Origin of the sequence: Mucilaginibacter sp. 22184 (assembly GCF_052045695.1) — a bacterium.
GTDB lineage: Bacteria > Bacteroidota > Bacteroidia > Sphingobacteriales > Sphingobacteriaceae > Mucilaginibacter.
Map to the genome: position 1 here is coordinate 576,370 of NZ_JBQEPI010000001.1, position 57,671 is coordinate 634,040.

The 57,671-nt window shown below is 43.1% G+C and carries 55 protein-coding genes and 1 riboswitch (2 of these 56 only partly in view); of the genes, 12 read left to right on the forward strand and 43 right to left on the reverse strand.

The window, feature by feature from the left end; all coding sequences use genetic code 11:
- Positions 1–325 carry the 3' end of an L-histidine N(alpha)-methyltransferase gene (locus tag ACTJKG_RS02410; RefSeq protein ID WP_172335815.1) on the forward strand. 668 nt of this gene lie to the left of the window's left edge, so 325 of the gene's 993 nt are visible here — the last part of the coding sequence; the start codon falls outside the window, past its left edge; its stop codon occupies positions 323–325.
- Positions 326–504: 179 nt separating this feature from the next.
- Here ACTJKG_RS02410 and ACTJKG_RS02415 read toward each other — a convergent pair whose 3' ends face one another.
- Entirely contained in the window at positions 505–1,326 is an 822-nt protein-coding gene (locus ACTJKG_RS02415) for a phytanoyl-CoA dioxygenase family protein (RefSeq protein ID WP_172335814.1), read from the reverse strand.
- Positions 1,327–1,452: 126 nt separating this feature from the next.
- Between ACTJKG_RS02415 and ACTJKG_RS02420 the strand changes: the two genes are divergently transcribed.
- Positions 1,453–2,349: an AraC family transcriptional regulator gene (locus ACTJKG_RS02420; protein ID WP_172335813.1), complete on the forward strand. Its 897-nt coding sequence runs from the start codon at positions 1,453–1,455 to the stop codon at positions 2,347–2,349.
- A 10-nt stretch (positions 2,350–2,359) separates the two neighbouring features.
- On the opposite strand, the gene ACTJKG_RS02425 is transcribed toward ACTJKG_RS02420, so the two are convergent.
- From ACTJKG_RS02425 to ACTJKG_RS02495, 15 genes are all read right to left on the reverse strand, one after another.
- Positions 2,360–3,013: a response regulator transcription factor gene (locus ACTJKG_RS02425; protein WP_172335812.1), complete on the reverse strand. Its 654-nt coding sequence runs from the start codon at positions 3,011–3,013 to the stop codon at positions 2,360–2,362.
- 138 nt (positions 3,014–3,151) lie between these two features.
- Positions 3,152–3,934 carry a sensor histidine kinase gene (locus ACTJKG_RS02430; protein ID WP_440738259.1) on the reverse strand — a complete coding sequence of 261 codons (783 nt, stop codon included), beginning with the start codon at positions 3,932–3,934 and terminating at the stop codon, positions 3,152–3,154.
- Positions 3,910–4,545, reverse strand: coding sequence for a hypothetical protein (locus ACTJKG_RS02435; protein ID WP_172335810.1), 636 nt, complete (start codon positions 4,543–4,545; stop codon positions 3,910–3,912). Before ACTJKG_RS02435 ends, ACTJKG_RS02430 begins: the two co-directional genes overlap by 25 nt.
- 40 nt (positions 4,546–4,585) lie before the next feature.
- Complete coding sequence (locus ACTJKG_RS02440) at positions 4,586–5,101, reverse strand: hypothetical protein (protein ID WP_172335809.1); 516 nt, start codon at positions 5,099–5,101, stop codon at positions 4,586–4,588.
- A gap of 396 nt (positions 5,102–5,497) precedes the next feature.
- The gene (locus ACTJKG_RS02445) at positions 5,498–6,055 is read right to left on the reverse strand and encodes a hypothetical protein (RefSeq protein WP_172335808.1); all 558 of its coding nucleotides are present in this window, start codon (positions 6,053–6,055) and stop codon (positions 5,498–5,500) included.
- 86 nt (positions 6,056–6,141) lie between these two features.
- Entirely contained in the window at positions 6,142–7,098 is a 957-nt protein-coding gene (gene metF / locus ACTJKG_RS02450) for a methylenetetrahydrofolate reductase [NAD(P)H] (protein WP_172335807.1), read from the reverse strand.
- Positions 7,099–7,301: 203 nt separating this feature from the next.
- A complete protein-coding gene (gene metH / locus ACTJKG_RS02455; RefSeq protein WP_440738260.1) occupies positions 7,302–10,991 on the reverse strand; it encodes a methionine synthase in 3,690 nt (1,229 codons plus the stop codon).
- 162 nt (positions 10,992–11,153) lie between these two features.
- A riboswitch (SAM riboswitch) is annotated at positions 11,154–11,264 on the reverse strand.
- 418 nt (positions 11,265–11,682) lie between these two features.
- Positions 11,683–12,414 (reverse strand): Bax inhibitor-1/YccA family protein, encoded by a 732-nt coding sequence (locus ACTJKG_RS02460; RefSeq protein WP_172335805.1) that lies wholly within the window; start codon positions 12,412–12,414, stop codon positions 11,683–11,685.
- Between the two features lie 995 nt (positions 12,415–13,409).
- Positions 13,410–14,393, reverse strand: coding sequence for a YihY/virulence factor BrkB family protein (locus ACTJKG_RS02465; RefSeq protein ID WP_172335804.1), 984 nt, complete (start codon positions 14,391–14,393; stop codon positions 13,410–13,412).
- 210 nt (positions 14,394–14,603) lie between these two features.
- The gene (locus ACTJKG_RS02470; protein ID WP_440738261.1) at positions 14,604–15,284 is read right to left on the reverse strand and encodes a M15 family metallopeptidase; all 681 of its coding nucleotides are present in this window, start codon (positions 15,282–15,284) and stop codon (positions 14,604–14,606) included.
- Between the two features lie 10 nt (positions 15,285–15,294).
- Complete coding sequence (locus tag ACTJKG_RS02475; RefSeq protein WP_172335802.1) at positions 15,295–16,524, reverse strand: alanine dehydrogenase; 1,230 nt, start codon at positions 16,522–16,524, stop codon at positions 15,295–15,297.
- Between the two features lie 308 nt (positions 16,525–16,832).
- Entirely contained in the window at positions 16,833–17,249 is a 417-nt protein-coding gene (tsaE, locus tag ACTJKG_RS02480) for a tRNA (adenosine(37)-N6)-threonylcarbamoyltransferase complex ATPase subunit type 1 TsaE (protein ID WP_440738262.1), read from the reverse strand.
- Between the two features lie 161 nt (positions 17,250–17,410).
- Positions 17,411–18,391 (reverse strand): alpha/beta fold hydrolase, encoded by a 981-nt coding sequence (locus ACTJKG_RS02485; RefSeq protein WP_440738263.1) that lies wholly within the window; start codon positions 18,389–18,391, stop codon positions 17,411–17,413.
- A gap of 429 nt (positions 18,392–18,820) precedes the next feature.
- Positions 18,821–21,337: a TonB-dependent receptor gene (locus ACTJKG_RS02490; protein ID WP_172334430.1), complete on the reverse strand. Its 2,517-nt coding sequence runs from the start codon at positions 21,335–21,337 to the stop codon at positions 18,821–18,823.
- Between the two features lie 70 nt (positions 21,338–21,407).
- Positions 21,408–21,743: a DUF2946 family protein gene (locus ACTJKG_RS02495; protein WP_440738264.1), complete on the reverse strand. Its 336-nt coding sequence runs from the start codon at positions 21,741–21,743 to the stop codon at positions 21,408–21,410.
- Positions 21,744–22,045: 302 nt separating this feature from the next.
- Here ACTJKG_RS02495 and ACTJKG_RS02500 point away from each other — a divergent pair, with 302 nt between their 5' ends.
- The 3 genes from ACTJKG_RS02500 (at position 22,046) to ACTJKG_RS02510 (ending at position 24,042) form a co-directional block, all read left to right on the forward strand.
- The gene (locus ACTJKG_RS02500) at positions 22,046–22,393 is read left to right on the forward strand and encodes a hypothetical protein (RefSeq protein WP_166092174.1); all 348 of its coding nucleotides are present in this window, start codon (positions 22,046–22,048) and stop codon (positions 22,391–22,393) included.
- Positions 22,394–22,475: 82 nt separating this feature from the next.
- Positions 22,476–23,162, forward strand: coding sequence for a peptidylprolyl isomerase (locus ACTJKG_RS02505; RefSeq protein WP_172334428.1), 687 nt, complete (start codon positions 22,476–22,478; stop codon positions 23,160–23,162).
- A gap of 112 nt (positions 23,163–23,274) precedes the next feature.
- A complete protein-coding gene (locus ACTJKG_RS02510; RefSeq protein ID WP_172334427.1) occupies positions 23,275–24,042 on the forward strand; it encodes an exodeoxyribonuclease III in 768 nt (255 codons plus the stop codon).
- Positions 24,043–24,296: 254 nt separating this feature from the next.
- On the opposite strand, the gene efp is transcribed toward ACTJKG_RS02510, so the two are convergent.
- The 6 genes from efp to ACTJKG_RS02540 all read right to left on the reverse strand — a co-directional run bounded on the left by efp (position 24,297) and on the right by ACTJKG_RS02540 (position 30,505).
- Positions 24,297–24,860, reverse strand: a complete 564-nt coding sequence (gene efp, locus ACTJKG_RS02515; protein WP_172334426.1) for an elongation factor P — start codon at positions 24,858–24,860, stop codon at positions 24,297–24,299.
- A 172-nt stretch (positions 24,861–25,032) separates the two neighbouring features.
- Positions 25,033–25,653, reverse strand: coding sequence for an ABC transporter ATP-binding protein (locus tag ACTJKG_RS02520; RefSeq protein ID WP_440738265.1), 621 nt, complete (start codon positions 25,651–25,653; stop codon positions 25,033–25,035).
- A gap of 133 nt (positions 25,654–25,786) precedes the next feature.
- Positions 25,787–26,572: an acyl-ACP--UDP-N-acetylglucosamine O-acyltransferase gene (gene lpxA, locus ACTJKG_RS02525; protein WP_076371333.1), complete on the reverse strand. Its 786-nt coding sequence runs from the start codon at positions 26,570–26,572 to the stop codon at positions 25,787–25,789.
- A complete protein-coding gene (locus ACTJKG_RS02530; protein WP_172334424.1) occupies positions 26,569–27,978 on the reverse strand; it encodes a bifunctional UDP-3-O-[3-hydroxymyristoyl] N-acetylglucosamine deacetylase/3-hydroxyacyl-ACP dehydratase in 1,410 nt (469 codons plus the stop codon). The genes lpxA and ACTJKG_RS02530 overlap by 4 nt, the downstream gene beginning before the upstream one ends.
- Before the next feature lie 94 nt (positions 27,979–28,072).
- A complete protein-coding gene (gene lpxD / locus ACTJKG_RS02535) occupies positions 28,073–29,116 on the reverse strand; it encodes a UDP-3-O-(3-hydroxymyristoyl)glucosamine N-acyltransferase (RefSeq protein WP_440738266.1) in 1,044 nt (347 codons plus the stop codon).
- 162 nt (positions 29,117–29,278) lie between these two features.
- Positions 29,279–30,505 carry an HD domain-containing protein gene (locus ACTJKG_RS02540; RefSeq protein ID WP_440738267.1) on the reverse strand — a complete coding sequence of 409 codons (1,227 nt, stop codon included), beginning with the start codon at positions 30,503–30,505 and terminating at the stop codon, positions 29,279–29,281.
- Between the two features lie 265 nt (positions 30,506–30,770).
- Between ACTJKG_RS02540 and ACTJKG_RS02545 the strand changes: the two genes are divergently transcribed.
- A complete protein-coding gene (locus ACTJKG_RS02545) occupies positions 30,771–32,324 on the forward strand; it encodes a bifunctional response regulator/alkaline phosphatase family protein (RefSeq protein WP_172334421.1) in 1,554 nt (517 codons plus the stop codon).
- 295 nt (positions 32,325–32,619) lie between these two features.
- On the opposite strand, the gene hisS is transcribed toward ACTJKG_RS02545, so the two are convergent.
- Positions 32,620–33,990 carry a histidine--tRNA ligase gene (gene hisS / locus ACTJKG_RS02550; RefSeq protein ID WP_172334420.1) on the reverse strand — a complete coding sequence of 457 codons (1,371 nt, stop codon included), beginning with the start codon at positions 33,988–33,990 and terminating at the stop codon, positions 32,620–32,622.
- A gap of 176 nt (positions 33,991–34,166) precedes the next feature.
- On the opposite strand from hisS, the gene ACTJKG_RS02555 reads away from it, so the two are divergent.
- On the forward strand, positions 34,167–34,727 hold the full coding sequence (locus ACTJKG_RS02555) for a GNAT family N-acetyltransferase (protein ID WP_440738268.1): 561 nt from the start codon (positions 34,167–34,169) through the stop codon (positions 34,725–34,727).
- A gap of 121 nt (positions 34,728–34,848) precedes the next feature.
- On the opposite strand, the gene ACTJKG_RS02560 is transcribed toward ACTJKG_RS02555, so the two are convergent.
- From ACTJKG_RS02560 to ACTJKG_RS02580, 5 genes are all read right to left on the reverse strand, one after another.
- Positions 34,849–35,292, reverse strand: coding sequence for a low molecular weight protein-tyrosine-phosphatase (locus tag ACTJKG_RS02560; protein ID WP_172334418.1), 444 nt, complete (start codon positions 35,290–35,292; stop codon positions 34,849–34,851).
- A 95-nt stretch (positions 35,293–35,387) separates the two neighbouring features.
- Entirely contained in the window at positions 35,388–36,182 is a 795-nt protein-coding gene (locus ACTJKG_RS02565; RefSeq protein WP_172334417.1) for a S1/P1 nuclease, read from the reverse strand.
- Positions 36,183–36,184: 2 nt separating this feature from the next.
- Positions 36,185–36,625, reverse strand: a complete 441-nt coding sequence (locus ACTJKG_RS02570) for a fumarate hydratase (protein ID WP_172334416.1) — start codon at positions 36,623–36,625, stop codon at positions 36,185–36,187.
- Between the two features lie 178 nt (positions 36,626–36,803).
- Positions 36,804–38,201 carry a class II fumarate hydratase gene (gene fumC, locus ACTJKG_RS02575; protein WP_440738269.1) on the reverse strand — a complete coding sequence of 466 codons (1,398 nt, stop codon included), beginning with the start codon at positions 38,199–38,201 and terminating at the stop codon, positions 36,804–36,806.
- A gap of 161 nt (positions 38,202–38,362) precedes the next feature.
- Entirely contained in the window at positions 38,363–39,370 is a 1,008-nt protein-coding gene (locus ACTJKG_RS02580) for a tetratricopeptide repeat protein (RefSeq protein WP_172334414.1), read from the reverse strand.
- Positions 39,371–39,478: 108 nt separating this feature from the next.
- Between ACTJKG_RS02580 and ACTJKG_RS02585 the strand changes: the two genes are divergently transcribed.
- The 3 genes from ACTJKG_RS02585 to ACTJKG_RS02595 all read left to right on the forward strand — a co-directional run bounded on the left by ACTJKG_RS02585 (position 39,479) and on the right by ACTJKG_RS02595 (position 42,483).
- Entirely contained in the window at positions 39,479–40,693 is a 1,215-nt protein-coding gene (locus tag ACTJKG_RS02585) for a serine hydrolase domain-containing protein (RefSeq protein ID WP_172334413.1), read from the forward strand.
- A 119-nt stretch (positions 40,694–40,812) separates the two neighbouring features.
- Complete coding sequence (locus ACTJKG_RS02590) at positions 40,813–41,118, forward strand: YbaB/EbfC family nucleoid-associated protein (RefSeq protein ID WP_172334412.1); 306 nt, start codon at positions 40,813–40,815, stop codon at positions 41,116–41,118.
- A gap of 684 nt (positions 41,119–41,802) precedes the next feature.
- Positions 41,803–42,483, forward strand: coding sequence for a metal-dependent hydrolase (locus ACTJKG_RS02595; protein ID WP_172334411.1), 681 nt, complete (start codon positions 41,803–41,805; stop codon positions 42,481–42,483).
- 172 nt (positions 42,484–42,655) lie between these two features.
- Here ACTJKG_RS02595 and ACTJKG_RS02600 read toward each other — a convergent pair whose 3' ends face one another.
- From ACTJKG_RS02600 to ACTJKG_RS02625, 6 genes are all read right to left on the reverse strand, one after another.
- Positions 42,656–42,835, reverse strand: coding sequence for a hypothetical protein (locus ACTJKG_RS02600; RefSeq protein WP_172334410.1), 180 nt, complete (start codon positions 42,833–42,835; stop codon positions 42,656–42,658).
- A gap of 69 nt (positions 42,836–42,904) precedes the next feature.
- Positions 42,905–44,167, reverse strand: a complete 1,263-nt coding sequence (locus tag ACTJKG_RS02605; RefSeq protein ID WP_172334409.1) for a glucose-1-phosphate adenylyltransferase — start codon at positions 44,165–44,167, stop codon at positions 42,905–42,907.
- Positions 44,157–45,590 (reverse strand): glycogen synthase, encoded by a 1,434-nt coding sequence (locus tag ACTJKG_RS02610; RefSeq protein ID WP_172334408.1) that lies wholly within the window; start codon positions 45,588–45,590, stop codon positions 44,157–44,159. The genes ACTJKG_RS02605 and ACTJKG_RS02610 overlap by 11 nt, the downstream gene beginning before the upstream one ends.
- Positions 45,591–46,172: 582 nt before the next feature.
- Positions 46,173–48,980 carry a DNA polymerase I gene (polA, locus tag ACTJKG_RS02615; protein WP_440738270.1) on the reverse strand — a complete coding sequence of 936 codons (2,808 nt, stop codon included), beginning with the start codon at positions 48,978–48,980 and terminating at the stop codon, positions 46,173–46,175.
- A gap of 212 nt (positions 48,981–49,192) precedes the next feature.
- Positions 49,193–49,753: a DNA-3-methyladenine glycosylase I gene (locus tag ACTJKG_RS02620; protein ID WP_172334406.1), complete on the reverse strand. Its 561-nt coding sequence runs from the start codon at positions 49,751–49,753 to the stop codon at positions 49,193–49,195.
- A gap of 180 nt (positions 49,754–49,933) precedes the next feature.
- Positions 49,934–50,278: a carboxymuconolactone decarboxylase family protein gene (locus tag ACTJKG_RS02625; RefSeq protein ID WP_090472938.1), complete on the reverse strand. Its 345-nt coding sequence runs from the start codon at positions 50,276–50,278 to the stop codon at positions 49,934–49,936.
- Positions 50,279–50,700: 422 nt separating this feature from the next.
- Here ACTJKG_RS02625 and ACTJKG_RS02630 point away from each other — a divergent pair, with 422 nt between their 5' ends.
- The gene (locus tag ACTJKG_RS02630) at positions 50,701–51,975 is read left to right on the forward strand and encodes a hypothetical protein (RefSeq protein ID WP_440738271.1); all 1,275 of its coding nucleotides are present in this window, start codon (positions 50,701–50,703) and stop codon (positions 51,973–51,975) included.
- Between the two features lie 96 nt (positions 51,976–52,071).
- Positions 52,072–52,431, forward strand: a complete 360-nt coding sequence (locus ACTJKG_RS02635; RefSeq protein ID WP_172334404.1) for a VOC family protein — start codon at positions 52,072–52,074, stop codon at positions 52,429–52,431.
- Between the two features lie 13 nt (positions 52,432–52,444).
- Here the strand turns inward: ACTJKG_RS02635 and ACTJKG_RS02640 are convergent, their stop codons facing one another.
- The 9 genes from ACTJKG_RS02640 to ACTJKG_RS02680 all read right to left on the reverse strand — a co-directional run.
- The gene (locus ACTJKG_RS02640; protein ID WP_172334403.1) at positions 52,445–52,972 is read right to left on the reverse strand and encodes an isoprenylcysteine carboxyl methyltransferase family protein; all 528 of its coding nucleotides are present in this window, start codon (positions 52,970–52,972) and stop codon (positions 52,445–52,447) included.
- 23 nt (positions 52,973–52,995) lie between these two features.
- Entirely contained in the window at positions 52,996–53,328 is a 333-nt protein-coding gene (locus ACTJKG_RS02645; RefSeq protein ID WP_440738272.1) for an MGMT family protein, read from the reverse strand.
- Between the two features lie 269 nt (positions 53,329–53,597).
- Positions 53,598–54,248: a tRNA (guanosine(46)-N7)-methyltransferase TrmB gene (gene trmB / locus ACTJKG_RS02650; RefSeq protein ID WP_440738273.1), complete on the reverse strand. Its 651-nt coding sequence runs from the start codon at positions 54,246–54,248 to the stop codon at positions 53,598–53,600.
- Positions 54,249–54,457: 209 nt separating this feature from the next.
- Positions 54,458–54,898: a hypothetical protein gene (locus tag ACTJKG_RS02655; RefSeq protein WP_440738274.1), complete on the reverse strand. Its 441-nt coding sequence runs from the start codon at positions 54,896–54,898 to the stop codon at positions 54,458–54,460.
- A 3-nt stretch (positions 54,899–54,901) separates the two neighbouring features.
- Positions 54,902–55,252 carry a phage holin family protein gene (locus ACTJKG_RS02660; protein WP_172334399.1) on the reverse strand — a complete coding sequence of 117 codons (351 nt, stop codon included), beginning with the start codon at positions 55,250–55,252 and terminating at the stop codon, positions 54,902–54,904.
- 143 nt (positions 55,253–55,395) lie between these two features.
- Positions 55,396–55,662: a YtxH domain-containing protein gene (locus ACTJKG_RS02665; protein ID WP_172334398.1), complete on the reverse strand. Its 267-nt coding sequence runs from the start codon at positions 55,660–55,662 to the stop codon at positions 55,396–55,398.
- 158 nt (positions 55,663–55,820) lie between these two features.
- Positions 55,821–56,864, reverse strand: a complete 1,044-nt coding sequence (locus tag ACTJKG_RS02670) for an AI-2E family transporter (RefSeq protein ID WP_172334397.1) — start codon at positions 56,862–56,864, stop codon at positions 55,821–55,823.
- 166 nt (positions 56,865–57,030) lie between these two features.
- Entirely contained in the window at positions 57,031–57,234 is a 204-nt protein-coding gene (locus ACTJKG_RS02675; protein ID WP_172334396.1) for a hypothetical protein, read from the reverse strand.
- A 1-nt stretch (position 57,235) separates the two neighbouring features.
- Positions 57,236–57,671, reverse strand: partial view of a sigma-54-dependent transcriptional regulator gene (locus ACTJKG_RS02680; protein ID WP_172334395.1) — the final stretch only. The gene runs 986 nt beyond the window's last position; 436 of the gene's 1,422 nt are visible here — the last part of the coding sequence; its start codon lies off the right edge, out of view; its stop codon occupies positions 57,236–57,238.

Here is a 57,671-nt window from a genome sequence, read left to right on the forward strand (position 1 = left end):
ACGGTTTAACCTTAATCTGTTGGCGCGTATTAACCGCGAACTAAACTCCAATTTCGATATCTCTAAATTTGAGCATTACCCAACTTATGATCCGGAAACAGGTGCTTGCAAAAGCTATCTCATCAGCACCGTTGACCAGCAGGTAACTATCAATGACAAAGAAACTATCGCGTTTTTAAAAGACGAGTATATTTACATGGAAATATCTCAAAAGTTCACCATTATGCAGGCCGATCAAATAGCTATCAATACAGGCTTTGTACCGGTAGGGCAATTTTTCGATACCAAAAAATGGTTTATTGACGCTATCTGGATGGCCGCATAATTTTTTGAACAGACAGTCTGTTTTGTTACAAAAGCGGGTTTACATGGTTTACACTTTTTAGGGTTAACATTATATTCAAATAATTGATAATCAATAATTTATATACAATTTCCATCAAATAATGGATTAAAAGTGTAAACCATCATGTTAACCCAAAAATCATGGTTCAGACAAAAATATTATAATAGTTTCGGGTTCAACTCCGAGTCGATCAATCCACCTATAGGTTTACCCATGAGCCATTTTTGATGGTCGTTTTTTTGCCATTCATTTTTGTAGGGGATTATCCGGGCACCATCAGCCACATAAATAATGGTCATTATCTCGCGCATCCGATCTGAATTATTACCCGGCGCGTTATGAATAGTAAACCCTCGGTGCCAGGTGGCATCGCCCGCCTTCATAGTTTTGGCTCTGCTGATCTCAAACCCTTTTTGTTTTACATAATCATCAAAGAGCGATTCTGATTCGTCAGAAATTTCATGGTTAAAAACCGCGCCGTCAACATATGATCCCGACGCGAAAGTTAACATACCCATATCTACATCAATATCAACCAGGGGCATCCACATGGTTATGGTATTGTGGGTATCAATAGGCCAATAATACTGATCCTGGTGCCATGGAGTAGGCCCTCCGCCGGGCTCTTTGAACAAAGCCTGATCATGATATAGCCGCACACTGTCAACCCCCATTAAATCGGCAGCTATTTTTGCCATTCGCCGGGCGGTAACAAATTTTTTACTATCAGCATCAGCCTGCCATAAGTTCATGATCTGTAAAAAAGCCTTCCCGTAAGTGTCTCTTTCCTCCAGCTTGCGCTTTTCTGTATTATACCTTTCTGCGGCCCCTACTATTACAGGCCTATAGGCGTTTATCTCTTCTTCTGAAAGAATGTTTTTAATTAATGTGTGTCCCTTTTCGCGAAACTCTTGAATACTTTCGGCAGGTAATTTCTTAAAATTATCAAGCTCAGGCAGATAGGTAGATGCACTAATCATAATTTTATTAGCTTTTTTTTCAAAGGAAGCTTATCTTTATATAAAAAAAAATGAAATGAATGGCAGGAAAGTGGCGTATATTATCCACCGCTCAATAAAATTCATTACTTTACGTTAAAATATGCAATGATCAAAGCCTCTTACGAAGTCCTTCAGCCCGCAAACAGTCAATCATTCCTTGTCCGGAAATTTGATAAACTGGCATTTGATGCCCCTTACCATTTTCATGAAGAATATGAATTGACATGTGTTATTAAAGGCACAGGCAAACGCTATGTGGGCAGCCACATGGAAGATTTTGTTTCTGGCGACCTGGTATTACTTGGCCCCAATCTTCCGCACTGCTGGAAATTGGAATCCAGTGAAATACCTATTGAGGAAGCCAGCGCCATAGTAATACAATTTAACGACGCTTTTTTGGGCGATGAGTTTTTTAATAAATTTGAGCTGCAGCACATTAAAAAACTTTTTCAAAAAAGTGGCTGCGGTATTTTATTCCACTCCGACACGCAAAAAGAAGTAAAAGAGCTTTTGCTAAAATTGGCTGATGAAAAAAGCAATTTCCGGATATTGATATCCTTGCTGGAAATATTACAACGGATGGCATCATCCGAAGATTATATACTGCTCGATCAGCACCGGGTGATAGCCGAGCGCTCCCTGGCAGAACGTGAGCGGATAAATCCGGTATTAGCTTATCTGGTTGAAAATTTCAGAAAACAGGTTTCATTAGATGCGGCGGCAAGTATAGCTAACATGACCACTAACGCCTTTTGCAAGTACTTTAAAAAGGTAACCCGTAAAACATTTATGGAAACCATAATTGAGTACAGACTTAATTATGCTATACAACAACTGGTACAAACAGACAAGCCCATATCAGAAATATCTTTTGAAAGTGGTTTTGGCGATGTATCGCACTTTTACAAAATGTTTAAGGCTAAAATGCACCTGAGCCCACTTAATTACCGCAAAAGGTTTATGCGTAACCTGCTTAATGACGATAAAAAGTTATCTGCTTAATACCCGGGGGTTATACACTGATTATACCGCGTTTAATAGCATATATAACCAGGCCTACCAGGTTTTTTGAACAGGTTTTTTCAAATAAGCGCGCCCGGTATCCTTCAACGGTTCGTACGCTCAGGAATATTTTATCAGCTATTTCCTGGTTGGAGTATTCCTGGCAAACCAGTTTCAGCACCTCAATTTCACGTTCGTTAAGATCGGCCTTGTTGTTTGGAATACTATCGCCGTGCTCATTGGTAACCAATTGCTTGATCAGCGTTATGGATAAGTGTTCGTTAAAGTAAAAACCCTTGTGATATACTGTTGATATGGCTTCAATGATCTCCTCCGGTTCGGCATTTTTAAGCAGATAACCCGATGCCCCGGCCTTCATCATATCTACGATATATTTGTCTTCGTTAAACATCGATAGCGCCAGTATCTTGATATGCTTATAGTGTTGGTGCACATAATCAGCGGTTTGGATACCATCCATCTCGGGCATCTTGATATCCATCAATAATACATCCGGAGATCTATCGGTTAACAGCCCAATCAGTTCTTTGCCATTTGATGCTTCTAATATCAGGTCAAAATCTTCACAATCTTCTAACGTTGCTTTTAATCCGTTCCTGAAAATTTTATGATCATCAATAATGCCTAATTTTATCGTACTCATTGTATAACAAATAGTTGGCTATAAAGATAGTAAATAGTATCAAGTAGCCAGTGTCAAGTATCGTGATTATTCGCGGTTAAATATAGCACATCTTATGATCAAAGTCGTGATACCTGATACTAACTACTTGATAATGAATTATGCTATTTTTAATCTAATAGTAGTAAATGTACCCGCCGATGGCTTGCTTATAATATTAATTTCGCCGTTGATGAGTTGTACCCGGCTTTCCAGGTTCTTAATACCGAACCCTTGTTTTACTTCATTCAATTTAAATCCCACTCCGTTATCTTTAAATTCCATCACCATAAAATCACCCTCCTGTTTTACCGAGAGATGAATAATAGTAGCATCAGCGTGCTTGATAGCATTGCCAAAAAGCTCCTGCGCTATGCGGTATAGCGCCAGCTCAATTTCATGGGGAAAACGCTGGTCGCTTATTTTTTTTTCAAACCTTACTTTAATACGTGTAGCCTGCTCTACTTTATTACCCAGAGCTTCCAAAGCTATCAGGAAACCGTAATCGGTAAGCACCGGGGGTAAAACGTTGTGGATAATGTTGCGTATTTCCTGGATACTCTCGTCAATTAGTCTTCGGGTATCAGCCAGCAGGGGCTGGGAGCTTTGGCTGATGCAGTTTTTATCCAGCCGGTGCATATTGAGCTTAATGGCCGACAGAACTTGCCCCACACTATCATGCAAATCTTCGGCAAGGCGCTTGCGTTCGCTCTCTTGTGTTTCAAAAACAGCGTTCATCAAATCGCCTTGCCGCTGATCATGCAGCGTACGTAATTCTTTCTGATTCTTCAGCATTTTACGCTGGTAAATGATCACAAAGAAAAACAGGCAAGTAATTAATATAACAACCACCAAAGTCCCGATAATTAATACCGGGATCAGGTTGTTTCCTGTGGCTTGCAAAATAATCCTACTGAAAATAATATATTGGAAATAATGTTAGTTATGCTGTTAATGATATAATAATTGGGCCGATCTTCAAGCGGTATTTGTGTAAATATCATGAAAAGAAAGATATTAACAGCATAATATATCAGAACCCCCGCATTTATCCAGAAAAGCCCTTGCTTTTCAATATCAACAAATTTTTCAGGATTAAGTAGCTGATAAAAATAAGTCAATGATAAAAAGATAAGTAAAATACCCATAGCTGTTTTTGAAACAGAAGGATATTCCTGCAAATTCAAACTATGATATAATGCTATAATTAAGGTAACTGCAGAAAGCGTTATAGTGATCTTTTTTAAAACCGGCTTTGTGAAAAGCTTATAATAGATAACTGTAAAAAACGAAACCGTGACTATAATATTAATATGAATAGACGGCATGTTGTTCTTGACATGGAACCAATGAGGCAAGATCCACATAATTGGATCAAAAAGCGATTCAACAAGAAAAAAGGCTGCGGCTATTTTTAATACTTTATCAAGATGTCTATAATTATAAATAGCCGTAACTACAGGGAAAAAACCTGATATTGTAGAAATAATGACCAATGTAACATCGATAGCCATACCTTAGGGTTATAGAATATTTATCAAAGTTTTTAAATAATCAACCGCCTGTTAGCTTGTTTTTAGGACAACCCGTTGAGCCTGGGCAAGGATATGAATCATCACCTAAGGAGTTATCGTCCATAGAGTCTAATAATTTAAATGTCTTCACATTGGTTGAATATGTCGTAGACATAACGGTCTCACCTTTCATATCGCCAGGCAGCATATCTTCACCATCTTCGGTAACACCTGATATTACAAAACGCATATCGCCATCGGCATTGGCAATGGTTTTGATAAAAAAGTTACCAATGGCTACAAAAAACTTTTGAAAACCACTTAGCTGTTGCCTGTTGGCGTAATAAATACGGATAGCCAAGCAACCTGGCTGAGCAAGGATCTTGTTGACAATCACCTGTCCAAAAAGCTGGGAAATAGCTGCGCCTTTGGGGCTGCGGTGCCTGTGATTGGCAGTAAACCTCGCGGCACTATCAAGGCTTATAACGGCGCCTTCGTTACCAGTGATAACACCTCTTGCCTGTTGTGTTTCTGTTGTTGTAGTTGTTGTTTCCATGATTTTAATTAATAGGGTTTGGGATTAGTGGTTAAAACTAACATTAATTAGTAATTAATTCAACAAATCCGAACCGGGACGTAAAACTTATCCCAGCATTAACAATCACGTAATAAACTCATAAACAGCAAATAACAAGCTTCAATTGATTCCAGGGAAGTATAAGATCACGTAATTTTACGTATCAAAAACTGTAATATTACGCGGCGCATAAAATGCTATTATTATGCCATATAAAGCCTTTATGCTAAAGGTCTGTATAATTGACGCAAATAGTTATTAACAATAATTAACAAGCAGATATTGCCGGCATTAAATTTATTATTTAGGTTTATAACAACTATAAACTGATCTTATAAATAAGGGCGAAGCCTTAATGCGCTGCCCTTTTACATTTTAAAACAATCGTAATATATAGGAAAACTCGTACACAATAAAAACAATCACCAATACGGCATGAAATGCCCGATTGTTTACTTTTATAGCCACCATGCACAGCACAAAGTGAGTAACGTTACGGATGGGGTATTCAATGCCGTAATGATGCAGGTAGGTGTTGCCTTTGATCAGGGTATCAATAATATCAAGTAAATAGCTAAAACCCAATATGCCGAAGATCCATTTTCGGCGGGAGTAAAAATAATCTTCATAATCTTTATAATCATTCAGGTCATCGGGATATAGTAAAGCGCAAACACTATAGTATACTACGATGTAAATAATTACAAAAAGGTATTCGGCAAAAAGCCAGTGTTTAATATCGTGCAGATTATACTCCCACCACCAAAAATGGAGCAGTAAGATAAACAGGTAAAACGACCATAGGGAATGTACCCAATAGGGTTTACTGCGCCCAGGATGCTGAATTTGCTTGGCAGCTCCCCGGAGCAGGTGCGTAATACTCAAACCCAGTATAATACCAATGGCAGACTTGATATGGCTGAAAATATCCATAGGCAACTGTTATGGAGAATAATAAAACTAAAAATATAAATTTTTAGTCAGCATTTTAGCTCCAAAACATTTAGAATAGCTAATTACTAAAATATAGCCTCGGCTATGCGTTTGGTTGGCCCGGCGTTGCTCATGGTATAAAAATGCAATACGGGCACACCAAATTTCACCAGCTCTTTACATTGGTTTATCATCCACTCAATCCCCATATCTTTTACATCTTTTTCTGATTTACATCCGTGAATAGCATCACACAAATCCTCTGGCATATCAATATGAAAAGTTTTGGCTAAACCTGTTAATTGTTTTGAAGTGGTGATAGGTTTCAACCCTGGTATAATAGGTACCGTGATGCCGTTGGCCCGGCAATTGTTCACAAAATCAAAATATTTCTGATTATCAAAAAACATCTGGGTAACAATAAAGCTGGCACCCATATCTACCTTTTGTTTCAGGTATTTAAAGTCTGTTTTTAGGTTTGGGGCTTCAAAATGTTTTTCGGGATAACCGGCCACCCCAATACAGAAATTGGTTTTGGCGATATTATCATAATCTTCATGCAAATAAACACCATTGTTCATGTTCACTACCTGCTGTAGCAGATCGGTAGCATAAGCATGCCCGTTGGGTGTAGGCACAAACGATGAATCGCTGCTGCGGGCATCGCCACGCAATACCAGTACATTCTCGATACCCAAAAACTCCAACTCGATCAGGGCGTTCTCCGTTTCATCACGGGTAAAACCACCACAAAGCAAATGCGGAACGGTATCTACCTTATACCGGTTCATGATAGCCGCGCAGATGGCAATAGTGCCGGGGCGTTTGCGATAGCTTAATTTCTCCAACAAACCATTGGGGTGCTGCTTATAAATATAGTCCTCGCGCAGCGAGGTCACATCAATAAATGGCGGCTTAAACTCCATTAACGGATCAATAGCGTTATATATGCCCTGTATGCTTTGTCCCTTTAGTGGTGGAATTAGCTCAAAAGAGAAAAGTGTTTTGCCTGCTGCATTAGCTATATGTTCGGTTATTTTCATGGTTCGGGTTGCGGGGCTCGGGTTGCGTTTTTATCATTCCGTCATTGCGAGATTTTTATTCTTCCGTCATTGCGAGCGTAGCGTGGCAATCCCTAACTATACAAAGCGACTCTGCTTATTGGGGATTGCCACGCTACGCTCGCAATGACGTCTATTTGTGTTTATTTCTTCGCAATGACACGTGTGTTTTGTTTTTATTTAATTCAATAGTTAATATTCGGACTAAGCCAGCGTTCAACCGTTTCGAGATCCATGTTCTTACGGGTAGCATAATCCTCCACCTGATCTTTACTGATCTTACCCAGGCCAAAATACCTGGCCTGCGGATGCGCGAAGTAGAAGCCGCTTACCGATGCAGCCGGCATCATGGCCAAACTTTCGGTGAGATGCATGTGGGCGTTATCCTCAGCCTTGAGCAGATCAAACAAGGTGGTTTTCTCGGTATGATCCGGACAGGCCGGATAGCCCGGCGCCGGGCGGATACCTTGATATTCTTCCTTGATCAGGTCTTCGTTACTTAACTGTTCGCCTTTTGAATAGCCCCAGTGCTCTTTACGCACCAGCTCATGCATTTTTTCGGCAAAGGCTTCGGCCAAACGATCGGCCAATGCTTTGGCCATAATGCTGTTATAATCGTCATGGTCACGCTCAAATTCTGCTACCAGTTCATCGCAGCCCAAACCCGTTGTTACAGCAAAGCCCCCCATGTAATCGGGCACTCCACTTTCTTTCGGCGCAATAAAATCCGACAGGGCATAATATGGGTCACCTTTCATTTTTTCGGTTTGCTGCCGCAGGGTATGTATGCGGGTTAACAGTTGCGTTCGGCTTTCATCAGTGTATAATTCTATATCATCACCCACACTATTGGCTGGCCAAAATCCTATCACGCCACAGGCTTTTAACAGTTTCTGATCCACAATTCTTTTCAGTAATTCCTGTGCATCATCATAAAGCTTTTTAGCTTCATCGCCTATAAATTTATCGGCAAATATTTTGGGGTAACTGCCGCGGAGTTCCCAGGTATGGAAAAACGGTGTCCAGTCGATATAGGGCACCAACTCTTCCAGTGGGTACGATTCAAATACTTTGGTGCCGGTAAACGTTGGTTTTATAGCCACATCGCCATCCAGACTGATCTGGAATTTTGACTTACGGGCATCATCTATAGTCACAAAACGCTTGTCTGATTTTTTGTTCAGATGCGCTTCACGGGCCTTAGCATACTCGTCTTTTATACTTTGGATGTAAGCATCGCGGTTATCCTTACTCATTAAATTACTGCACATCGTCACGCTTCGCGATGCGTCGATTCCATGAATTACCGGACCGGAATAGTTCGGGTCGATCTTCACGGCAGCATGGATGCGCGATGTGGTTGCGCCGCCAACAATTAACGGAATAGTAAAGCCGTTTCGCTCCATTTCCTTGGCAAAATGCACCATTTCGTCAAGCGAAGGAGTGATCAGTCCGCTCAAGCCAATAATGTCCACATTCTGAGCTTTGGCTTCTTCAATAATTTTTTGCGCAGGCACCATCACGCCCAGGTCAATGATCTCGAAGTTATTACAGGCCAAAACTACACCTACTATATTTTTACCAATATCATGCACATCACCTTTCACGGTAGCCATTAATATTTTACCGGCATTGGCCCGGCTACCGCTTGAATCTTCACCGGCGGCAATAACCCTTTGTTTTTCGAGCTCGATAAAAGGCAGCAGATAGGCCACCGCCTTTTTCATTACCCGGGCCGATTTTACTACCTGTGGCAAAAACATTTTACCGGCTCCAAACAGGTCGCCCACGATGTTCATCCCGTCCATAAGCGGGCCTTCTATTACTTCCAGCGGTTTGCTGTATGCCAAACGGGCCTCTTCCACATCATCATCCAGGTATTCGATGATGCCTTTTACCAAGGCATGTGAAAGACGTTCCTGAACAGTACCTTTGCGCCATTCTTCGTCACGCACTACCTCTTTGCCTTTACTTTTGATGGTATCGGCATATTCTACCAGGCGTTCAGTGGCATCCTCACGGCGGTTCAGCAGCACATCTTCAACCAGCTCTAATAAGGTCTTATCAATTTCCTGGTACACTTCCAGCATACCGGCATTTACAATACCCATATCCATACCTGCACGGATGGCATGGTATAAAAATGCAGAGTGCATCGCCTCGCGCACTACATTATTGCCCCTGAACGAGAAGGAGATATTACTTACCCCACCACTTACTTTGGCATACGGCAGATTTTGTTTTATCCAGCGGGTAGCTTCAATAAAGTCGACGGCGTAGTTATTGTGCTCTTCCAGACCGGTGGCTACGGTTAATATATTGGGATCGAATATGATGTCCTGAGGAGGAAAACCAACTTCATTCACCAGGATATCATAGGAACGTTTACATATCTCGATACGGCGCTGCAGCGAATCGGCCTGACCGGTTTCGTCAAAAGCCATTACTACCGTAGCAGCTCCATAGCTTAATATTTTACGGGCATGTTCTTTGAACTTTTCTTCACCTTCTTTCAGCGAGATGGAATTTACGATGCCCTTGCCCTGGATGCATTTTAATCCCGCTTCAATGACTGTCCATTTTGAGGAGTCGATCATGATGGGCAGTTTGGCAATATCCGGTTCAGAAGCTACCAGGTTCAGGAACTTCACCATCACTGCTTCCGAATCGATCATACCTTCATCCATATTGATATCGATCACCTGGGCGCCGCCTTCTACCTGCTGCAGAGCCACAGCGAGGGCTGCTTCATAATCTTCGGCCAGGATCAGTTTCGAGAATTTGGGCGATCCGGTAATGTTGGTACGCTCACCCACGTTCACAAAAATGCTTTCGGGGGTGATGGTAACAGCTTCCAATCCGCTCAAGCGCAGGTTCGGATCGACCGTAGGAACTATCCTTGGCAAATATTTAGCGGCTTTTTCGGCAATACATTTAATGTGCTCAGGTGTAGTACCGCAACATCCACCCACAATGTTTACCAGGCCCGCTTTTATAAAATCATCCAGCTGATGAGCGGTTTCGTGCGCGGTTTCATCATATTGGCCAAACTCGTTAGGCAAACCCGCGTTAGGATAAGCTGATATAAATACATCGGCTTTTTCGGAAAGCTCGGCCAGGTGAGGCCGCATTTCTTTAGCACCCAAAGCACAGTTTAAACCTACCGAAAGCAGGTTAGCATGCCGTACCGAGTTCCAGAAAGCCTCCACAGTTTGACCCGACAGGGTACGCCCCGAAGCATCGGTAATAGTACCTGAGATCATAATAGGCAGATGTTTACCCGATTCATTTGCATACCTGTTGATAGCAAATAAAGCAGCCTTGGCGTTCAGGGTATCAAATATGGTTTCAACGAGCAACAGATCGCTGCCGCCATCAACCAGGCCACGTACCTGGTCATAATAAGCTTCGGCCAGGTCATCAAATGTTACGGCGCGATATCCCGGATCATTTACATCTGGGGACAGCGATGCGGTACGGTTGGTTGGCCCAACAGCACCTGCCACAAAACGAGGTTTAGCCGGATTTTTGGCGGTATATTCTTCGGCAACTTCTCGGGCCAGGCGTGCACCTTCATAGCTCAGCTCATATGCCAGTTCCTCCAGCTTATAATCGGCCAGGGAAATTATTTGTGTGCTGAAGGTATTCGTTTCAATAATATCGGCGCCGGCATCCAGGTATTCGGCATGTATAGCCTTGATAATATCAGGGCGAGTAATGTTCAGCAGGTCGTTATTGCCCTGCAAATCGGTCGTGTGATCTTTAAAACGCTCCCCACGAAAATCCTGCTCGGATAATTGGTACCGTTGTATCATGGTACCCATTGCCCCGTCAATTACCAGTATGCGTTTCTCTAGTTCTTTTTTAATATCCATGTTGGTATCAAATAGCTAGTATCAAGTATCAAGGACCGAAAACCCGGCGCCTGATGGTAGTATAGCAGGAATAAAGGCAGAAACTGTCTTGCTACCTGATACTAGCTACTTGATACTAAAAAATACAGCTTATCTCGAAAAGTCGGGTATATGACTGACTTTCGCTTATCTTTCCCAACATGTTGTGTATTGTTGAGTAGAATGTAGCACCTTGTATGGTACAGGTTGCTAAGACATCGCAGGGTCTAATCCCTCCGCCTTTCTCTATAAGCAATGCAAAGGTGCACAATAAAGCTTTAATATGCAATAGTTTTACCTCCTCCAATGGTGTACTTTATACGTGTTTACAATTGCATGAATATTTAGCATGAGGTATAGAGGAGTTATGCTACTAAAATCCCGCCATTACGTGTCCGGGAAAACTTTTTAAACCTTAAATTTTAACATTTTTTAATCAAAAACGAAGTAAAAACGCTTGTTTTTTGATCACTTTAACAAAGTTTTAACGCTGTTTTAACACTTTTTAACAAAATTTTTGCCCGTTTTGGAAAGTTTAAAAAGTATTAAATGATTGACCATAAAAGAGCGAAATACCGAACGGTCGGTTTTGTGCTTATCTGGACTTTAACTAAACAGCCCGGTTCTTTTTGCAAAGAACCGGGCTGTTGTATAAAAATATGTTTTCTGGCTATTATCTTCTTCTGCCGAATAAGCGCAGGATCATCAGGAAAAGATTGATGAAATCCAGATATAAAGTTAAGCCACCCATCAATGCCATTTTTGAAGCCGATGCATCACCGTATTCCAAACCTGCGCCAATACGTTTTAGTTTCTGTACGTCATAAGCGGTTAAACCTACAAATACAGCTACACCTACGTAGCTAATGATATAATCTAAGCCACTGCTGTGCATAAACATATTCAATAAAGATGCTACGATAATACCAATCAGTCCCATCATCAGGATTGGGCCATATTTGGTCAAATCGGTATTTGTTGTATAACCGGCGATGGCCATTACACCAAATACTACCGATGTAGTGATAAACACACCTAAAACCGAGCCTGCCGTAAAAACCAACAGTATATAGCTTAAGCTAATACCCATTATTGCCGAAAAAGCAATAAACAAGAACGCTAAAACCCCGTAGGATAACCGGTTAAAGCCAAAAGAGATGATTAACACGAATGCAAGCGGTGCAAACATCGTAATAGTACCTAAACCTGTATTACGACCAGTGACAGGATCGATAAGCATATTAAGCAGGGCCTGATTCTGAGAAAATAAGAATGCACAGACTGCCGAAAGGCCCAATGCCACAAACATCCATAAAAACACATTGGCTATGAATTTACGTGATGCATCCGTTTCGTTTAATTGTATTACGTTTTTATAAACGTATTCAGGATCTTTAGTTTCCATTTTTTTATTAAAATAAATTAATATACGAATTTACGAATAAAATGTGAATATCGTGTGAAGGGGTTTGGGTAGGGTGATAGCATATGATTGACTGGCGTATACCCGCTCTTGGCCGCGGGAGGGCCTTTACTTTGTAGCCACAAAGTAACCAAAGGGCTTTCAGCAGATAGGCTTCTTTGCGCTCAGGGCTTTTGCCCGGCAAACAAGGCAGAACCACGGGCTGCAATTATTTTGCCCTATTTCATTCGCTCGTTTCCCTGCGCTTCAGCAAAAACTAGCTATGCCCCAGCAACCGCACAGTCCACCATTGTTCTGCCCGCTTTCGCCCGAAGCTTATCTGCTGACGGGGAAGGAAAAGGTTGTTTTAATCAATAATTCAATAACTCAGTAATTCAATAATTAAAAAGGCCTATCTGCTGACGGGGAAGAAGACACGGCTGGGTTATGCATTTCTTATAAATATTCCCTCGTTTTCAAATAATCCTGATTTTTTTTAAAAAAAATCTAAAAAGCTGTATATCAGAAATAAAAACTTCAACATACTACCAATTAACAGGCCATTTAAGTCATAAAACGATCGTTTTTAGCCCTTTTGGACTCATCATTTTAAGACGAAAACATAATAATTTATCTTATAGATGTAACCCACAATGTTTTTATGCTGCGAGCAAAGCTTTCAACCAGCTATCATCCGGCTATAAACGACATTGGAATTATTTGACTTTTGATAAAACCCGCCAAAACATAATATATCGGTATGAAGACAATTATAGATTTATCTACAGCAATAATAGGACTGACAACTGCGCTGATCGGCTTGTTTATCGCCTTCAGGAATATTAACCAATCACGTCAAAACCATAAAACAATGACAGAAAAAACAACTTTGATCATTGCTATAGTAGCAGTGTTCGCCATGGTCATATTTGCCATATGTTACATAAGTAAAAGGCCATGAAAAATATCATTGAGTCAACAGGCCATTGCCATCCTTTTTACCCCTTGTTTTCCAGCTCTTTACTTTTCTTCAGCAGCTCCGGGTTTTGGGCGGGTAGTTCTTTTACGTGCCGCTCTACCTCGGTTTGCTGTACATGTACGGCGTACTCCGCTGGCTCAATATGGCTGCCGCTGGCTTCGGCATAAACCTGGGTAAACTCCGCGCCGATGTATAGTATGGCCGATGTATAATAGATCCACACCAGGATAACGATGAGCGAGCCCGCAGCGCCATATACCGATCCCTGCGCCGTATATTGAATATACAAACCGATGAGATACTGCCCCAGCATAAACAGCAAGGCTGTAAAAAACGCGCCGCTACGCACATCCTTCCATTTGATCTTCACATCGGGCAAAAACTTAAATATGATGCCAAACAAAATGGAGATCACCATTAACGTTACGCCCAGGTTAATACCTTGTACCAATAATTTAGTAAACTTTAAGGCAGGCAAAAGCTCCTCTATTTTGGATCCTACAGCGTCTATAATAAAATTAACCAGCAACGATGCCAGCAGCAAAAAACCTAAACTAATGATCAATGAAAATGACACAAAACGGTTCCGGAGCAGTTTGATCCAGCCGCTTTTGGGCTTTGCCTTTACTCTCCAGATGATGTTTAGCGAGTCTTGTATCTCTACAAATATGCTGCTTGCACCTACCAATAAGGTAACAATACCTATAGCAAAACCAAAGCCACTCTTCCCGTTTAATTTAAGGCTGGCTACCGTACTGTGAATCTGGTTGGCTGCATCGGCACCAACATAGGTACCTATTTGCTGATATAGTGTATCTGTTTTGGCAATAGGAATTAAACCAACTACTGCGATAAGCAAAAAGAGCAGGGGCGCGATGGAAAAAATGGTGTAATAAGCCAATGACGCGCTTAGTTTTAAGCCATTATCGTTGATGAAGCCACTAAAAGTAGCTACCAGTATTTTCCACAATCGTTTTAAACGTTCTTTACCAAAAAGTTTCATTTGCGCCTATTTAATTGATGCATCGAACCAAAGCGTAGCAATTTTAATGCCTTCTTTGGGACTTTGAGATTTGGAGACTTTTAGATTTGGGAACTTTGGAACAAGGATTTGGAGAGCAAGGAATAAGGACAGGGAAAATCTTTTCCTATTCCGGCTCTTTGTTCCAAAAATCCAAAAGTTCTTGCTTCATAAATCCTTACCCCCAAAATCCTATAGTCCCGAAAACGGAACATCCAACAATTCATAACCGGCCCAGCCGTTAAAATCATAATGCCACCACTCCGTTTTCAATACGGTAAAGCCATGGGCCTGCATTATTGTTTTTAATAATTCGCGATTCTCCAGCTGTTTTTTGCTGAGGGTGGGATAATTGGCCGCGGCCTTTTTGCTAAAGCTGTCAAACGGGGTAGGCATATCCAGCTCCTTTCCTGTTTTCAGGTCAATCAAACTCAAATCCACAGCACAACCCCTGTTATGTTTGGATCCCCTGCGCGGGTTGGCCACAAAATTGGTGTCCGGGGTCATCTCATAAAATTTAACCGTAACCGAATAGGGGCGATAAGCATCATAAATTTTAAGACCGAGGCCACGGGTTTGCAGATCGGTTTCTACCAGTTGTAATGCTTTTACCACAGGCAGGCGAGCATAGGCTTTTGCCTGCTGATACATACGCCTGTGCATAAAATTATTGGTGGTAGCGTAACGGATGTCCAGCGCTATCTGCGGGATGTACCGCCTAATCTCGACCAGCTGTTTATCGGGATTGGTTTTTACTTGTTTTTTGTACCACGCAGGGCCGCTTATTTTGGTGCTATCAATGTACTTATAATGCTGCGCACTGGCACTTATACCGGTTAAAACAAAAATCAGTACTATGATAAAACGATGCATAGGATAGGGTTTACCGGTGCGATACGATAAGCAGATCCAGATCTTTACAAGGGATAGTAAAACGCTCGCCAATATGTTTATTGGTGAGGTGCCCATGATAAATATATACTGCGTTACGCACGCCCGATTTTTGCCATATCACGTTTTTAATACCGCCCTGGTCACCGATATCCAGCAGTATGGGCGCGAATATATTGGTAAGGGCGTAAGTGGCGGTACGGGCCACTCGCGAGGCTATATTGGGTACACAATAATGGATAACATCGTGCTTACGGAACACTGGATGGGTGTGGTTGGTAACCTCGGAGGTTTCGAAACAACCGCCCTGATCGATACTCACATCAATGATCACCGAGTCGCGCTTCATGCGGCTTACCGTAGCTTCAGAAATAATACACGGACTGCGCCCGTCTTCCGCCCGCATGGCGCCAATGGCTACATCACAGGTGGTAATGGCTTTTTCGAGCACGATAGGCTGCACTACCGAAGTAAAAACCCGGCTGCCAATGTTATTTTGCAGGCGGCGCAGTTTATATATCGATGGATCAAAAACTTTCACCTCGGCACCCAGAGATATAGCTGTACGGGCAGCATATTCGCCAACGGTGCCAGCACCCAGTATCACAATTTCGGTAGGGGGTACGCCGGTAATACCGCCCAGCATCAGGCCTTTGCCGTCAAATACATTACTCAAATACTCGGCCGCTATCAATATAGATGTGGCGCCTACAATTTCGCTCATGGCGCGTACCACGCTCAGGGTATTGCCCTCATCGCGCAGATGTTCAAAGCTCAGCGCCGTGATTTTTTTGGCCATCATGGCATGCAGGCACTCAGCCTTCAGGGTAGCCAGCTGCAAGGCCGATATCAGTATTTGTCCGGGCTTCATGAGCTCAATTTCGGCCATTACCGGCGGAGCTATTTTAATGATGATATCGGCATCATGATAAACAGATTTGGTATCATAAACAATACGCGCACCCTGTTCGCTGTAATCTTTATCAGAAAAATTGGCTGCCTGCCCGGCATTGCTTTCTAAAATAACATCGTGCCCGTTATTAACCAATAAAGCAACCGAAAGCGGGGTTAAGGGAATACGGTTTTCCTGGAAAGATACCTCTTTTGGAATGCCGATGTATAACTTGTTCTTTTTGCTCTTAACCTCCAGCATCGACTCCTGAGGCTGCATCATTGCCTGTTTGGCAACGTCAGAAAACCCACTGTATATCCCTGAACTCATGATGTTTTAATTGTGGCTGATGAAGATAAAAATAATTATTGAATTACTGATTTGGATTAATTATTGAATTACTGATTTATTGAATTAGTGATTTTTCATATCGCAGAAGTTTTCTAAAAAACGAAAAAAAACGTCATTGCGAGGAGGAACGACGTGGACAACCGACTGAAAGGAGCTCATTAATCCCGATAAAAACAATAACACATTAATAATCCCCGATTTACAGAGTCGCTCTGTATAGTTTGGGATTGCCACGCTATCGCTCGCAATGACGATCGTTTTAGTTATTTGCACATCTACACATTCGCTCATACATTTTCCATATTAACCTCTCGCAAACCATTATTTACGGCTTTTATACTGATGCGGGTATAATGATCTGGCAGCAGATCGGGTATCTTTTCGGGCCATTCAATAAAGCAGTAAGCACCGGCATAAAAGTATTCTTCATAACCCATATCCAGCGCTTCTGTTTGATCTTTAAGCCGGTAAAAATCAAAATGGTAAATTTTATCTTCCGGTCTTTGATATTCGTTCACAATAGCAAACGTTGGGCTGGTGACCGTATCTTCAGTGCCTAAAAAACTGCACAGGCTTTTGATCAATGTGGTTTTGCCGGCTCCCATATCACCATAAAAAAGAAATATCCGGTTATTGCCCGCATGGGCTATGATGGCTTCGGCGGCGGCAGGCAGTTCTGCCAGTGATTGTACAGTTATTAACACGCTAATTGACTATTTTAAAATGTTTGTCATCCTGAGGAACGAAGGATCTATTCTTCTCATTGCCTATTGTATAATAGATGCTTCACTACGTTCAGCATGACAAAAGGGGGTTTTCTTCTCCAAAAATACCTAAATACTTTGACCTTATAAATCACCACTTACTAAATATTATCATCCAGCGCCTTTAAAAACTTTTCGGGCACTTCAATGTGTGGTATATGGCCGCAGTTATCAAATTCAATGAGCTTACAGCCGGGAATCTTTTTAGCTGTTTCGGGGCCCAGTATTTTATATTGCCCGTGTTTTGCTTTTTCGGCATCGGTTAACAGGCCTTTGCCTACAATGGTTTTGTCTTCTTTACCGGTAAACAATACGGTGGGTACTTTGATCAACCCAAACTCATAGCAAACCGGCTGCTCGTAAATCATTTCAAAAGTAAGCGCGGCAACTTTAGCATATCGCGGAAAGTCGGCGCTTTTGCTTACGCCCGAGCCTATTTTCACCAGGTAATCATACTCCGGTTTCCAGCTGGTAAAGTACGATGTCTGGTAATATTTTTTTACCGATTCAAATGTGGTTTTCAACTCCGTTTTGTAATCATCTTCGGCGCTTTGGTAGGGTACAAAGGTTCGGTAATCTTCCAGACCTATTGGGTCTTCCAGCAATAATTTTTCCACCCGGTCGGGATACATGAGTGTAAAGCGGGTGGCCAGCATACCACCCATGGAGTGGCCCAGGATGGCCACTTTCTGCACACCCAAAGTATCGAGCAGGTTTTTATTAAAACAGGCCAGCTGGTGAAAACTGTAATGAATAATAGCTTTTGACGATTTGCCGAAGCCGATTTGATCGGGCACTATGACGCGATAGCCTTTGGCGGTAAGGGCCTGGATCACGTTTGTCCAGTAATAACCACCGAAGTTTTTACCGTGAAACAATACCACGGTTTTGCCATTAGCATTGGCCGGTTTCACATCCATGTAGGCCATCCGGATATCCTGCCCTTCTACCTTGATAGGCATAAAACTTACCGGGTAGGGATATTTTACATTTTCGAGCGTGATGGAAAGGGTATCCGACTGTGCATATACAGCGGCGGACAGGGTAAGTATAGTGAATAGCAGTATGATTTTTAAACGCATGATGTTAATACGGGCGAGGGTTATAAATGTTTAAAGGACTGGGTCAGGAAAAAGTCATTATGAGTGTGGGAAGCGTTGTTGCGGAGCGCTCAATTGCCGCTAAGGGCTATTCCTTGGGTAGAAAGAAAAAAGCAAATAAAACTTAGTTAACAAGCAGCCCCAAGATCCCTTTCAGGAGACCCTTAGGGGACGAAAAATTATGATGTAAAAGGCAAGGCGCATATCGACTCACCGGTCTACGCTTCGCTGGACCGCCCTCTCTTCGCCTGCGGCGGAAAGAGGGTAGAGAAAATAAAAGTATAAAATCCCCTCCCTCCGCTTCGCGGAGAGAGGGGTGACGAGCACAGCGATGTCGGGGTGAGTCGACTCTCAACAAAAAAGGCCCCGCTTTACCAGCAGGACCTTTTCATTAATTAGGGATAAATTAACTTATGATGATTTTTTACCGGTGTTGAAACCAAACGGAACAACCACCTTAAAGCTGATATTACGGCCCATATTAAAAATACCATGATTGATACCATCGGGAGCGGTAGGATTGCCAAAATATTTAAGCCTGCTCATGTTTGACTGGTAATTTACATTAGCCAGGTTGGTACCTTCAATAAACAATTTAAGCACCGGCTGACCGGCCTTGTTAACAATGTTGCCACCAAACCCTGCGCTTAACAGATTGTAACCTGCTGTTGCTGTTTCGGTACCGTAAGCGGCAAAGAAACGGTTTTGGGCGCTGTAATGGTCAAAGCCAACAAAAACGTACAGGTTTTTAAAGTCGCCGAAGCCACCGTTAAAATTGCCGCGCAATTCTGAGTGGGTATGCAATGGTGGTATGAATGGCAGATATTTTAAGCTATCGGCTACCGGACCGCCATTTCCTTTGTTTTCGCCGTAAGTTAAGCTCAGCGAGTTTTCAAAGTGCAACCAAGGCAGTGGGTGTAAGTCAACATTAACTTCGCCACCGTATATACGGGCTTTGCTTTGTACATAGGTAAAAGTGTTATAGCCTTGGGTGATCACCGGGCTGCCATCGGGATTTAGCTCCTGTTGCTGGAATATGTAGTTGGAAATTTCATTGTTAAACAACTCCACACTGGCCGAGATATTTGGCAATGTTAAAAACGCGCCGATATCCTGTTGAAAACTGAACTCCGGTTTAAAATTCTTGTCGCCTACGTGATAGATCTGCGAGCCAGGGTCGGGGCCATTGGCGGATAGTTCGGCAATACTTGGCGCCCTGAAACCGCGGGCAAGATTAGCCTTAACCAAAAACTGATCAGATACATTGTAGGTTGCTCCAAAGCTTCCTGAAAAGCCTGTAAAGGTTTTGCTAAGCGCATCAAACTGTGATGCCACATTTGGCGCGGTGGCAGGGTTTGGCCCGGTATATAATTGCGGAAAGCCATGCGGGCCACCAATAGTATCCACATAAGCAGCATTACCCGTGAAGGAGCGTGAGTCAAAACGGGCGCCGGCAGACAGATCCAGTTTGCCAAAGCTTTTCTTGATCACAAAGAAAGGTCCGATATCAAATTGATGGTACGCTGGGATAGGGAAATCGGTGGCGCCATCAATAGTATTTTTACCATACTGACCATTTACACCAAATGTGGTTTCATAATCATTACCAATGTTAAAGTTGTATTTAATATCATAGGTGTAAGTATGCAGGTGCAGGTTTAAGCCTGGGATATCACCATACTCAGGGTGGGTATACTCACGCCTGTGGCTAAGCTGGTAGCCCAGGTTAACCAGCAGGTTGCCATTGCCTAAAATAAAGTTACTGTTGTTATAGATGCGGTAAAGCTGAACGCGTTGATGTAGGGTCGGGATGCGGTAGGTGTTTAGTTCAGATTCCGGAACGATAGCAGTAGCGCCATCTTCACTTATTTGCTTGGTGAATTGACGGGTAAGCGAATCGCGGCTGCCATCCGGGATATCCTGTTTATCATCAAAAACAGAAGCATGAAAATAAGAGTAACCCCATGATTTATTGAGGCCCACCATTACACGGGCGTCTTTTTCCTGATAACCGGTGGCGTATACCCGGCCATCTTGCTGGTTCTGGTAATTTTTGGCTTCTTTAGCCGATATTACCGTTCCCCAAACCAGGCCGTTCTGATTACCCTGTAACCTGAACGATCCGTTGAGTAAACCCTGGTTGGTGCCATAAATACCTTGCACCGAACCTAATATTTTACCTTCGGGAACCGGGGCGGGCGTAATCAGGTTAACCACACCGCCAATAGCGTCAGACCCATAAGTTAAGCTGGCCGGGCCTTTGATGATCTCCACACGGTCAATCGAGTTTTGATCAACTTCAATACCATGCTCATCGCCCCATTGCTGGCCTTCCTGGCGAATGCCATCCTGTAAAGTAATTACCCGGTTATAGCCCAAACCATGTATAAACGGCTTGGATATGTTTGGACCGGTTGTAACCGCGCTTACACCCGGCAAATTAGCAATCTGATCGATAATATTACCAGAAGCAGCACGCTGTTCCAGGTAGGTTTTGCCAACGGCTACCATAGGCACAGGGCTGCGTTTTATTTCGGTAGCCTTACTTACGCCTGTTACTACAACTTCACCGGCTTCTAATGACGAGGCTTGCAGCTTCACATCAAACACCGATGTTTTGGAAAGATCAACCTTTTGATTAAAAGTAGCATAACCCAGGTAACTTACCTGTACCAGGTAAACACCGCGGGGCACATGGTTTAACACATATTTACCATTTACATCGGTAATGGCGCCGGTGTGTAAGTCGGGGATGCTTACGGTAGCACCAATAACGGGTTTGCCATCGGTTTTATCGGTAACTGTACCGGTTAAAGTGCCTACAGCCTCTTCAACAGCTGCTTTTTTTGTAGTAACTGTATGGGCATTAGCAAAAGCAGAAAAACCTATAAAAAGCAATAATAAGCTACTAATTAGCTTTAATTTCATAATAAAAAAATTTGGGGATCAATAAATACCACACCAATGGTGGCGCTATTTTGCAAGAAAAAAACTAATATTATGAAAGTGCAGGGGGGGCACGTCCGGCAGCCAGCACAAGGCCTATGCTTACAAAACCATAGTCGCTGGCTTTAAAAAAATGCAATGTAGCTACCTGGGGTATTAAATAAAATGCCTGATCAATAACTGCGGCCTGATGATGCATGGCATCGCACAGGTAACATTTTTCCTTAAGAGTTTGTTGTTGCGGTTGCTGATGGTGATGATGAGTGGCGTATTCTGTCCCGGTTGTTTTGGCAAGCAGGTGTTGGTGAGTATAAACAACATATTGACCCGCTATAAAGCAAATGAGTAATAGCCAGGAGTATAGGATATGTAATTTATTTTTTTTCACCCTTAAAATACCTTTTTACAAAGATGATGCAAAAGTAGTTAATAAAATGTTAAAAATAATGCAACATTGTAACATTAATGATAATCGCACACTATATCATTTATTGTTCATGCTTGATGGTTCATGGATGTGGGAAAAAGTTCATAGTTCATGGATAATAGTTCATAGTAAGAGGTTATGGCTCTTTTATCTTCTAAACTTATGCGTACTATTTGACATTACTCTTTTACTATTATCCATGAACCATCAACTATAAACTACTCTTTCAACTATGAACAATTTTATCGCTTATCTTTGCCGGCATGACACCTGCCGAAATTAATGTGAAATGGGATGCGCTGCAGCAACGTATTGCCCAGGATTTTGATAACGAAAAACCCGATCTGAAAGTGATGCTGTTTTTAATTGGCGTGCAGGAACTTGGCCAGGGGCCACGCAAATTCAGCAAACGCCAAAAGGAAGAGTTGATGCATATTGCCAATTGCCGCCTTTTTAGCATGCTGGGTTTTTATGAGCTGGAAGGTTTGGATCAGGATGGCTGGCCGCATTGGAAAAGAGTTAAAGTAATACCCAACTATACCCTGTTGGAACAGGAAATGATCCTCAAATCGTTGATGATTAATTATTTTGAGGAACTGGAAGGGAATTAACCGCCTTTTGCGGCTTCACTGCAAAGAGCGTAAAAACGTAAAAAGATAACGTCATTGCGAGCGCTAACCAACTTAACGATATATGAAAAAACTCCTTACCCTAAGTTTGCTTTTATTAAGTGTCGCTGCATTTGCCGGGCCACCCAAAAACCAATACGTGCGCATCAAAACCAGCTATGGCGATTGTATCATCCGCCTGTATAACGAAACGCCCCTGCACCGCGATAATTTTATAAAACTGGCTAAAAAAGGTTTTTACAACGGCACTTTATTTCATAGGGTGATACAAAATTTTATGATCCAGGGTGGCGACCCCGACTCTAAAAAGGCGATACCAGGGTTGGAGCTGGGTGATGGCGACGTGGGTTATACCGTACCTGCCGAATTCAGGGACAGTCTTTTCCACAAGCGTGGTGTACTGGCAGCGGCACGTGACGAAAATCCAAAAAAAGCGTCGAGCGGGTGCCAGTTTTATATCACCGAGGGTAAACGGTTTACCGATGGCCGGCTGGATACATTAGAAAAAACCCGCCTGAAGGGACGCAAAATACCGGCATGGCAAAGGGAATGGTATAAATCTGTGGGCGGCGTACCACACCTCGACCAAAATTATACCGTTTATGGCGAAGTAGTTTCGGGCCTTGATATGGTAGACCGTATCGCCGCCGTAAAAAAAGATGAATGTGACCGGCCGCTAACTGATGTACCCATGACTGTGGAAGTACTCAGCAAAAAGGAATGCAACCAATTGGATAAAATCCTGCGCTGATATCGGAATTCGGATGTTCGATTTCGGATTTTTAATTACTGGTGAATCAAGTAAAAACTAAAATATCGTATTTTGGCATCCTAATTCCGAAATCGAACATCCCAAATCCGAAATGAAAATAATTACCTATAACGTTAATGGTATCCGCTCGGCTATCAACAAAAACTGGCTGGCATGGTTACAGGCTACTGATGCCGATGTGGTTTGCCTGCAAGAAATTAAGGCTACACCTGATGTACTGACCGATCTTGGCCTGGTTGATCAGCTGGGCTACAAACATTACTGGTTCCCGGCCGAGAAAAAGGGCTATAGCGGTACCGCCATCTTTAGTAAACAAACACCTAAACATATTGAATACGGTTGCGGCATCCCCGATTTTGACCGCGAGGGCCGTTGCATCCGTGTTGATTTTGATGAAGTATCTGTCATGAGCGTTTACTTCCCTTCGGGTTCCAGCGGCGATGAGCGCCAGGTGTTTAAATACCGCTTTTTAGATGAGTTTGGCAGATACCTTACCCTGCTTAAAAGCCAGTACCCCAAGCTGGTGATATGCGGCGATTATAATATCTGTCACCGTCCTATTGATATTCACAACCCTAAATCAAATGCCAACTCTTCCGGCTTTTTGCCCGAAGAACGTGAATGGATGGAGAAATTTATTGAAGGGGGATTTATCGACACCTTCCGTCATCTCAACAAAGAACCACATAACTATACCTGGTGGAGTTTCAGAGCAGGGGCAAGAGGTAAAAACTTAGGCTGGCGTATTGATTATGCCATGGTCAGTACCGAACTGGAAGCCAACATTAAACGCGCCGCCATTTTACCCGAGGCTAAGCACTCAGATCATTGCCCGGTGCTGCTGGAGCTGGAGTTTTAGGCCCCGGGCTCCTGAAGGGGAGTGATCAATCTATACGTCATTGCGAGCGCAGCGTGGCAATCCCTAACTATACAGGGAAAGCTTATGGGCTGCTCTGTAAATCGGGGATTGCCACGCTGCGCTCGCAATGACGCGCGGAGATGGAAAAGTATAAAAAGGAAAGAGGCGCCAAATGGCGCCTCTTTCCTTTTTATACTGAAATGTAATATGCAATTCAAAAGTTCCCCCTTCAGGGGGCGCTAAGGGGCTCTGCTTTACGCTTTCACACGCTCAACATAGGCGCCTGTAGCGGTATCTACCTTTACTTTGTCGCCAATGTTGATAAACAGGGGAACACGGATCTCGGCACCAGTTTCAACGGTAGCGTTTTTAAGGGCGCCGCTTGAAGTATCGCCTTTAACCGCCGGTTCGGTGTAGGTAATTTCCAGTTCGGCCGAGCCCGGGATAGAACCCATGATCGGTTCTTCGCTTTCAAAAGCTACAATCACGTTCATGCCTTCCTTTAAAAACTTAACCGCAGGGCCAAATAATGCTTTTGGTACGCTGTGCTGATCATAAGTAGTGTTATCCATTACTACCAATGAATCGCCCTCGTCATATAAATATTGATAATCGTTTGTTTCAACCCGGGCAATATCTACCTCTTCATCGGTACGGAAACGGTATTCAACCAATTTACCCGATTTTACGTTACGCATACGGGCCTGATAAAATGCACGTAAGTTACCTGGTGTACGGTGTAAAAACTCTTCAACCTGCACTAATTCGCCGTTAAAGCGAAGCACATTTCCATTTTTAACATCTGATGCTTTAGCCATAAAAAAATATTGAGGCCGCAAACTTAGCTACTTATCGGCAAAGATACAAGTGGTTGATTAAGTGAGTGGTTGATTTGGTTAAGTAGTTGATTTGGTTGATTAAGTTAGATTAGGACAATGGAGTTAGATTGAGTTACCATGTTTTACTGAATTTAACTCAATCAACTACTCACTAACCCTTATAATCCGAAATACTCAGGCGCTCTTTACAAAAACTGTACTCGTGTTCCTGGTTAGAGCAGATAATGGTGAGCCGGTTGTGTGCAAACTGCTCTACCAGACCCAGGTACCAGTCGACGCCCTGGGTATCCAGGTTGGAGGTGGGTTCATCCAGCATCAGGATAGGCGTATCGGCACAAAAGGCCAGTATCAGCTTCAAACGCTGTTTCATCCCCGACGAAAAATACCTGATCAGCTTGTTTTCGCTTTTAGCCAAACTCAGTAGTCCTATCAGTTCTTTTTTATCGATACCCGGTTTGTACTGTTTAAACTTAAAATGAAAATCAACCATTTCTGTGAGCGTAAACTCTTCGATCAGCTCCAGGTAGGGCGCGGCAAGACTTAGATGGGTAAACACCTCTGTTGGGTGAACTGGTTTATTCTGAAAAGTATAGTCGATAGTTCCGGTCGATGGGCTCAGACTGGCATTTAAAACCTGCAGCAGTGTAGATTTGCCCGAGCCATTTGGGCCTAATATAGCGTAAGCCCCGCCGCTGTTAAAAGTATAATCAACCCCTCTGAAAATCCAGTCGCGGTTAAATCTACGGCCGATGTTTTGAAGGGTGATGTTCATTTTAGCTTATAGATAATGGTTCATAGATCATGGAAGGCCTATGGTTGATAGTTCATAGTTTATGGAAATCTCCTGATTCATAACTCAATGCAATTCTTTTTACTATGAACCATCAACTATACCCCATGAACTATCAGGTATTCCCGAAGCCCTTCATGATACCTCTTTGCGAGTTTTGCAAAAAGTTAATGATCTCGTCGCGTTCGATGCTTGGGGTAAACTCAGCCTCGATAATATCAAGGGCCTTGCTCACATTATATTTTTTCAGGAATATGATCCTGTAGATCTCCTGGATCTCATTAATGGTTGCTGCCGAAAAACCCCGGCGGCGCAGACCAACAGAATTGATACCCACGTACGATAAAGGCTCACGCCCCGCCTTGGTAAAGGGAGGAACATCTTTACGTACCAATGATCCGCCTGATATCATGCTATGCGCACCGATCTCAACAAACTGATGTACAGCAGATGAACCGCCCACAAAAGCGTAATCATAAATATTGATGTGCCCGGCTAATTGTACCGAGTTGGCAATGATCACATTATCGCCGATAACGCAATCGTGTGCTACGTGCACATAAGCCATCAGCAGGCAATTGCTGCCAATGGTGGTGGTATTTTTATCCAGCGCGGTACCGCGATTAAGGGTAACACACTCGCGTATGGTGGTGTTATCGCCTATGGATACGGTGCTTTGTTCACCCTTATATTTCAGATCCTGCGGTGGGGCAGATACTACCGCGCCAGGAAATATACGGCAGTTTTTACCGATGCGGGCACCATCCATAATTACGGAGTTGGAGCCGATCCAGGTACCTTCGCCAATTTCAACATCCTTGTGGATGGTTACAAAAGGCTCTATCACCACGTTGTCGGCTATTTTGGCCTGCGGGTGTATGTATGCTAAGGGTTGGATCATGCTTCGTTAGATTTATTAACTTTTACAATTTGGGCCATCAGTTCGGCTTCTACCACAATACGTGAGCCAACCATTCCAATACCTTTCATTTGGGCAATCCCGCGTCTGATAGGAGCTACCAGGCTGCAATGGAAGATAATGGTATCGCCGGGTACAACTTTGTCTTTAAAGCGGGCGTTCTCTATTTTCAGGAAAAGGGTAATATAATTTTCAGGATCAGGCACGGTATTCAATACCAGTATGCCCCCGGTTTGCGCCATAGCCTCTATTTGCAATACGCCTGGGAAAAGCGGCGAACCAGGGAAGTGCCCCATAAACAGATCCTCGTTCATGGTTACATTCTTTAATCCTACCACATGGCTTTTTGATAGCTCCAATATTTTATCAACCATGAGCATTGGCTGCCTGTGGGGCAATATTTTCATGATCTGAACGGTATCATATACCGGCGTCATATTAGGATCATACACTTTTACGTGTTTACGGCTCTTCTCTTTTTTGATCAGCGCTTTTATCTTTTTGGCAAAAGCAACGTTGGCCGCGTGCCCAGGCCTGGCAGCCATGATATGCCCTTTTAGTGGAACACCTACCAGGGCCAGATCGCCTATCATATCCAGCAGTTTGTGCCTTGCGGGCTCATTCTGATGGCGAAGTTCGATATTATTTAAAATGCCCTGTGGCGCTACTTTAATGTCTTTACGGTTAAAAAGTTTGGCCAGGTGGCTCAGCTCCTCTTCATCAACCTCTTTATCCACCACTACGATGGCGTTGTTCAGATCCCCGCCTTTAATCAGATCGTGCTTTAACAGCATTTCCAGCTCATGCAGAAAGCAAAACGTACGGCAAGAGGCAATTTCTTTTTTAAATTCGGCAATGGTTGATATGCTGGCATGCTGGCTACCCAGTACCTGCGAGTTATAGTCAACCATACAGGTAAAGCGATAATCATCAAGCGGCATAGCCACCATCTCCACTTTACGGTCGGCTTCGGAGTAATGAATATTGTAGGGTATATGATAGTATTCGCGATCGGCCTCCTGTTCAACCAGACCGGTTTCCATGATCACGTCAACAAACTGGATAGAGCTGCCATCCATAATGGGTGTTTCGGGGCCATCCATATCTATCAGCACATTGTCTATCTCCATACCCACTAAAGCTGCCAGCACGTGTTCAACCGTGTTTACGGTGGCCCCGTTTTGTGAAATGGTGGTACCACGCGAAGTATCGGTCACATTATCAACATCGGCATCAATGATCGGCGCACCTGGCATATCAATTCTTCTGAATTTATAGCCATGGTTTTCTGCCGCCGGGTTAAAGGTCATGGTTACACGCTGACCAGTGTGTAAGCCTGTACCCGAAACCGATACCGGCGCTTTAATAGTTCTTTGTTTTACATTCATTTTGTAATGTTCATTGGTTCATTAGTTCAATTGTTCATTGGTAAATAGTTCATTAACTCACCGGCAAAACCCAATGAACTAATGAACCAGTGAACTAATGACCTTTCTTTCTCAGTTCTTCAATTAATTTTTCAAGTTCGTATACCTTGCGATCCAGCTCGGGCAGTTTCCTTAGTTTGGAATGCGCGCGAAGATAATCTTTATAAGACATATAAGGCGTACCTCCCCAAACCTTACCTTCTTCGGTAATGGAACTGTTTATACCACTTTGTGCAGATAACTGCGTGCCATTGGCTATATTTATATGCCCTGAAATGCCTACCTGGCCGCCTATAACAGCGTTTTTGCCTATCTTGGTACTTCCTGATATACCCGCCTGACCTGCAATAACCGTATGCTCGCTAACCTCAACATTGTGTGCTATCTGCACCAGGTTATCTATCTTTACACCTTTGCCTATAACTGTTGAACCCATAGTGGCCCTGTCAATAGCCGTGTTGGCGCCAACCTCCACATCATCACCGATAACCACATTACCAATCTGCGCAATTTTTGTGTAAGTACCGTCGGGATTGGGTGCAAAACCAAATCCATCGCTGCCAATTACGGCTCCTGAATGAATGATGACGTTATTGCCTATCACACAATCAAAATAAATGGTAGCTCCCGAAAACAAGGTAACATTATTGCCTATAGTAACATTATCGCCAATGTTAACATTAGGATATATTTTGCAATGATCACCAATCTTCACATTGGTACCAATATAAGCGAAAGCACCAATGTAAGGATCGGCACCAACTTGCGCGGTTGGGTGTATAAAGCAAGGCTCTTCGATGCCTTTTTTGTTTAGTTTTAGGGTATTGTATTGTTCGAGCAAAACGGTGAACGCGCTGTAAGCATTTTCAACGCGTATCAGGGTGCCTTTTACTGGTGCTGTAAGCTGCAGATCCTGATTGATGATAACCACTGAAGCGTTGGTGGTATATAGAAACTGTTCGTACTTGGGGTTGGCCAAAAATGTAAGGCTCCCAGCCTCACCTTCTTCTATTTTAGCCAGCTTATCCACTTTCACAAAAGCATCACCCTCAACAGTCCCGTTGAGCAATAAACTTATTTCCTGAGCAGTAAATTGCATCGACAAATTTAAATGTTAAAATTAAAGCAGCAAATTATTAATTAGTTGTTACCTGCGAGTTGCCCATTTTGAAGGCTCCTCTTAATAAAATCTTCATTTTCAGGCAAATTATTTACAAAACCCATCACTCAAAATGTATGACACCTTGCCCGTCATTTACCCCTACAATAAATCTTTACTATAACAGGTAATATGTTTTTTGACCGTTTTGATCAGCGCTTCCAGGTTGGAGTTATCGCTGGCCTTGGTTATATCATATACCTCTCCGCTTTTCATCAGTATCCCTATATTGCCATCGCCGGCCGTATAAGCATTGTTACGTATGGATGTGGTAAAAACAAAATAGGAAGCTTCCTGCTCGCTGATACCATATTTTTCCATCGCCTTTTTGGTCAGCTGCTCAACAAACGCGGCATCCGGCTCTTCATTGGTGATATCCACATGATAAAGATTTCGCTGCACCAGGTTTTTGGCCAGGGTCGACAACAAAAAATCCGGATGGTTTGCCCAAACCTTTACTGCCGACATGATATCGGCATCGTCCAAACTCGCGAAAATATCCAGGTGATGATCCTCTTGCTTAAAAGCCTCGCGGCTAATATTACCCTGGATAAAATGCTTCAGCGCCGGGGTGGCAAACAGGTCTTCACCCTGTAATATCAACTCACGCCCGCGCTTGAATACTTTAACCAGCAACTCTTCACCGGCAATTACCGTTTTATGCAGATAAACCTGCCAATACATTAACCGGCGGGCTATCAAAAATTTTTCGATAGAGTAAATGCCTTTGGCTTCCACCACTACATGATCATCCTTCACGTTCAGCATTTTGATGATACGATCTGAGCTGATCACCCCTTCGGATACACCGGTAAAAAAGCTATCACGATTCAGGTAATCCAGCCTGTCCATATCCAGCTGACTCGATACCAGTTGGTGCAAAAACCGGCGTGGATAAGTATCGTTAAATATATCAATAGCCATAGTTAAACCGCCGCCAAACTGCTCGTTTAGTTTGTTCATCAGCATGGCCGATATATCTTCATGCGCTACGCCCGCTATAATGGTACGCTCCAACGCGTGCGAGAAAGGACCATGACCAATATCGTGCAGCAATATGGCTATGGTTAAGGCTTCTTCTTCATCATGACTAATCTGGTGCCCTTTGTTACGCAGGGTTTCAATGGCCATAGCCATTAGATGCATGGCGCCCAGGGCATGATGGAAACGGGTATGCAGCGCGCCCGGGTATACCAGGTGGGTCATACCTAACTGTTTGATATATCTTAACCGCTGAAAATAGGGGTGTTCGATGAGGTCAAATACCAGCTCGGTAGGGATGCTGATAAAGCCATAAACAGGATCGTTTATAATTTTCTTTTTATTCAACTTGGTTCTTTACGATGCAAAAATGTAAAACAAAGGTAAAATAAGCGCATGATGTTTGTTAATTTTTGTTAATACCTTTACTTATCAACAACAAATTACTCCCTTTGAGGTTTATTGTCTGAATCAGAATTTTCAGAATTAATGAATTAACAGAATAAAAGTATCATTAACTTAACTGCTTAATTCAGCAAATCCTGTAAACGGCGTAGCCCTCAACAGAGTTAATTCTGATTCAGACAGCTTTTTTTAATCTACAGATACTACTATGCAAGACACCACCATTTTATGGGCCGATGACGAAATTGACCTTTTAAAACCACATATACTTTTCCTTAACGAAAAGGGATACAAAGTAACTACCGTAACCAACGGCAACGACGCCGTTGACGCTTTTAAGCAGCATTATTTCGACCTGGTTTTTCTGGATGAGAATATGCCGGGCTTAACCGGTCTGGAAACCCTGCAGCAAATCAAAAATCTGAACAATGACGTACCTATTGTACTGATCACCAAGAACGAGGAAGAATACCTGATGGAAGATGCCATTGGTTCCAAGATTGATGATTACCTCATTAAACCGGTGCATCCCAAGCAAATTTTGCTCACGATAAAAAAGCTGACCGAAAACAAACGCCTGGTTACCGAAAAAACAACCATGGCTTACCAGATGGATTTCCGCACGCTGGGCATGACGCTTAACGACAACCTGAGCCACCAGGAATGGGTCGACGTTTATAAGAAACTGATATACTGGGAGCTGGAACTGGAAAAACTGGAAGATGCCGGAATGCACGAGATACTTACCCTGCAAAAAGCCGAAGCCAACGTACAATTCTGCAAGTTTGTGGAGCGCAATTATTTAAACTGGATCAAAAATCCGGAGTTTGCTCCAACCAGTTCACCGCAGCTGTTTAAAAAGAAAGTCTTCCCTAAACTGGATGGCAATGGCCCGCTGTTCTTTATCCTGATAGATAACCTTAGGTATGATCAGTTTAAGGTGATCAACCCTATTATATCTGAATACTTCAGGATGGAAGAGGAGGATACTTATTACAGTATTCTGCCTACCGCTACGCAATACGCCCGTAACTCCATATTTTCGGGCCTGATGCCTTTGGAAATGGAAAAACGCTACCCTACCATGTGGCAAAACGACGAAGACGAAGGCGGTAAGAATTTATATGAGTCGGAATTTATTGCCGACCATTTGAAACGTGTACTACGCAAAGAGTGCAAATACTCTTACCATAAAATATTAAATATTGATGAAGGTCGTGCGCTGAACGAATCGGTGAGTAACCTGATGAACAACGAGCTGAACGTGGTGGTATACAACTTTGTGGATATGCTTTCACATGCCCGTACCGACATGCAGATGATCCGTGAGCTGGCGAGTGATGATGCTGCATACCGCTCCTTGACATTATCCTGGTTTGAACACTCGCCGCTGTTTGACCTACTGAAATTTTTGGCTCAGAAACAGGTACGCGTGATCATCACTACCGATCATGGTACCATCCGTGTTAAAAATCCAAGCAAAATTGTAGGTGATCGTAATACGAATACCAACCTGCGCTATAAACAAGGCAAAAACCTTAATTACAACGCCAAAGAGGTATTCCACATCCGCAACCCGCATGACGCCATGCTGCCTAAACTGCACCTGAGCTCAAGCTTTGTGTTTGCCAAGGAAGACAGCTATTTTGTATATCCGAATAACTACAACCACTTTGTGAACTTTTATAATGAAACTTTCCAGCACGGAGGGATTTCGTTGGAAGAAATGATTATCCCGGTAGTTACTTATGGGCCGAAATAATAGCTCAAGCCCCCTAACCCCCTAAGGGGGAACTTTTGAAAAATATAAAAAGGCCATCACTTTTAAAAATTGATGGCCTTTTTTGTATAATATCCATTGTCATTCTGAGGTACGAAGAATCTATTGTCGAACATGCCCTTCGGTGAGCAGATGCTTCACTGCGTTCAGCATGACAAGATTATTATAATTCAGTGCTGACATATCAAATACTTACGAAGTTTTAAAAACTTCGTAAGTCTGGCAAATGGGATATTTTTCCTTATTCTGAAAATTCTTAAATTCTGTCAATTCTGATTCAGACAAATCGCTTCACAATATCCTCAGCGCTCAATTTCTCCTGCTCACCAGTTTCCATGTTTTTAAAAGCAAGCAAGCCGCTTTGTATCTCTTCACTGCCGATCACTACTGTGTAGGGAATATTTTTATTATTGGCATACTCCATTTGCTTTTTAATCTTGGCACCGGCCGGATAAAGCTCGGCATTGATGTTTTGACGACGCAATTGTTGCAGCAGGGGCAGGCCATATAATTCGCCTTCTTTATCAAAATTACAGATCAATACCCGGGTGCTTTGGTTAGCCGCGGCCGGGAATAAATTCAATTCTTCCAGCACATCATATATACGGTCGGCACCAAAAGATATACCTACACCAGTGAGTCCTTTAAGACCGAACATACCCGTAAGGTCATCATAACGGCCACCACCACCGATACTACCCATGGCTACTTCGTTGGTTTTTACTTCGAATATAGCGCCGGTATAATAGTTGAGTCCGCGGGCCAGGGTAATGTCTAATTCCAGCTTTGCGGTTTGCAATGGGCACTTTTCGATATAGCCAAAAACCGTTTCAATTTCGTCACAACCTTTCAATCCAACTTCTGATGAAGCCAGTGCCTGGCGCAGACTTTGCAGCTTTTCGGTATTGGAGCCTTCCAGTAAAATAACCGGTTTTATTTTGTCGATATCAGCCTCGGTAAAGCCGCGTTCCAGTAATTCTTTGATCACTCCGTCCAGCCCGATTTTATCCAGTTTATCTATAGCTACAGTTAAATCAATGATATTATCAGCTTTATCTATAATTTGCGCAATTCCAGATAGAATTTTTCTATTATTAATTTTAATGCTGAAATCTTGCAAACCCAACTTGCTCAAAGCCTCATCGTAGATCATCACAAACTCGGCTTCGTTCAGTAAAGAATCGGAGCCAACCACATCCGCATCGCACTGATAAAATTCCCGGTAACGGCCACGCTGCGGTCTGTCGGCGCGCCAAACTGGCTGCACCTGGAAACGCTTGAACGGGAAAGTGATCTCGTTCTGGTGCTGTACTACATAACGTGCGAAGGGTACAGTAAGGTCATAGCGAAGCGCTTTTTCGGAAATATCAGAAGCTACCGCGTTTGAATTAAGCGATGTTAATTTCTCTGGGTTTACCTTGGCCAGGTAATCGCCACTATTCAGGATCTTGAATATGAGTTTATCACCCTCTTCACCATATTTACCCAATAAGGTTGATGAATTCTCCATTGTCGGTGTTTCAATCTGCTGATAGCCGTATTTACGGAACACACTTTTAATGGTATCAAAAATATAGTTACGTTTCACCATTTCGGTTGGTGAAAAATCGCGGGTGCCTTTGGGTACAGATGGTTTGATGGATGCCATGCGGCAAATGTACAAAAAAGCAAATTATAGGTTTGTTTTTTGTCATGCTGAGCATAGCGAAGCATCTATTATGCGCATGGTGGCAATAGGCGAATAGATCCTTCGCTCCGTTCAGGATGACAAAGAGTTAATAGCCCGCCTGTAACTCGCCATCTTCAAACCCCGTATTAACTTAAATGACACTCTTTTTACTCAAGCATTTGCTGAAAAATATATTTTTGAGAACCATGAACATTATTGCCCAAACAGCGCGCTTGCTGATCCGTGAACTTACGCCTGAAGACGAACGCCTTTTACTTGACCTTGATGCCGACGCGCGCTTAACCCGCTACGTAAAGAAACGCACCGAGCAGGAAAGCAAAAAAGTTTTTAAGGATACGTTACGGGATTATCAGAAGAAAACAGGCATGGGGCGGTGGGGTATCTTTAACCTTGCGGATAATGATTTTGTTGGTGTTTGCATATTGGACTACAGCGAATTTGACCGCAACAGCATTGAACTGGGTTACCGCCTGCACCTTAAATATTGGGGCTCTGGCATTGCTACTGAGCTTGCCCAGGCAATAGTATCGTACGGTTTAAATGAAATCGGACTTAAAGAGATCTGCGCCGTTACACACCCCGAAAACAAGGCATCGCAAAAGGTTTTATTTAAAGCTGGCTTTCAGCCGCACGGTCGTGCTTTTTGGCATGGGGATGATCTTCCATTTTTTAAGGTGAGCCGGAGTACTTTTTAGCCTCTCTTTTTTCACTATAACGTCATTGCGAGGAGGAACGACGTGGCAATCCCCTACTTACAAGACGACTCTGCTTATCGGGGATTGCCACGCTGCGCTCGCAATGACGTGTGTATTTATTTTATTTCGTTTCTCTCAACTCCTTAATAATATCCTTACAGCCGCCTTCAATCAGTTCAAAAACGGGTTCAAACTGGGCATCGTCATAATAAGGATCGGGCACTATTTTATCGCCCAGCAACAACTTTACCTTTCGGGCTTCATCATCATTGCGGGCAAGGTTCAGCACATCGTTCAGGTTGTTTTTATCCATCACAAAAATATGATCGAAACGCTCAAAATCTTTTGCTTTAAACTGGCGACAGACCTGCTTACTAATATCCACACCATGGTTACGCGCCGCACGAACAGAACGCTTGTCGGGGCCTTCGCCCACATGCCAGCTACCTGTACCGGCCGAATCGACCTCCCAGTTTAAACCCTGCTCATCGCTGAGGTGCTGCATAATCCCTTCAGCCAGCGGCGAGCGGCATATATTGCCCAGGCAAACCATTAGTATTTTCATATAGTGAAAGTGAGTGGTTGATTGTGTTGATTAAGTGAGTGGTTTTGAAAGTCCCTTCTAACCATTCTTCACTCACTTAATCAACTACTCACCAACTATCCAAATATCTTATTCAATACACCGGCCAAACGTACGCCTGCTTTCAGCATCTGGTGGTTCAGGATATCGATATATTTAAAGTTGTATTTATAGCTCAGGCTATCTCCGGATTTAGTATCGGCATACAGTTTTTCGGCAAGCTGATTGCTTTCAAACAACCATTCGCTTATCGGGGCGTTTTGAAACTTGGCCCGTTCTGCTGCAGTAGTATGATTGATCATAGTAGCATACTCGGTATAGCTCAGTTGCTGAATATCGATCAGGCCGCTGTCCCAAACCGAATGCAGGTTGCTTTCTTTACCAAACCATTGCACTTTAATATCGTTAGCTCCTTTGTCGGCGGTATGGCCGGTGTGTAATGGCTGGTGTACATCCTCTACAATGTGGATCAGCATGTGCAGGTAAACAAATTTATTAGTCTTGCTAAGTCCTGGTTTTTTTAGCTCCGCTATTAAAAAATTCAATTTGGTATAGGCATCTGTAGCGGTATCCGCTTTTAAATAAGCCTGCAGCTCAGGATAGGTATACGCCTTATCCAGATCGATAAAATGCCAGGTGTACAGGTAGTTGTAAGCCGGGTCTGATTTAATAAAATCGGCCCAGTTGCTGCTGATAGCTACCGACTCGTAGCCTAAAATTCCCTGTACGGCTTTGCGCGCTTTGGGGGTTAAATAGCTATCTGCTATCTGTCCGCAAACACGGTGACCGGTAGGTCCCCAGGCCATACTTTGCAATGGAATATAAAATACGGCAATAAGCAGGATGATCTTTTTGAAAGATTGGGTTTTCATTGTTACAATGGTTTTGGTGTGCAACTTGTTCGTTTAATTAAGCGGGCGTTGATGGGTATAACGTTGGATGTGCTGGCAAATTGGATAAGCGAGTCGGTTTTTTGTTTCACCTTAAAATATTCTTCATAATCGCCGGAGCGGAAACAACCTTTCTCGTCTTTATAACTGCCATCGGCATTACAAAACTCACCTTTCAGGTGCAGGGTGTCCTGCCGTTGAGTATACGTGCCTTTGATGTATTCGGCCCAGTGACCACTGCTCATGCAGCTATCGGCACCATAGTTTACTTTGCTGTAAGAGCTGATTTTTACAAAGAATGAATCACAACTGAATTTAAGATCATAAAGCGAATAAGAAACCAGACGCTTTTGCGCCGGTACCGAGTCCTGCCGCCATTCGCCCTGCACATATTTTTCTCCGGGCTTTTGCTTATCCGGGTTCATAGTACAGGAGCTTATAAAAAGGGCGAAAGGTAAAAGGCAAAAGGCGAAAGGCGCTTTTGAAAACCGTAAAAAGTAAAAGCTAAAGGGCTTTGACATAAACATTTTGCTATAAAAGCAGTAAATAAAAAGCCCCTCTCTCCCGATAGCTATCGGGAGAGAGGGGTTTGGGGTGAGGCTCTTATTTTAATGAACCTATCATATCTTCGGGGCGTACCCATTGGTCAAACTGCTCGTTGGTTAACAAACCCAGACCTATGGCGGCTTCACGTAATGATGTACCTTCTTTTAAGGCTGTTTTGGCAATTTTGGCGGCATTTTCATAACCAATGTGCGGGTTAAGCGCAGTAACCAGCATCAGCGAGTTTTCCAGGTGCTTTTTGATGCCTTCGTAGTTGGGTTCAATACCAACTGCGCAATGGTCATTAAAGGAAACACAGGCATCGCCAATTAAACGGGCCGATTGTAAAAAGTTGGCCGCCATAACCGGCTTAAATACATTCAGTTCGTAATGGCCGTTTGATCCGCCTATGGAAATGGCGACATCATTACCCATTACCTGGGCAGCCACCATGGTAACCGCTTCATTTTGGGTTGGATTAACCTTGCCCGGCATGATGGACGATCCCGGCTCATTATCAGGAATGTGGATCTCGCCAATACCAGAACGCGGACCAGAAGCCAGCATCCGGATATCGTTAGCTATTTTCATTAAAGATACCGCTATCTGTTTCAACGCGCCATGGCTTTCCACAATGGCATCATGAGCTGCCAGGGCCTCAAATTTGTTTTCGGCGGTGATAAATGGCAGATTGGTGAACTCGGCAATGTATTCGGCCACTTTTACATCATAACCTTTAGGGGTGTTGATGCCGGTACCAACAGCGGTACCACCCAAAGCCAGTTCAGACAGGTGATCCAACGTATTACGCAATGCTTTTAAGCCGTGGTTTAATTGTGATACATAACCAGAAAACTCCTGGCCCAGTGTTAAAGGCGTTGCATCCATCAGGTGGGTACGACCGATCTTTACCACATTTTTAAACGCTTCAACTTTAGCTTGCAATGTATCGCGTAGTTTTTCAATACCAGGGATGGTTACATCGATCAGTATTTTGTACGCCGCGATGTGCATAGCGGTGGGGTAAGTATCATTTGATGATTGTGATTTGTTCACGTCATCATTTGGGTGGATGAAAGTTTTGCCTTCGCCCAATTTATTGCCTTGCAATACGTGCGCGCGATTGGCTACCACCTCGTTCACATTCATGTTTGATTGTGTGCCCGAGCCGGTTTGCCATATCACCAGCGGAAATTCGCTGGCTAAAGCGCCGGTTAATATTTCGTCGCAAACCTGTGCTATCAGGTCGCGTTTTTCGGCGGGTAATACACCCAGATCTGTATTGGTATAAGCGGCAGCTTTTTTCAGATAGGCAAACGCGTCAATGATCTCTTTGGGCATCGATGCCTCCGGACCAATTTTAAAGTTATTGCGTGAACGCTCTGTTTGTGCTCCCCAGTATTTATCGGCAGGTACCTGTACCTCGCCCATGGTATCGTGTTCGGTTCTGAAACTCATGGTAGTATTAAAATTTTAGCAGGGCAAAGTTATGGTTTTATATGATGCAAGGGAATGGCTAAGCGTAATCTTTTTAATACAAGGATAGATGCTACTCCAACTTACAATTCCGGAGAGTTACGAAGTTTTAAAAACTTCGTAACTCTATAATATTCATTATCTTAAAACTTCCTTCCAATCTTGGTCTCTAACCAATCTTCCAATGCCTTGCGTTTATCCTCATTCTGCTGCAGCCATTGGCTATCCGCGGCTTTATTAGCGCTCAGATCCATCAATCGGGCAAAGGCGGGCATGTGTTCTGTTTGGGCCAGTTTGTAAAAGAAACCCGCGTAATAATTCCGGAAGAAATCGTTTGCAGTTTGTTTTTCAGACAGCTGGCCAATGGCTATAAATATGGTCTTTAACTGGGCTGAAAGCAGATCGGCAGGGGAGGCGTACCTTCTGTTATCGGTAGTAGCGGCAGCGGTGGCTATGGCTTTGTTTAAAACGATATTATCAGCACCGGTTTTACTATCAGTTTTTAATGCGCCTCCTTTTAAAATACTTTGCATATTGGTATAAGCCTCGGCAGATCGCGGGCCATCGGGTTCCAACAATAAAAAATTGCATAAGGCCAGCAGGGCAGGGCCTCGTTTATTTTGATGGAAACAAACCAGGGCATACAAGCGCTGGCTATTGGCATGTTTTGGATCAAGTTTGATGGCCTCTATAGCCGCCTGCTCTGCATCGGCATATTTAGCTGCCCGGAAATAGGCCAGCCCAATGTTAAAGTACAAAGGCTGATAATCCGGCTTTATTTTTATTCCGGCTTTATAGGCATCAATAGCCTGTTGGGGCTGTTTGGCGGCATCATAAATACTACCCAGGAGTTCATAAGCTGGTCCGGTAAAATTGTTACTTGTTTTAACCACTTTATCCAGATACGGAACACCTTCCGTACCCTTACCCGATGAAAATAATGAAAACGCTATCTGGTAATTGGCCTGGGTATTTTCCGGATCAGAACTTAGCGCCTGCTTATATTTTTCGATAGCACCTGCGTAATTATGCGCGTTGTTAAGCTCAATTCCCTCTTTTACCAAGGTGCTTATATCTGCATTTTGAGCATGTGCAGCAATCGAAAACAAAATAAATGAACCAATGAGTTTGAGTTTTTTACCTAAATCCATAGCTAAACATACAAAGAGTATGAGCTAAACGAAAAAATTAAAAACTTTAATTCATACCTGCGTTATAATTTCTAATTTTCGCATTCGTTTAAGTTGAGAAATTTATTTATGAGATTAGTGTACCAAAGCTTTTTAACCCTTACCGCCTCCCTGCTGATATTAACATCCTGTTCGTCAAAAAACAATGATAAAAATAAAACGCTAAGTCCTGCCAACAGCAAACCTTTAGATACCACCGCCCTGCTGGCCTATAACCCCAAAAACGCCGATAAAAAAATTGATGAGGTAATGAAAGAGCTTCATCGTACCCGTGGTTTTAACGGCAACGTGCTGGTGGCCAAAAAGGGCAAGATAGTATACGAAAACGCGATAGGCTGGGCCGATTATCTGCACCGTGACAGTCTGAAACTCGGCTCTCAATTTGAACTGGCTTCGGTTACCAAAACCATGACGTCTACCGCCATTTTAATGCTGATGGAGCGCGGCAAACTCACACTTAACGATGATGTAAAAAAATTCTTTCCCGATTTTCCGTACGATGGTGTTACTATACGCCTGCTGCTTACCCACCGCTCGGGCATGATGAACTATGTATATTTTATTGATGATATATATCGCAGCCAACACCTGAACCAGAAGAAGGGCCTCACCAATGCCGAGGCCATGAAAATGATAGCCGACTATAAACCCAGGCCATTCAACGTACCCAACAAACGTTTTTTATATAACAACTCCAACTTTATGGTGCTGGGGGCGATTATAGAAAAGGTGAGCGGCATGAGCTATGCCGACTTCATGAAGCAAAACGTATTTGCCCCGGCCAGCATGGTGCATACCCATGTTTATTCCAAAGCCGTATATGATAAGATCCCGGTTGATGTGGTCGGTCACGACAGGGGGCAATGGCGATATTCTGTGGCGCAAAACTTCCTGGATGGCCCTGTGGGCGATAAAGGCATTTACAGCACGGTTGGCGATTTGTTCTTGTTTGATCGCGCTTTGCGTGCCGGTCGCTTATTGAAACAGGCCACACTCGATTCGGCTTATGTGCCGCGCAACCCTATGGTACATGGTCACTTTAGTTATGGTTACGGCTGGCGTACCTTTACCGCGCCAGGGCAGGAGGTGATTTACCACACCGGCTGGTGGCACGGGTTCAGGCATATTTACCTGCGCGATATGAAAAACGATATCACCATTGTGCTGTTAACTAATTTAGCCAATGGCAGCTTGCTAAAATTGGACGACCTGTTTAAAGCCGCGGGCATGCCTATTGTACGCAAAAGCGCTTACACCGGTAACGGTGATACCAATGATGATTAACTTTTGGAGAATGGTTGATTGAGTTGAATAAGTGAATGGTTAATTTTGTAAAACGCTATCAGCTCAACCAACTACTCACCCAATCAACATAATCAACTACTCACTTAATTTTAAATACCATGTTTGATAAATTAATGGAAGCCCAGCAAAAGGCTGGTGAAGTAAAAAAACGACTGGACGGAATCACCGTATCCGGTGTGGCCGAAGGTGGCAAGATCACCGTTACCGCAAACGCCAACAAAGTAATCCAATCCATCAATATCGACAGTGCTTTCCTGGCCGATGCCGACAAAGACGAACTTGAAGAGCTACTGGTAGTTGCTATCAATAAAGCGCTGGACCAGGCCGAAAATATAAGCCAGAGCGAAATGGCCGCCATGACCAAGAGCATGCTGGGCAACCTGGGTGGTATGTTTGGCCAATAAGCCCCAAAAGTGGGTTTACATGGTTTACACTTTTTTGGGTTAACATTTTTATATTTAATTGATAATCAATTACATAAATTCAATACACCTCAATATAACGTGTTTTTATGTAAACCCACTTTTGGGCATCTATATCTGCGGGAAACCCTGAGGGACTAAAAAGGCCAAGATAGGCTGTCACCCTGAGCTCCGTCGAAGGGTAGAGCGCAGAGGCCAACCCACCATGCTTCGACAGGGCTCAGCATGACACCCTTTTAGGGTAAATGTCTTTTCATAGTCTATTTTTATTTGCAGCTAAAATTCCCTCCTTGGGAGGGGCGCGATGGATAGTGTTGTGGCGGGGAGGGGTTCTCTGCTACCTGCGTCACGAATAAACCCCTTCCCCGCAAGAATTTTGTAAACCCCATAGGGCTTAAAGCTTTGTAGGTAGAAAAAGCCAATCCCAATTCAGTGCCGTAGGTACTATACTCAGGTTGCATACCTACGGCATGCCAGATGCTTGTAATTTGTTTTCTACAAAGCTTTTACTCCTCCGGAGCATCTCTAATCGCCTCTCCCAAGGGAGGGAGTCACACAACTCTAAGGCAGCTCTTCTTTGTAACTTTTCTGCCACGAGATACTTATATGTTGCAACATTTAGTTATAAGTATTTAGCTTTGACCCATCAAAACAAATAACAAAAAAATGAAAACTACCTATTACGGACAATCGACCATTGAGATAGAAACAGGCGGCAAAAAACTGCTGTTTGATCCTTTTATCACCCATAACGCGCTGGCTAAAGATATTGACATCCATACCATTAAGCCCCATTACATCCTGGTATCGCACGGCCATGGCGATCATGTTGCTGACCTGATCGAGGTACAAAAAAACAGCGGTGCCAAAGTGATCTGTATAGCCGAAATTGCCAACTGGCTTGGCAATAAAGGTATCGACAATGTACACGGCATGAACATTGGCGGCGGGTTCAACTTTGAATTCGGACGCGTTAAAATGGTGAATGCCATCCACTCCAGCACTATGCCCGACGGCGCGCCGGGTGGTAACCCCGCCGGATTTGTGATCTACACCAACGAAGGTAAGAACATATACTTTGCCGGCGATACCGCGCTTACCTATGATATGAAATTACTGGCCGATGATAACCTTGCCTGGGCTTATTTGCCGCTGGGCGACAACTATACCATGGGTGCCGATGACGCCATCAAAGCAAGCGCTTTTATCAATTGCAAAAACATCATCGGTATGCACTATGATTCGTTCCCGGTGATCGAAATCAATAAAGATGAGGTAAGGGAGAAGTTTGTGAAGGCTGGTATTAACCTTAAATTGCCAGCGGTAGGGGAAACGATAGAGCTGTAGGGTCTTTTTTTTTATTGTCATGCTGAACGAAGTGAAGCATCTGATCTACACCATGCATATTTACAAATAGATCCTTCGTTCCGCAGGATGACAAGATTATTAAAATAACATACTAAACAAAAAGGCCTCCTGAAAACATCGGGAGGCCTTTTTGCTGGTGAAAGAAAGATGATTACATTTTTGTGGTATCTTTTTTAGTAGAATCTTTCTTTTCTTTTTTGTGTTTCCACTTTTTCTTGGTCTTGGTAGTATCCGTTTGCACGGTACCATCGGTTTTCTTTACTGGGGCATACGCAAACACCGTGCTGGCAGAGATCGCAGCTAAAGCGATCATACAAATTGCTTTTTTCATACTTGTTCCGTTTAAATGGTTATTATATCTATAACAAATTAAATATGAAATGTTTGTATTAATTTTTAGTTAAATCACTGTTCCGTCTGGTATAACTGCCCGTTTTTTGATCACTACAATGCCGTCCTGTACAGTATGCGTGTCAAAATCTCCGTCGGGCAGTGTTTTACCCATGTTTATTTTAACATTGTTACCGATGTAGGTGTTTTTATCAATAATAGCATTCCTGATCTGGCAGTGTTCACCAATACCCATTATAGGCGAGTGGCTCAATTTCAATTCGGCTATTTGCTCCAGTGTCTGATAGCTGTCGTTACCCATTACATAACAGTTTTCAATGATGGTTTCTACACCAATACGGGTACGGATACCGATGAGCGAGCGGGTGATGCGTTTGGCATTGATGATACAACCATCGGCAATGATAGATTTTTCCATCGTTGTGCCCGATATTTTTGATGGCGGCAGCATACGCGCCCTGGTGTAAATATGGTTTTCGCCAAACAGGTTAAACTTGGGGATATCATCTGTTAAACCCAGATTGGCTTCAAAAAATGATGGAATGGTACCTATGTCTGTCCAGTAACCTTCGTACTGGAAGCTTGCCACCTTATATTCGGCGATGGATTGCGGGATGATCTCTTTACCAAAATCGGTGCGATCGTTCCCTTCCAGCAGCTCATATAAAAGCTTGCGGTTAAATATATAAATACCCATCGAGGCCAGGTAAACCCTGCCTTCGGCCTTCATTTCGTCGCTTACATCAGATGCCCAGCTTTCAAAATCCGATTTGGGTTTTTCAACAAAAGCGGTAACCATGCTGTTCTCATCTGTTTTTAAGATACCAAAACCCGGCACATCCGCGGCATCAACCGGAATAGTAGCTATGGAAATATCAGCGCCTGTATCCATATGGTGATTGATCATCTCTTCAAAATCCATCTGGTATAACTGATCGCCCGACAGGATTAGCACATAATCAAACTCATGAACGGCTAAATGGTGCAAACTTTGCCTCACGGCGTCGGCCGTACCCTGAAACCAAGCTCCACTTGTAGGCGTTTGTTCCGCTGCCAAAATATCCACAAAAGCATCACTAAAGCTGCTAAAGTGATAGGTATTTTTGATGTGCTTATTTAACGATGCCGAGTTAAATTGCGTTAATACATAAATACGTGTGATACCCGAGTGCAGGCAGTTGGAAATAGGGATATCAACCAGGCGGTATTTGCCGGCAATAGGAACCGCGGGTTTAGAGCGTGTAGCCGTCAGGGGGGATAAACGACTGCCCTGGCCACCGCCAAGTACAATGGAAATTACTTTAGATGTCATATCTCGTAGGGTTTAAACTTTCATACAGATCAATATATTCTTTTGCCGAACGGTCCCACGAAAAATCGAGCGCCATCATGCGTTTCCGCAGCTGTTGCAGCTGGGTTTGGTTTTTATACAATACGTTGGCGCGGAAAATAGCATGATAAATATCATCCACACTGGCATTATTAAAGCGGATGCCATAGCCGCCCTCGTCGCCAAAATCAATTACCGAGTCTATCAATCCACCGGTACTGCGCACCAGCGGCATGGTGCCATAACGTAAAGAGTATAGCTGGTTAAGGCCGCAAGGTTCAACCCGCGAAGGCATCAGTAAAAAATCGGCACCGGCATAAATGAGGTGAGCAAGGGCTTCGTCATAACCGATGAATACATTACACTGGCCGGGATATTTTTCTTTCAATTCCAACAGGGCTGTTTCCATTTCCTTATCACCCGAACCCAGGATCAGGAAGCTGGCTTCTCCCTCATTATCTTGAATAGTGCGTTCAATAGCTTCAGGAAGCAGATCGGCACCTTTCTCTACCACCAACCTGCCGATGAATACAAAAAGCGGTTTGCTTACATCCAATCCAAACCTTTCGCAGATCACCGTTTTATTGGCCAGTTTTCCTTTGGCTATTTGTTTGGCTGTAAATTTTGCAGCGATCATGGCATCGGTCTGCGGGTTCCATACGTCGGTATCAATACCATTGATAATGCCATAGCCTTTAGCGCTTTCCGTCCAGAACAGGTATTCCAACCCATTGGAGTTCATCGTAAGCTCGTGCAGGTAAGTAGGCGATACCGTGGTATATTTCCAGCAGCATTTTACAGCCGCAGCCAGCGGGTTAATGCCACCGGCCCAGTCCAGCAAACCTGTTTTTGTGAGGTCGATCTCGGGCAGGTACGACAGATTGTCCCAGCCAAAAGCGCCATGATACTGCCCGTTATGGATGGTGAACACCGTAGGCGTATTGGCCAGACGTTGGTACAATTTAGAGTGATACAACAGGAATGGCACCAGGCCCGAGTGATGATCATGACAATGAATCACATCAGGTGATTGCCCGCTGTAGCTTATCCAATCTAAAAAAGCCAGCTGAAAGGCAATAAACTGCTCCCGCTCATCCGGGTAGCTGTATATATTTTCACGATCAATCAGTCCGGGAATCTTTACCAGGTATAGCTCAAAACCCAGTTTATCGGTTTTTTCTTTCAGTATTTCAAAAAAAAGCCTGCGTGTGCCTAATAGCGTGGCCGCGCTGAAAACCACTTCAAACTCGTTTTCGCGGGTGAATTTACGATCGTAAAAAGGCATTACAACGGCCGCCTGCAAACCCGCCTGATTTTGGTATTTGGGCAATGCACCAACCACATCAGCAAGGCCGCCAACTTTGGCAACGGGGTAACATTCGGCACTCAGATGGTATATTTTCATTAAGGTTTTATTGGTTCAATTTAAGCAAAGATTGCTAAAAGAGAAACCTATCTGAATTAATATAGTTTTTGAAATTTAGACAGATTATTGTAAAAAACTTATTAAGATTTTGCAGCTTAAGTTGCGGTATTTGTACCAAAAACGCAGAAAACAGCCAATACCGGGTTGGGTATTTGGATACACTAAGCAAGCCCAATGATTCTAAAATCGCTTATATTTTATCTTATTCGTAAATAAATTATCGCCAACGATTAGAAGATGTTCGCAATTTCGGCCGGAGGCCGGTTAATAATGGTCACCCGGCTGGAGCCGAGCGACTGCGGGGCTATCCAAAAAGGCTGTCATGCTGAGCATCGTCGAAGCATGGTGGACAGGCCTTTGCGCTCTACCCTTCGACGGAGCTCAGGGTGACAGCCCGCTTTTTGTCACTATTTTTCATTGTGCCTTTTCATATGCTCCCTTTCGCCTCCTCTGGGTCTCCTAAAAGGGACCTTGTGGCTGTATGCAAACTCAGGGTCCCTGCGAGAGACCCTGAGCGGACAGTAAATCTTATTTCTTGATTCTTATCTCTTGCCTCTCCCCTTAATGCGCTTCGAGCCAGTTTAATCCTGTACCAATCTCTACCATGATAGGCACTTCGGTTTTGATGGCGGTTTTCATGTTGTGCATAATGATGGGTTTTATCAGTTCAATTTCGTGATTGGGCACATCAAACACCAACTCATCATGTACCTGCATGGTCATTTTGGCTTCCAGTTTTTGGGCTTTTATTTCGCGGTGAATGTTGATCATGGCTATCTTGATCATATCGGCAGCCGAACCTTGTATTGGCGCGTTAATGGCATTTCGCTCGGCAAAACCGCGTACGGTAGCATTGGCCGAATTGATATCGCGCAGATACCTGCGCCTGCCCATCAGCGTGGTTACATAACCATTTTCGCGGGCAAAGTTCATGGTATCGCTCATGTATTGTTTGATACCGGGGAACTGGGCAAAGTACTGTTCAATAATATCGGCAGCCTCCTTACGCGGGATACCCAGGTTTTGCGACAAGCCAAATGCCGACTGCCCATAGATGATACCAAAGTTTACCGCCTTGGCATTACGGCGCTGATCGCTGGTTACTTCATCCAGTGCCACGCCGTATACATTGGCGGCTGTAGCCGTGTGGATATCCAGGTTATCAATAAAGGCCTGCATCATGTTGGGGTCTTTACTGATCTCGGCAATAATGCGCAGCTCTATCTGCGAATAATCGGCAGATACAATACTGTGCCCGCTATCACGGGGGATAAAAGCTTTCCTCACTTCACGACCGCGTTCGGTACGGATAGGGATATTTTGCAGGTTGGGGTTCACGCTGCTTAGGCGACCGGTGGCGGCTACAGCCTGGTTATAGGAGGTATGCACACGACCCGTTTTAGGGTTCACCATAGTTGGCAGCGCGTCTACATAAGTTGATTTCAACTTTTGTAACTGGCGGAAATCGAGGATATCGCGTACAATATCGCTTTTGGCAGCAAGGGAAAGCAGTACATCCTCGCCGGTTTGGTATTGGCCGGTTTTGGTTTTTTTGGCTTTGGGATCAAGCATCAGTTTTTCAAACAGCACCTCGCCCAGTTGTTTTGGCGATGCGATGTTGAACCGCACTCCTGCTTTTTCGTACACTGTTTTTTCAAAACCGGCAATATCGGTTTCCAGTTGCTTGGAGAATTCGCGCAGGGTATCATGATCGATCTTTACACCCTCAAACTCCATATCGGCCAGCACATATATCAGCGGGTGTTCAATTTCGTTGATGAGTTTTTCGCTTTCTACCTGCTTTAGTTTGGGTTCAAAAATATCTTTAAGCTGCAGGGTGATGTCGGCATCCTCGGCGGCGTATTCTTTAATCTTTTCAATCTCCACATCGCGCATATTGCCCTGATTTTTGCCTTTGGGACCGATGAGCGTAGTGATGGAAACCGGTTTATAACCCAGGTAGTTTTCCGAAAGAATATCCATGCCATGGCGCGTATCCGGATCGATCACGTAGTGCGCCATCATGGTGTCAAACAGGGCACCTTTTACTTCAATACCGTACCATTTAAGTATCAGGATATCAAACTTAATGTTTTGCCCTATTTTGCTGATGCCTTCATGCTCCAGTACGGGCTTAAATTCGGTCACGATACTTTTGGCTTCATCCTGATTTTCCGGAACGGGTACATACCATGCCTCGCCCGGTTTTACCGCGAATGACAGGCCTACCAGCTCACAATAATTAGCATCGGTGCCGGTGGTTTCGGTATCAAAACAAATGGTTTGCTGTTTGAGTAACAGCGATATCAGTTCCGCACGTTTCTCCGGCGTGTCAGCCAGGTGATACTCATGCGGTACATTGTCAATATTTTTAGCCGCGGTAGCGGGCGGTTCATAAATGTCCTCCACATCAACCGTCATCGTGGTGCGGGCGGTAGCCACAGGGTCACCAAACAGATCGGTTTGAACTGAAACAGCCTTTAGTTCGGTAACGCTAAAGTCGTCGCCAAAAACCCGGCGCCCTAAAGTGCGGAATTCCAGTTCGGCAAAAAGCGGCTCTAAAAGATCTTTGCTTGGCTCACCCATTGCCAAACCTTCTTCGTCCAGCTCAACAGGAACATTCAGCAGGATGGTAGCCAGCTTTTTGGAGAGTAAGCCCTGTTCGGCATATTGTTCCACGTTTTCGCGCTGCTTGCCTTTTAACTCATGGCTATGGGCAATGATCTCTTCCATCGAGCCATATTGTTTGATAAGGGCTTTGGCTGTTTTTTCGCCAATGCCGGGGATACCGGGGATATTATCCACCGCGTCGCCCCATAAACCCAAAATATCTATAACCTGTTCTACGCGTTCAATTTCCCATTTCTCCAACACTTCTTTCACACCCAGTATCTCCATTTCGTTACCCATGCGGGCCGGTTTGTAGATGCGGATATTTTCGGATACCAGCTGCGCGAAGTCTTTATCGGGGGTCATGCAGTATACCTGGTAACCCTTTTGTTCGGCCTTTTTAGCCAGGGTGCCAATGATATCATCTGCCTCATAACCATCGGAAGTGATTACCGGAATATTGAAACCCAGTATCACCTTGATCACATAGGGCAGGGCTTTGGACAAGTCCTCGGGCATAGCCTCGCGATGGGCTTTATAGGCCTCATAATCGGTATGACGTTCGGTAGGGGCATCGGTATCAAATACCACGGCCATATGTGTTGGCTTTTCTTTTTTCAAAACATCCAGCAGGGTATTGGTGAAACCCATTACCGCCGAGGTATTTAAGCCATTCGACGTAAACCGCGGACTCTTACTTAAAGCAAAATGCGCACGGTAAATAAGGGCCATGCCATCCAAAAGAAATAGTTTTTTCATTGGTTATGATTACACTGATTTTATGTGATTTCACCGATCTATCTTGTGATTTCACTGATTATCAGTTGATATATGTTAAAGACTAAATTGAATTGTATCTTTTCAAAAATACAATTTATGTTGATGAATAGTGGCCAAGCGCATTCTAAAAATCAAATCCAAAATTCATTCTCCAAAAATCGGTGAAATCCCTAACTAATCGGTGAAATCCCCTACCTAAAATCGCAAGTAGCCAGGTGATCGTTAACCATCCCGGTGGCTTGCATGTGCGCGTAGCAAATGGTGGTGCCAAAAAACTTAAAGCCCCGCTTTTTCATATCCTTGCTGATGGCATCAGATATGGGCGTACTGGCAGGAACGCTCCGCTCGGGGTGATTGATGATCGGTTTTCCATCGGGCATAAAGCTGTACAGGTATTGATCAAACGAGCCAAACTCCTTTTGCACCTGGATAAACAATTGAGCATTGGTAATGGCTGCCAGAATTTTTAATCGGTTACGGATGATGCCCGCATCCTGCATCAGGCGCTCCACATCGGCATCGGTAAAGGCAGCTACTTTTTTCACATCAAAATCAGCAAATGCTTTGCGGTAATTATCGCGGCGGCGCAAAATGGTGATCCAGCTTAAACCGGCCTGTGCCGATTCCAGTATCAGGAACTCAAACAGTACTTTATCATCATGGGTTTCTTTACCCCATTCTTCGTCATGATATTTCATGTACAAAGGATCGGTACCAGCCCATGCGCAGCGGGTTAAGTTTGGATTAGTCATATCATCTATTTGATTAAAAATTATAGAACCCGTCATTGCGAGCGATAGCGTGGCAATCCCCTACTTACAGAGCGGCTCCGCTAATCGGGGATTGCCACGTCGTTCCTCCTCGCAATGACGCGCGGGTTAATGTAGGGCTAAAACTAACTTTCTAATTAGCTTACAACAACCCGTTACTTACTAAGCCTCATTCAACTCATCCCAATACTCTACCGCCCTGCGGTAGTGGGGTATCACGATAGAGCCGCCTACCAGGTTGGCTATCATGAATATTTCATTCATTTCATCGCTGTTTACACCGGCTTCATGGCATTTGCCCAGGTGATATTTAATACAATCGTCGCAGCGCAAAACCATACTGGCTACCAGGCCCAGCATTTCTTTGGTTTTAACATCCAGCGCGCCGTCGGCATAACTGGTGGTATCCAGTGCGAAAAAGCGCTTGATATTGGTGTTGGCGGTTTCCATGATCCTATCATTCATTTTGGTACGATAGGCGTCAAATTCTTCTACAAGTTTTCCCACGGTAGTTCAATTAGTAAATTATTGAGTTAGTGAATTAGTGATTGTTTACAAACTTTTTAAAGGTATGATTTTAACATTTTTTTGTTTAAAAAGTAGGCAAAAGCGGGTTAAAAACAACTTGAAATAAATTCAAAACCTTCGATTTAACACTTTTTGATAAGCTTTTGATATGTTTTAAAAAATTTAAAAAGTGTCAATTATCCAATTGCCAAATATGTACATACTAAGCGCGCGGTTTTTTTTTCCATTTTTTTCCTTATTAAACAGCCCTGCTTTTTGTGCAAATTCAGGGTTGTTATTGACACAAATTTACTAATTTCATTAGCATTCAGGTGTTGTACTATAATCTTTTTAAATAAATTTTTATCCCCAATACATCTGTCGATTTATTTGATATACTTTTGCAGACCTAATTCTTATAAATGAAACAATTATTTTGTCTGCTGTTTTTGTTATCACAGACCACGCTTTTTTTACAAGCCCAAAGCAATTACAAACCCGGTTATGTTATTGACGGTAAAAATGACACCCTTAAAGGATTTATCAATTATCGTGAATGGATAAAAAATCCACGGGAAATCACCTTTAAACAAACACAAAACGCCCAACCACAAAAGTTCACAGTTACAAACGCCAATGCCTTTGCCATAACAGGCGCCGAATATTATGACAAGTTTACCGTTAACATTAGCACCAGTGAGGTTGATCTTGCAAAACTAAGCCACACCCTGGATACGGCTTATACCACAGATACTGTTTTTTTAAAAAGCCTGGTTAACGGCAAAAATGTTTCGCTTTATGTATGGACAGATAACGTAAAACCCAGGTACTACCTGTTTAACAAACAAACCCATACTATTGAATGGCTAAAGCAATACCAATACTTTAACGATGAGCGCCAATCCGTTGCCGTTGTTAACAGCTACATAAATCAGCTGCTAAGGCAAGCCTTTCAATACCTGCCCGGCGATACCAAAATTTTGACCCGCATACAAAAGGCCAGTTATTCTGAAAGTGACCTTACAGCTATTGTTATCGCGCTAAACGGCGGCAAAGCCACTCAACAGGCGATCCACACCACCTCCGGTATTCGTTTTTTTGCGGGAGCAGGCGCCCGTTACAGTAAACTTCAGTTTAAAGGGGCTGCCAGCTCAGGCAACCCGTTTAGCAATGGCGCAAATGATAAGACTTTTTCGCCTGTTATTACAGCCGGGTTAGATATCCTGATCAATAAATATACAGAAAAGTTACTTTTCAGGCTGGAGTTTGCCGGAGCTATTAATCGCTATCAGTTCGCCGAAGCCTCTTCTGGATCAGGCGCAAGTTCTGTTACCAATGCACTTGATGTTAAGCTATATCACCTGGCGGCCATACCACAGGTAATCTATAACTTTTATTCAACAGATAAACTTAAGGCCTTTATTGATGTTGGTTTGGCCATGAATGCTTATAAATACAATAATTACAATTTTGCCACCATCTATAATTTTGGCTCTACAACTACCGTTGTAAATCAAAACAAGTATCCTGATTTCCAAGGCTTCGACTTTGCAATTCCCATAAAAGCAGGCATACAAGTTAATAAGCGCGTAGAGATTTACGGAAGCTACTGGCTGCCATCGTCGCTCACCAAATACATTTACTACTCGGCAGATCAGTCTTCATTCCAGGCCGGTGTGAATTATATTTTCCGGTAGCTGCACCATATTCAGGGCCGTCTTTTTTACCTTTGGATTATCCGGGGTAAAGAAGACGGTTTTTTTGTACCCGCTGAATTCCGTAAAACACAACACATGATCAACTTTAAACGTGCCAACCATATACACATCTGTGTGCCGCCCGAAAGACAGGAAGAAGCCCGGCTGTTTTACACCCACGTTATTGGCCTGGAGCAAATAGAGCGCCCTGCTGTGTTTTCATCTGCCGGCCATTGGTTCCGGATAGCGGATATCGAACTGCATATCGGGGTAGAGGAAAGCCATCCCCGATCTATCAGGCACACTGCCTTTGAGATTGATGATGTAAAGACCGCCCGCAAACACCTGGAAAAGCATGGATTGGAAATTATGGAAGAGCCTTTGATAGCGGGTAGGGAGCGTTTTGCTTTTATAGATCCTTTCGGCAATCGCATGGAGCTATTGCAGATACTGTAGCAGCTTTTACTCTTTAGTATTGTTCAAAGTGCTCTTTCATCACTTTTTCTTCCTGCCTTATCCGGATGATCAGCGGGATAAGATAAATCGGGAAGCCTATGATCAAAGTAAACCAGGCATGAAAAACAAGCGCTATACCAATAAGCTCGGGTATAATATTCAGGAAGTAATTAGGATGCTTTACCAACCTGAACAGCGCGTTGGTATTCAGGGTATGATATTGCTTTGGTGCAATGATCAGCTTAACTGTCCATACATGCCTGATGGCGTAAATAACATAATAAAGCACGGCTATAGCTGCAATATAAATAATGAGCCCATAGGTAGTGAGGTTGTCGGTATAAAAAGCGCCTTTGGTATAACCTTCAACTAAGCAGGCAGCATAATAGGCAAAATGGAATAATACCAGTACGGTAGAATTGGCTTTGCCATATTCTACAGCGCCCAGCTTTTTTAATTTTTTTTCATTCCGTGCCGAAATAAAAATGGTGATCAATCGTAAAAAAAATACGATGTAAAATAAAATGTTCAGGGGTATCATAAAAAACTAATATTGATTTTAAATTATAAAGCCAGCTCGATATTCGGATCCCAAAATACGGTTTTAAAATCCTGTACCTGATCGTCAATTACTTTTACGCCTTCGCTTTCTAACAGTTCGGCCATGAGGTTGCCACCGAAGTGAAATTTAGCGGTAAGCAGGCCCTGCCTGTTCACCACCCGGTGCGCCGGTACTTTGGGCACTACCTTACCCGCCGCCTGCAGGGCGTAGCCCACCATACGCGATGAACCTTTGGTACCCAAATAACTGGCAATGGCACCATAAGAGGTTACCCTCCCCACCGGGATAAGCCGGGCCACCTGGTATACTTTATCGAAGAAGTTAATATCATCCATGATAAAAAGCTTAAAGTCGAAAGCGAAAGACTTAAAGCTAAGATCCGATTTACAAACTCAATAACCCCATGTCATAGCGGGCGTAGCGTGGATAACCGATTAACGGGAGCTCATTAATACCTTGAAAAAACAATTAACAATATTAATAATCCCCGACTTACGGAAACGCTCTGTATATTGGGGATTGCCACGTCGTTCCTCCTCGCAATGACGTGTGAGTTGGTTTCTTTATCCTAAAGTCCTGTAATCCCATAGTCCCCAAATCTTACCTACGCAAACGAAAATTTAAGGTAATTAATGTTCTTATTATCCTTTAAATATTTCTTTTCGTAATAGGTTTTAATGGATAACACCTCATCTGCATAGGGCGAATGGTACAGGTCTTCGGTTTTGATATGGAGCCTGAGTTTCAATTCTTCTATTTTTTCGGCAGTATAGGCATGCAAACCGTCGTTGTCGGTTTTTAAATTCACACAGCCACCGGGTTTTAATATTTCGATGTATTTATCCAGGAAGCGAGGCGAGGTAAGGCGCTTTTTTTCGCGGCTTAGCTGTGGCTGCGGGTCGGGAAAGGTTATCCAGATCTCGTCAACCTCACCAGTAGCAAAATAATCCAGCAGGTTTTCGATCTGTATGCGCAAAAAGGCCACATTAGGCACACCATCTTCCAGCGCGGTTTTCGCACCGCGCCAAATACGGTTGCCCTTATAATCAATACCGATAAAATTTTTATCAGGAAACAAGGTGGCCAGGTTCACGGTGTATTCGCCTTTACCGCAGGCCAGTTCCAACACTACCGGATTATTGTTTTTAAAAAAACCTTTGCTCCACTCGCCTTTAAAAGGCTTACCGGCATCTAATTGTAATACGTTGCTAAAAGTATCAATTTCAGCAAAGCGTTTTAATTTATCTTTTCCCACTTCTGTAAATAAAACGCAAAAATAGGCTTTTCTGCAAACTGTGAAAATTTGGGCTGTTTTGGTAGCCCGTACAAAGGTTTTTACAAAGAGATGCATATTTGCGTCTGCGGCCAAGTACAGTGCATAGAAATAAAAAAAGACGCAATTATGCGTCTCTACAATAACATTAAGAACTTAAGCCTTTCTACTTCAGACTTAAGACTCAAAAACTACATCACCACCGGTGGCGGCACATTGGGCATACCTTTAGCGGGTGTTTCCGGTTTACTTTTCAGCACAGAAGAAGCTACCGCTTTTACCTTATCCCATAAACCGTGGATCGCGTCGCCGCTGATGTAATTAGAAGCTTTTTGCGATACCAGGCCAACCAGGGTTTTAACCAAAAAGTTTGACCGTTTAAACAATGTTTTATTCAAGGTTACCGGCAATACGATCCTGGATAGCAGGCCAAAAAAGTCCTGATTAAAAATACCCGGGTGCTCGTCACCGTCGTTTCTGTTACCTGAATTCAATAACGACATGACGCTGGCAAATATGGCCGATGGGCTACTAAAGCGCTTGGCCAGTTCTTCGCCCTGGCGGGCTTCAATAACGCGTATCCTCGCAATCTCTTCCCGCAGATCATTGATATTTTTTATTGAAACGTCCATGCTTTATTTTTTAAATAGTTTTTGTACGAAAAGATTGATCAACGGCTTTTCAATACGCTCCTTATTGAGCTTTACAACAACGGCTATTATTAAATAAATAAGCGCCACACAGCCAAAGCCCTCCCAATCTGAATTTAACAAGTAAGCCAGGTAAAAGGCTAAAGTAAGACTGGCAAACATAAAGGCCAGCACCATACTTATGGCTGTAATAACATCCGTGATCATACTGGCTAAAATTGAAGTTCCACCTTCAATAGCCTCATATTTCAAAAGCTTAAAACGCGTTTCGGCATATTCCTTCAGCTGATCAACAATAGGTGGCAGTGGTGGTGGTGTTTCTTTTTTGGCTTCCATAGATGTAGTTTATATTTTCAACAATACGAATCAAGATATTAGAGTCAAGAATCAAGACAGAAGATAACGACAAATCGCCAATTGCTCTTCTTGATTCTTGAATCTAATATCCTGGCTCTCTTTTACCGAAGAATGAGGTAAAATTATGCGTGTTCCAGATCGTCCTGATACTCTTCTTCGGCCCCTCTGATCTTTGATTTTATATTTTCAACCACTTTATCTTTAAACCCAACCAGGTTATCAATTTCGGCAGCCGCGGTATCTTTTATTGATTCGCCTAAGTTTTTTAATGATTCAGTTAGCTTGTCACGTGTTTCGTTACCTTTATCTGGTGCAAACAAAATACCCAGGGCTGCTCCTGCTGCCAAGCCAGCAAGCAATGCAACAACTACTTTTGTGTTATCATTCATTGTAATATAATTTTAAGTTGAACATTTGTTGTAATATGATTAAATATCCTGCCAAATATTACAGATCGGCCAATTTTTCTGCAATTTCTGTATAATTTATTTTTTTAACTCCCAATAGCGCTTTGCCTTATGTTCACAAAACTATTCAATTCAATCTGTCAGTTTTCGGGCGACGACTGTATCCGTTCCAATCTGTCGGCTGCCAATCTGTTAGTTTCGTATATCTCCAGTAACAATAAAAAATAGGATAATAATACCGGTCCGAAAACCAGGCCTAATATCCCAAAAAGCGGCAAGCCTATAAACACACCAATAACCGATATAATGGGGTGGGTATTAGCTATACGCTTATTAATAATCATGCGCAAAACATTATCAATATTACCAATAACCAGCAAACCGTAAATCAGCAGCAAAACCCCTTTTAGCGTATGCCCCTGCGCAAACAGCAAAATACTGGCAGGTATAGAAAGCGTTGGCGCCCCAACTACCGGCAAAAAGGATATAAAAGCGCCTATCACTCCCCAAAAAACCGCGTCGGGTATACCAAATGCGTAAAAGCCTATAGCCAGCAGTGTACCCTGTATAACGGCTATTATTCCTTGCCCTAAAACGTTTGAATAGGTAGAATCGCGTAGGGCAGATGCAAATTTTAACGCGTGTTGTTCACGGAATGGAGCGTACTTTAATAAACCAGCCTCAAACTCTCGTATTTGTGTGAGCATAAAATACAACAGAAAGTACAATACCAATAAGGTAATAATGATATTGGCAGCGCTGCTTAATATAGATGGGAAAAGTTCGGTACCAAAAGAGCCCAGCTTTTGAAGTGTATTTTCGGCAAAGCGGGGCTGGTTCAGATTGGTTGCCGCAAAGGCATCAATCTTGGATGTCCATTGTTCAATAGGTAAGGATTTAATGTCGATGCTTGATATTTTACCCACTACCATGATACTGAGTAGCAAGAAGGGGATAACGATAACAATAAGGGATGCAAATATAATGAGCAAAGCTACCGCTACCCGGTTCCATCCCTTTTTTTCGACAAAGTAAAGGTACACCGGCCTGAAAATAGTAAACAACACAATAGCCCCCAATATCGAACTGAACAAACCGCTTAGCGCATACAGCAAAAAGCACCCCAGTATAATGATACTTACCAGGATAATGTTATTGCGTTGTTTATAATTAAAAATTGACATTTTTATATTTTAGTATCGAGTAGTTGGTATCAAGTATCAAGACTTTAATTGTACAGATATCCACTAAATTTGTTTGAATAATGATTGATCATTAAGCCACATTGCATGGTGCACCAATTTACAAATATCTTGATACTTGATACCAGCTACTTGATACTAAAAAGAGCTAATCGGTATTGTTTAGCAAATTGTTTATCTGGGTTGAACTTGTTAAAATGGTATCCAGGTAAAATAAGCAATCATCCGAAAGATCAGGTATCTCATATTTCAACTGCTCCAGAGCCAGGTGAATATTGGAGAGTTGATTTTTAATATCGTGCTTTAACTTACGCAAGTTGTCGTCATTACTCCTTGCCTGTTGATCTTCCATTTTATTTAAGGTTGATAGCCTTCATTTTATTATACAGGGTTTTACGGTCGATGTTTAATATTTCGGCCGCTTTTGTTTTATTAAAGTTCACTTCTCTTAAAACCTTAATAATGGTTTCATATTCCGCTTCGAGGGCCGCGTTTTTCAGGTCGTGCCGTGGTTCCTTTACTTCTGGCACCTCGCTTACCTGGTTGTAAGATTGTTCAAATGAGGGCACTTTAAAGTTGGATATCTCCAGTGGCAAGGCCTTCATCGTGATCTCGTTATCCTCTGCCAGTAAAGCCGCCCTCCTGATCACGTTTTTCAGTTCGCGGATGTTGCCCGGCCAGCGGTAATTCATAAAACAATCAATCACCTCGGGTGCAAACGTGGTTACATTACGACCCAGCTCATTATTGGCTATTTTTAAAAAATGATCTGCCAGCAGCATAATATCG

Coding starts and splice junctions, on each gene's coding strand:
- ACTJKG_RS02620 (WP_172334406.1), bottom strand. CDS start 49,753: ATGACTAATCCAAACTTAACCCGCTGCGCATGGGCTGGTACCGATCCT.
- ACTJKG_RS02470 (WP_440738261.1), bottom strand. CDS start 15,284: ATGCATCGTTTTATCATAGTACTGATTTTTGTTTTAACCGGTATAAGT.
- ACTJKG_RS02425 (WP_172335812.1), bottom strand. CDS start 3,013: ATGAGTACGATAAAATTAGGCATTATTGATGATCATAAAATTTTCAGG.
- metH (WP_440738260.1), bottom strand. CDS start 10,991: ATGGATATTAAAAAAGAACTAGAGAAACGCATACTGGTAATTGACGGG.
- ACTJKG_RS02420 (WP_172335813.1), top strand. CDS start 1,453: ATGATCAAAGCCTCTTACGAAGTCCTTCAGCCCGCAAACAGTCAATCA.
- ACTJKG_RS02660 (WP_172334399.1), bottom strand. CDS start 55,252: ATGGAAGCCAAAAAAGAAACACCACCACCACTGCCACCTATTGTTGAT.
- lpxD (WP_440738266.1), bottom strand. CDS start 29,116: ATGCAATTTACTGCTCAGGAAATAAGTTTATTGCTCAACGGGACTGTT.
- ACTJKG_RS02595 (WP_172334411.1), top strand. CDS start 41,803: ATGAAAACTACCTATTACGGACAATCGACCATTGAGATAGAAACAGGC.
- ACTJKG_RS02585 (WP_172334413.1), top strand. CDS start 39,479: ATGAGATTAGTGTACCAAAGCTTTTTAACCCTTACCGCCTCCCTGCTG.
- ACTJKG_RS02530 (WP_172334424.1), bottom strand. CDS start 27,978: ATGAATGTAAAACAAAGAACTATTAAAGCGCCGGTATCGGTTTCGGGT.
- ACTJKG_RS02590 (WP_172334412.1), top strand. CDS start 40,813: ATGTTTGATAAATTAATGGAAGCCCAGCAAAAGGCTGGTGAAGTAAAA.
- ACTJKG_RS02435 (WP_172335810.1), bottom strand. CDS start 4,545: ATGGCTATCGATGTTACATTGGTCATTATTTCTACAATATCAGGTTTT.
- ACTJKG_RS02655 (WP_440738274.1), bottom strand. CDS start 54,898: ATGGACGTTTCAATAAAAAATATCAATGATCTGCGGGAAGAGATTGCG.
- ACTJKG_RS02545 (WP_172334421.1), top strand. CDS start 30,771: ATGCAAGACACCACCATTTTATGGGCCGATGACGAAATTGACCTTTTA.
- lpxA (WP_076371333.1), bottom strand. CDS start 26,572: ATGATCCAACCCTTAGCATACATACACCCGCAGGCCAAAATAGCCGAC.
- ACTJKG_RS02670 (WP_172334397.1), bottom strand. CDS start 56,864: ATGTCAATTTTTAATTATAAACAACGCAATAACATTATCCTGGTAAGT.
- ACTJKG_RS02460 (WP_172335805.1), bottom strand. CDS start 12,414: ATGGAAACTAAAGATCCTGAATACGTTTATAAAAACGTAATACAATTA.
- metF (WP_172335807.1), bottom strand. CDS start 7,098: ATGAAAATAACCGAACATATAGCTAATGCAGCAGGCAAAACACTTTTC.
- ACTJKG_RS02600 (WP_172334410.1), bottom strand. CDS start 42,835: ATGAAAAAAGCAATTTGTATGATCGCTTTAGCTGCGATCTCTGCCAGC.
- ACTJKG_RS02445 (WP_172335808.1), bottom strand. CDS start 6,055: ATGGATATTTTCAGCCATATCAAGTCTGCCATTGGTATTATACTGGGT.
- ACTJKG_RS02555 (WP_440738268.1), top strand. CDS start 34,167: ATGACACTCTTTTTACTCAAGCATTTGCTGAAAAATATATTTTTGAGA.
- ACTJKG_RS02675 (WP_172334396.1), bottom strand. CDS start 57,234: ATGGAAGATCAACAGGCAAGGAGTAATGACGACAACTTGCGTAAGTTA.
- ACTJKG_RS02645 (WP_440738272.1), bottom strand. CDS start 53,328: ATGGATGATATTAACTTCTTCGATAAAGTATACCAGGTGGCCCGGCTT.
- ACTJKG_RS02580 (WP_172334414.1), bottom strand. CDS start 39,370: ATGGATTTAGGTAAAAAACTCAAACTCATTGGTTCATTTATTTTGTTT.
- ACTJKG_RS02485 (WP_440738263.1), bottom strand. CDS start 18,391: ATGCGTTTAAAAATCATACTGCTATTCACTATACTTACCCTGTCCGCC.
- ACTJKG_RS02665 (WP_172334398.1), bottom strand. CDS start 55,662: ATGAATGATAACACAAAAGTAGTTGTTGCATTGCTTGCTGGCTTGGCA.
- efp (WP_172334426.1), bottom strand. CDS start 24,860: ATGGCTAAAGCATCAGATGTTAAAAATGGAAATGTGCTTCGCTTTAAC.
- ACTJKG_RS02570 (WP_172334416.1), bottom strand. CDS start 36,625: ATGAACCCGGATAAGCAAAAGCCCGGAGAAAAATATGTGCAGGGCGAA.
- fumC (WP_440738269.1), bottom strand. CDS start 38,201: ATGAGTTTCAGAACCGAACACGATACCATGGGCGAGGTACAGGTACCT.
- ACTJKG_RS02630 (WP_440738271.1), top strand. CDS start 50,701: ATGAAACAATTATTTTGTCTGCTGTTTTTGTTATCACAGACCACGCTT.
- ACTJKG_RS02490 (WP_172334430.1), bottom strand. CDS start 21,337: ATGAAATTAAAGCTAATTAGTAGCTTATTATTGCTTTTTATAGGTTTT.
- ACTJKG_RS02415 (WP_172335814.1), bottom strand. CDS start 1,326: ATGATTAGTGCATCTACCTATCTGCCTGAGCTTGATAATTTTAAGAAA.
- ACTJKG_RS02505 (WP_172334428.1), top strand. CDS start 22,476: ATGAAAAAACTCCTTACCCTAAGTTTGCTTTTATTAAGTGTCGCTGCA.
- ACTJKG_RS02520 (WP_440738265.1), bottom strand. CDS start 25,653: ATGAACATCACCCTTCAAAACATCGGCCGTAGATTTAACCGCGACTGG.
- ACTJKG_RS02605 (WP_172334409.1), bottom strand. CDS start 44,167: ATGACATCTAAAGTAATTTCCATTGTACTTGGCGGTGGCCAGGGCAGT.
- polA (WP_440738270.1), bottom strand. CDS start 48,980: ATGAAAAAACTATTTCTTTTGGATGGCATGGCCCTTATTTACCGTGCG.
- ACTJKG_RS02610 (WP_172334408.1), bottom strand. CDS start 45,590: ATGAAAATATACCATCTGAGTGCCGAATGTTACCCCGTTGCCAAAGTT.
- hisS (WP_172334420.1), bottom strand. CDS start 33,990: ATGGCATCCATCAAACCATCTGTACCCAAAGGCACCCGCGATTTTTCA.
- ACTJKG_RS02500 (WP_166092174.1), top strand. CDS start 22,046: ATGACACCTGCCGAAATTAATGTGAAATGGGATGCGCTGCAGCAACGT.
- ACTJKG_RS02635 (WP_172334404.1), top strand. CDS start 52,072: ATGATCAACTTTAAACGTGCCAACCATATACACATCTGTGTGCCGCCC.
- ACTJKG_RS02465 (WP_172335804.1), bottom strand. CDS start 14,393: ATGAAACTTTTTGGTAAAGAACGTTTAAAACGATTGTGGAAAATACTG.
- ACTJKG_RS02560 (WP_172334418.1), bottom strand. CDS start 35,292: ATGAAAATACTAATGGTTTGCCTGGGCAATATATGCCGCTCGCCGCTG.
- ACTJKG_RS02565 (WP_172334417.1), bottom strand. CDS start 36,182: ATGAAAACCCAATCTTTCAAAAAGATCATCCTGCTTATTGCCGTATTT.
- ACTJKG_RS02640 (WP_172334403.1), bottom strand. CDS start 52,972: ATGATACCCCTGAACATTTTATTTTACATCGTATTTTTTTTACGATTG.
- ACTJKG_RS02475 (WP_172335802.1), bottom strand. CDS start 16,524: ATGAGTTCAGGGATATACAGTGGGTTTTCTGACGTTGCCAAACAGGCA.
- ACTJKG_RS02440 (WP_172335809.1), bottom strand. CDS start 5,101: ATGGAAACAACAACTACAACAACAGAAACACAACAGGCAAGAGGTGTT.
- ACTJKG_RS02510 (WP_172334427.1), top strand. CDS start 23,275: ATGAAAATAATTACCTATAACGTTAATGGTATCCGCTCGGCTATCAAC.